The organism is Flavivirga algicola (assembly GCF_012910715.1).
In the GTDB taxonomy this organism is placed as follows: Bacteria; Bacteroidota; Bacteroidia; order Flavobacteriales; family Flavobacteriaceae; genus Flavivirga; species Flavivirga algicola.
In genome coordinates, this window is record NZ_JABBHF010000015.1 from 1 (window position 1) to 57,671 (window position 57,671).

Sequence of the window (57,671 nt, forward strand, 5' to 3'; positions counted from 1 at the left end):
TAACTCGTCTAGATGGAAGTGGTTCTTCCCCTGTGGATGTAACAATGGATTCTGGGGGTGGAGCTCCAGGATTAGTTCCTGTAGATTTGAATTGGCCAGGTGTTACTTCCTTTACAATGACCGCTTTATCTGCTACTATAATGGCTTTTGATAATTTATCGGTCAATACTTCAGGTGCTTTGTCCGTTACAAATTTTAATAAGAATCAAAAAGCATTAATTTATCCAAATCCTGTAGAAAATGTTATCAATATTAAAAATGTTTCAGACCTAAAATTGGTTGGTCTTTATAATAATTTAGGGCAGTATATATTACAAAGTAAGCGCGATAGTATTGATATGAGTCATTTGCAAAAAGGTATGTATTTTTTGAAAATACACACAGGTTATGGTATAGAAATCAGAAAGATCATTAAAAAGTAAATGAAGCTCAACTTTGGAGAATCTCGAAGGGAATACTCACAAAGTTTTGGTTGAATTATTCCGATTATTACTAAACTTGCTTAGTTATTAATTAGGATTCTAAAATAGGTTAAGCAAATATATCCTGAGTAGATAGGTTTGCTATGAAGAGTAAGTCGTTGTGGTAAAATCAATTATTAAATGTTACATTGATAAAATATTTTCAATACTATCAAGATTGTTAATTATGCCATACTTCTAAACAATTACTAAGGAAGGTAATTTCTATTAGTACTTCATTGGTAAACATAAACTTAAGAGAAGTACAAAGAGACAATTTCATGAACCTAAATATTATGATAAAAAAATCAAAAAGATAAAGGAACGAGGTTTAGATCTCGCTAAAAATTTAAGACCTCGTCCCTTTAATAATAATATCAATTAATCAATAAGAAATTAACTAATCAATGATTCGTAAATTTAATGAAATAATAGTTAACATTTTTTTTTTTTCAGTAGTCTCTGATAGATTTTGTAGATGTACAAGAAAAGAACCAATAAAACTCATGATACGAACCTTTATTTTTCTGTTTTGTACGGCCTTATTCAGTTTAACACCAAAACATGTCTTATCTCAAAATGACAAGATCGTTATTAGTGAAAATAAAATGATTTCTATAGACGAAATATTCAAAATTATTAAATCACAAACAGACTTTTCTTTCGTATACCATGAGGATTTGTTTAAAGGGTTTCCTAAAATTAAGCTCACGAAAGGAACAATTAGGCTTAATAAATTACTTAAGCAAAGTCTTTCAGCAAGTAGTGTCAATGTCATTTTTACTACTAACAATACCATTCTTATAAAAGAGAGAAATTTGCAAGAGCAATATCAAGTTTCGGGTACTGTTACTGATCAATTGGGTTTTCCATTACCAGGGGTTACAGTTTCAATAAAAGGTACCAATAAAGGAACCGCTACGAATTTTGAAGGCAATTATACAATTACAATACCAGATCCAGCTAACGTATTGGTGTTTTCATCTTTAGGTTTTGAAATAAAGGAGATAACGGTAGGTAATCAAGTCACTATTAATATTCGTCTTAAAGAAAGTATTAGTGCACTGGACGAGGTAACAATCAATGCTGGTTATTACAATACATCCGAAAGAGAAAGAACAGGAAATATTAGTAAAATTGACGCGAAAATCATAGAAAAACAACCTGTCAATAATCCCTTGGCAGCCATGCAAGGTCACCTACCTGGTGTTAATATTTCACAGAAATCTGGAGTTAATGGTGGAAATTATCGAATTCGGATTCGGGGCTCAAACTTCTTTGGTTTTGCAAATGGATTAATCGATCCAAATACTGAAATTAATAATCCATTATATATAATAGATGGGGTGCCTTATAACAGTAATGCTTTGTCATTGCGATCTATGAATTCTAATGTTTTTACCAATGCAGGAACGAGTCCACTAAATACGATAAATCCAGCCGATATTAAAAGTATCGAAGTACTCAAAGATGCCGATGCCACAGCTATTTATGGATCTCGAGGGGCAAATGGGGTAATACTTATCACTACCAAAAAAGGTCGTGTAGGGAAAACACAGATTAAAGTAAATGTCAGTACAGGAATAGGGGAAGTCACTCGTTTACCTAATTTAATGAATACCCAACAGTATATGGTAATGAGATTAGAGGCTCTAGCAAATGAGGGCTATACTTTAGAAACATTCCCAGACGCGTTTAAATCCCGATACCCTGATTTATATGTTTGGGATAGGAATAGATATACTAATTGGCATGAGGTCTTGATTGGTGGTTCGGCTTTTAGGCAGAATATGCAAGTGTCTTTTTCAGGCGGTAGTGAACACACCCAGTTTTTATTAAGTGGTTCTCATTCAAATGCAGGTAATGTATTTCCTGGGGAATTTAAATATAAAAATAGCTCCGTTCTTCTAAATATTAGCCACAAATCCCAAAATGAATGTTTTAAACTAGATTTCTCTAGTAATTATGGAGCAGATTCTAATGATTTACCTTCTAATGTAAATCAATTTATGACTAGGGCATCTACGTTAGCTCCTAACGCTCCTGCAATTTATGATAACCGTGGTAATTTGAATTGGGAAAATTCAACTTTCCTAAATCCTTTTGCAGCATTAGAGGCAGAATATAATGCGACTAGCTATAGTCTTATTGCGAGCACATCCCTTTCTTATCGCCCAATTAAGTCGTTAGAATTTAAAACAAGTCTTGGCTATACTAGGAATGTTTTAGAAGATTATAGAACTAGTCCAGTAGCTAGTAAAGATCCTGCTACAATAGGGGGGCAGAATAGCAGTGAATCATCTATTATAACCAGTACAGGAAACAATAACTCTTGGTCCATTGAACCACAAATTAATTGGGGACATAAATGGAAAAATAATCGTTTAGAGATACTTATTGGAGCTACATTTCAACAGAATACTCGTCAGCAAATTCAGGAATCAGCAAGTAACTTTCCCAGTGATGCTTTACTTCATAATTTAACTTCTGGATTAGAAAGAAAAATTTTATTAGATCAGGAATCAGAGTATAGATATCAAGCAGTCTTTGGCAGAATTAACTTCAATTTAAAAGATAAATATATATTAAACCTAACAGGACGTCGGGATGGGTCTTCACGTTTTGGACCAGGCAAAAGATTTGGTAATTTTGGTGCTGTGGGTGTAGCTTGGATCTTTTCAGATGAAAAGGTTTTTAAAGATAGTCATATTTTAACTCTTGGTAAGCTACGTGCCAGTTATGGTCTTACAGGTAGTGATAATTCACCTGATTATGCGTTTTATGACACCTATGTTGTTTCCCCAGAAACATCCTATAATGGGTCGGCATTAAGACCCACACGCCTTTTTAATTCGAATCGTGCTTGGGAATCAAACAAAAAGTTAGAAATAGGTTTAGAGCTCGGGCTTTTTAATAATCGTATTTCAATAAGCTCTGCATGGTATCGTAATCGCTCTTCAAATCAACTGATTGACGTGCCTTTGCCAACCACAACAGGTTTCTCTTCTATCAATACTAATTTTGATGCAGTTGTGCAAAACAGTGGTGTTGAGTTTGATCTGCGTGCGACAAGTATTCAGAAAGATGCTTTTAGTTGGCGAACCACATTTAATATATCAGCTAATAGAAACAAATTGGTATCATTCCCTGGATTGGAAGATACTTCCTTTGCTAATAGGCTTGTTGTAGGGGAGCCACTAACCATTAATAAAAGATATAATTTGCTGGGTGTTGATCCAGAATCTGGACTTTGGCAGTACGAAGATTATAATAACGATGGAGAAATTAACAATGATGATAGTTACTTAATTGTAGACTGGTCTCCTAAATATACAGGAGGCCTAGGTAATATATTTACTTATAGGAATTTACAATTAGATGTTTTTTTTCAATTTGTAAAACAAAAAGGACGTCCTTATTTTAATTCTGGGATTTTAAATCTTGGAGGGATTAATCAAAATATGCCAGTAAGTATTTTAAATCGTTGGCAGCAACCAGGTGATCAAAGTCCAATTCAAAGATATTATGTGTTTGATCAGGAAGCAGATAGAGCCGCTGGTAGATATGCTAGTAGTAATGCGTCAGTCACAGATGCTTCTTTTATTAGATTGCGTAATGTGTCTTTAGCCTATAGAGTTCCAAAAGATGTGGTAAAGGAATTGGATTTAAACATTTATATCCAGGGGCAAAACTTATTTTTGATTACAAAATATGATGATGTAGACCCAGAAATTCAGAGTTCGGCAGTTTTGCCTCCATTGCGACAGCTTACTTTAGGTTTGAATATAACATTTTAATTATAGGAATAGTTTATGAAACATCTAAGAAACAGAATGTTAAAATATTTATTTGGAATCAAAAAAATTTCATTAAAAAAGCTTACTAACATATTCAGTTTTGTATATATAACCAATTGCTTAATAGCAACGAGTGTTTTAGTTGGGTGTGACAGTTTTGTAAATGTTGATTTGCCAAAGGATCAATTGGTCAAAGAATCAGTTTTTGAAAATAAGGCAACAGCGACAGCAGCTTTACGGAATATTTATGGGAATTTGCGCTCAATTACAAATTTTGATAGATTACTAGGAATGTATGCCGATGAATTGGATGCTCCAAATGACCGAACTTCATTTTTTGACCATTCCATTATACAGTCAAACCAAAGTATAGCTAACTTATGGAGTAGTTATTATAGTATAATTTTTTCCACTAATTCTCTAATTGAAGGGGTTGAAGGTTCATCTGCACTGGAATTAGAAGATAAAACTCAATTAACAGGGGAGGCGCTGTTTATTAGAGCATATGTTCATACCAAACTGGTTGAGCTTTTTGGGCCAATTCCCTATATCAATACCACAAATTATAAGACAAACTCTGAAGTGTCGCGCATATCAGAAGATGATGTTTATAGTTATGTAATACAAGATTTGAATAATGCATTGGGCTCATTAGGCGAAGACGTTTCAAAATTCCCTGAGAAACGGATTAGAGTTTATAATACTACTGTAAAGGCTTTACTAGCAAGGGTGTATCTATATACTTTCAAATGGGAACAAGCAGAGAGAATGGCTTCAGAAGTCATAGATGAAGTTATGTTAGAGCAGAATTTAGATGAAGTTTTTTTGAAAGATTCATCGGGAACAATATGGCAGTTCGTACCTGATGTTGCTGGCGAAAACACCTCAGTGGCAGAGACATTTATCTTTATCAATAATCCAAGTTTCACTCAGCCTACCTTAAGTACGCTATTGGTTGAAGGGACTTTCGAATCTAATGACTTGCGTAAATCTAATTGGGTTGGGCAAGGAACAGGAGGAGCTTATTATGCTTTTAAGTATAAAGAAGTTACTAATACACAGCCAGAGTCTTTAGAGTATTTAGTTGAATTTCGTTTGGCTGAACAATATTTAATTCGAGCTGAGGCCAGAGCAGAGCTTGATAAAATATCAGAATCACAAGCAGATTTAAATGTCATTAGAAACCGAGCTGGTTTAGCTAACACTACGGCATCTACACCAAATCAATTGCGGGAGGCAATTTTGCGAGAGCGCTTCGTTGAATTATTCACAGAAGGAGGGCATCGTTGGTTCGATTTAAAAAGAATGCGAAAAGCTGAAGAAGTCTTGGCTCCCATAAAACCAGGCTGGAGAAAGACAGACATTTTACTCCCTATTCCAGAATCTGAAATTTTATTAAACCCAAATTTATTGCCTCAAAATGAAGGCTATAACTAGTGATAGTCTATAATTTTCTAATCACAAGTTGACAAAAACGTCTTAAGAAAACTAAAACTAGTTACTAATCTGAATTTTTTAATTATAACAATTCTAAAAATATATTATAATGATAAAACATAATAAAAAAAGAGCTGCAACAACATTAAGAATCTTATTATTACTGTTGGCTTTTAAAATTACAATGGTGCAAGCACAAGAATCAATTATCAAGCCTCAGGTTGTAAAAACACAAGCAGATAAAGATTGGGACGTGTTACAGCAGACTATGTATAGTCTAGGTACAGAGTATCAAAAAGCAGTTGATTTAGGTTATATAGAAATGCGAAAATATGAGGATAAAATATATAAAAATCGTTCTAGGCTGGCAAAAGCCTTTTGGGATAATTACCCTGAAGATGAACGCCGAGATAAAGCACTATACTTATTCTTTAATGCTTATGCAGAACCTCATTTTTTACCAGACATTGTCTCTGATAGTATTCTTGCCCTTATAGAGAATACATCACGCGGGCGGGGTTATAAAACCCGTTTAAAACCAGTGGATTATTCGTCCATGAAATTGTGGCGAGAAACAGGCGATGCAATGGTGGAAAGTATACTTAATTCTAATGCAAGTATTGAACGTAAAGAGCTTGCATCACTTCAATTGATTTCGCGTGAGCTTCGATATGCTATAAAATTAGGTAATGCTCTGCCAAAAAATAAAATTGAGGCTGAGTACTGGAATAATTTGGAGATACACCACTATAAACATATCTGTTTACTCTTAGAAGATCATATCAATAAATATGCTGACTTGGAACAAGCTGCACATCATATAAAAAGTATATTGAATTTGCTTAAAAATTTTTCCCCTTCAGCATCAGCTTCCTATTGGAAATACTTTTATAGAGTAACAGGAAATGATCACCCAAAATCAAATCAGTTAGGGATAAAAGTCTTGCATGAAATTGCAAAAGAGAATGTAGGAGCTATTGAGTTACTTAAAAAAATAGATTACACTAAGCCATTAGAAATGGAATTTATCGCAATGGATGGGAGTAAAATAAATCTAGTCAACATGCGAGGAAAAGTAATATTAATTGACTTTTGGGCAACTAATTGTGCTCCCTGTATTAAAGAGATGCCCCATGTCAGGGCTATGTATGATAAATACAGAGATGTTGGTTTTGAGGTAATTGGTATTGCTGCTGATAGTGATGACGCCAAAGAACGGGTAGAAAATATTCTCAAGAAAACGAATGTTAACTGGCCACAACGTTTAGACGGTGGAACAGATGCTTTGGTAAGCTATCATGCTTTGTATAAAATTAATGTATTGCCAACTGTTTGGTTGTTAAATAAGGACGGCATTATCGTAGATAGAAATGCACGTGGAGAAAGACTAGAAATGCTTATTCTTAAATATTTAGATTTAGAAAAATGATTACTTTATATTTTTAGTATTGTTTTTCTTGATTATTTTTGAGGTTATTGTATCTATCTGAATTTAGTATGAAAGGGTACTCTCTTTTAGGGTACCCTTTCTAAATCATCTTATAAAAGATTATTGTTCATCGTCTTTATATAAAATAATAGTAGGCTCTCCTGAAGCGTCTTTGTAAAAAACTTGTTCTTGGAAAGGTCCTCGTTGTACAGTACAAACTGGATTTTCTTCAAGTATAGTATTACAAGGAACTGTAGCAGGTAATTGAACAGCTAAAACACTATCAGCAAACCATACATCTTGAGTTGTTATGTCATCTTCTGCAGGCGTAAAAGCAAGAGAAGCCGTGATAGCTAACATTAATGCGAAAGCTGGTAAAACGATTTTAAAAAAATTAGATTTCATAATATAGATATTTAAAAATTAATGACCTACTCTTTTTTACAGGTTTTCGGTCTTAGCCCTGACTGCAGTATTGTTAACCAATATTCTGGTATTATTTTTAATGTTTTTTATATTTAGAGTATTTTGAGCTGTTATGAAAGTTTTTTTTTCTTCCTTAACCTTAAAATGTTTATTTAGTTGATAAACAACGATATGATTTCCAATAAGCCCTATAAATTTATCACTCAAGGTTTGGAATGTTTTAAGTTTATTTTTTTCAATATCTTCTACGTAAAAACTAAATTCGTAGTGATTTTTCACTAAATTATAGATGTCAATTACTGAAGATTTATCCCACATATCTATAGATTCTGCTTTTCCAAGTAGTAGAGAGTTTACAAACAAGTAATTTCCAGAAGTAGAACTATATTTATTTACCCTAAGAGCAGGTGTCTCCATTTTTTGTTGATTTTTTGAAGCTATGGTACTCACTTTTATTTGAGCTTGGCTAATGGTATCTATGGTCGTTCCAAGGTTTTGTAATTGCAGATTGTCATTAGCCACTATATATTTGTTGCGATAACGATAGGTGTATACTAATTGATGCTGCTGTTTATTATATTGAAGTGTTCCATCTACATCAAAAACACCATCCACCTGTTTTTTTAAAAGTTCGTGAGAGAGTATCATGGTTGCAGAGTCTGCAAGGTGTATGGTGCCAAGAGCAAATTCTCTTGTTTTGCTGCTCATGGTTCGTATAGCCAAAGTAACTGAGTCCATAGGTTGTGCATTGTTAAAATAAAGCGGGTTTTCAAGTATGGAATACCCCTTCCAATCTCTAGTTTTTCCTCTAAGGACATACGGAACAGTCCCATCCATCAAAAAGAAATAAGGAGGCACTACTCGTACCTGTGGAGAACGAAGCGGTAAACTATCTTGATCCATGGTTATATGAATCACCTCTTTACTTTGAAGTGCTGTATCTACAACCGTGAGGTATAAAGGCGATTTTGGATTCCCCAGATAGATTTTATCTTTATAGGCTCCCGCAATATAATACCCGTTATATTTAAGATCCATTTCATGAATTTTCTTAGGAGCATCATAAAGGAACCCCCGTTTAAAACTCATATCCCGTTCTGGACCTTTATTTGTAAAGGCAAATAAGAGGGAAATGAATCCTATACTACCAATAGCAGAGATAAATAGCAATATATAAAGTTTCTTCTGTGTCATGAGAGGGCATATTTTGGGGTTGTTACGTAACTATTCTTTTGTCCATTTATAATAAGAATCCCTATAAAGGCCAGAATAACAAAAGCAATATTAAAAATTAAATGCTCGGTCCAACCCAATTTTTCAATAACGCCACCACAAGAGCATGGCACATCATTACTAAAATTTAAAATAATAAAAATATAAGCGGTAAACATAACCATAAGATTAAAGGCTGCAAATAATCCTAAAAGTTTAAATCGCGGAATAATTAAAAGTAAGGCAATTAAAATTTCGAGAGAAGGGATTGCCCAGGCTACAATACTAGTAAAAGGCGTTAGCATGGCAGATTGTCCTATTTGAATCTTAAATTCATCAAAAACCAATAATTTACTCATTGCTGCATAAACAAATAGAAGTATATACAGAAAACAAATAAATTCTAATAAGATGTTTTTATATTTACTATTAATTTTCATAACCATGTTATAATGCCTTGATTTATTAACAATACAAAGGTGCGAGATAAAATTTATTTTAAATGGATAAATAATTGTCTTAGAGGGATTTTAGTGAAACTCAATTTTGAGAAGCCTGCAAGGCGTACTCAAAATTGTAAGTTGAACTAATCCCGCTTTTGGGCGGGATCTCAGAGTTTAACTAATACTGAACTTGTTTCGGTATCTAATGTAGTGGAGTTAAAACGTGGTCGTTGATATCTTTATGATGTCCGTTCATTTTTTTCTTGATAAAAAAACGAACCAAAAAAATCAAGTCAGTCAAAGGAAATTGCTGCGCACCATTCGCTTAAAAAGCTACATGCTTCAAGCTGCGCTTGGCAGTTTCGCTTTCCGCTCTTTATTTCTGAGGTCTGACATAGTTCCTATTCAACATTATATAATTGTTTAGAGTATTTAGCCTCCAAGTTTATTTAGAATGAAGACTATTAATTAACTGTCATACCGAAACGTGGACGTTGAGCGTAGTCGAAACGAGGTATGGTCGTGATATCACAACATCATTTTATTTTTATGATGTCCGTTCATTTTTTTCTTGATAAAAAAACGAACCAAAAAATCAAGTCAGCCAAGGGAAATTGCTGCGCACCATTCGCTTTAAAAGCTGCATGCTTCAAGCTGCGCTTGGCAGTTACGCTTTTCGCTCATTATTTCTGGGGTCTGACATAGTTCCTATTCAACATTATATAATTGTTTAGAGTATTTAGCCTCCAAGTTTATTTGGAATGAAGACTATTAATTAACTGTCATACCGAAACGTGGACGTTGAGCGTAGTCGAAACGGGGTATGGTCGTGATACCACAACATCATTTTATTTTTATGATATCTGTTCATTTTTTTCTTGATAGAAAAACGAACCAAAAAAATCAAGTCGGCCAAAGGAAATTGCAGCGCACCATTCGCTTAAAAAGCTGCATGCTTCAAGCTGCGCTTGGCAGTTCCGCTTTTCGCTCATTATTTCTGAGGTCTGACAGAGTTCCTATTCAGCATTATATAATTGTTTAGAATATTTAGTTTCCAAATTTATTTAGAATAAAGACTATTAATTAACTGTCATACCGAAATGCGGTCGTTGAGCGAAGTCGAAATGTGGGTGTTGAGCGTAGTCGAAACACAGTATGGTCATGACATCTCATCTTCATTTTATTTTTATGATATCCGTTCATTTTTTTCTTGATAAAAAAACGAACCAAAAAATCAAGTCAGCCAAAGGAAATTGCTGAGCACCATTCGCTCTAAAAGCTGCATGCTTCAAGCTGCGCTTGGCAGTTCCGCTTTCCGCTCTTTATTTCTGAGGTCTGACAAAGGTTCTATTCAGCATTGTATAATTGTTTTAGAATATTTAGTCTCCAAATTTGGTTAGTGCTGGATTTATTGAAAAAATGAAAATTGTTGATTAGCTGTTATATTGAACAGAGTGAGATATCATAAACGATGCTTTTCTTTATAATTTATGCAAATAAACAGTGACACATTTAAACAAGTTTAAATAATTGAAATGTTTATTTGTTTGAAAATGAGTGTTTTGAATATTTTTGTAAAAATACACCCACCCGCTTTTGTGTTTTTGTTGTATTGATTTTAGATAGAACGCGTCTTTTCATTTTATTAAAGTAAAAACGATGTTCCAATTTAAATAGGTTCTATTTATTTCCCTTAGCGTTGCTAAAGTATCAAGTGAAAAAGATAAATTTAGAGACCTACACATAGGTAAGTAGGATTGTTTTGAATGATAAAAAGGCAGATTTCATGGCTATGATGTCTGTATAAACCGTGACAACCAAATAAAGCCTCTCTCAAAAAATTAGCGGCTTGGCTAATTAGAAATAAAATGCTTAAAAGGAATGGGAATGAATAATCTGTGTTTTGCCCATAAACAAGTTATAACAGTAAAAAAAATAACTAAAATACGTATGGAATAAAGAGCTTTTAAACGAAAAGTGTCCTGATGTTAAGCTTTGGTTTTATTAAAATTATAAGTCTTATGCATTTAACCACGGGGCACAGTCGGATGTTTCAAAAATACCTTATTATAAATTAGGACATATAATAAAGCATGATTCGAATAAAGACTTTTAACGTCATTTATTGAATATCTAACCATCAATATTAGGACGAAAATCTCGTTTTGTCAATATACATAAGAAACTAAGAGATTTTTCTTTTTAGGGGGAGTAAAGTAATAAATCGTTTTGAATACGCTTCATGGCGGATTCTTAAAAACAATGTGTTGCAAAAAAAGGTAGGTGCATAGTTTTTGCATTTATGCAGGTAACTAGTTAGAGCCACTTCTAAAATGAATAAATTAAAAGACTTAATGAACCTGATGCTCCATAAATCTGAGGAAATTAAATTTGCGGGTGTATTTTGCTATATAAAAAAAGGACTAGAAAGGCTTATAATAGAATCCTTTATACGGTTGTTCTGTATGATACTATTCTGCTTTATATCCACGTATATTGTATCTCAAAATAAAACCTTCTTTATAAAAGAGATGCCAGAACTTAAAATTTCTGGTACGGTCAAAGATCAATCAGGGCTTCCCATCCCCCATGCAACTGTCTTAATAAAGGACACGGGTAGCGGTAAACCCACTAATTTAGATGGTCAGTATACTATCAAGGTATCCGAGACTTCTCAGGTATTGGTCTTTTCGTCCATAGGTTTTGAAACACAAGAAATAATGGTTGGTAATCAAACGACTATTAATATTGTTCTTAAAGAAGGCGTTGACCAATTGGACGAAATAACCATTGAAGCTGGATATTATAAAACGTCTCAAAGGTTGGCTACTGGTAGCATTAGTAAGCTAGAGGCAAAAACCATAGAAAAACAGACCGTTAATAACCCTTTGGCTGCTATCCAAGGGCATCTGCCTGGTGTGAATATCACCCAAAATACGGGAGTTCCTGGTAGTGGGTATCAGATCCGAATTCGCGGACAAAACTTTATAGGCCCAGGTGGGCCTTTAGATGAGGTTAACGATCCGTTATATATAATAGATGGTGTGCCTTACAATTCTGGGTCGTTGGAATTGAGTTCTTTAACAGGGAATATTATTCCTGGTGGCAAGGTGAGTCCGTTAAACACGATAAATCCAGCAGACATAAAAAGTATTGAAGTACTGAAGGATGCCGATGCCACTGCTATCTATGGGGCACGTGGCGCTAATGGTGTGATACTGATTACGACCAAGAAAGACAGGATTGGAAAAACACAGGTTAAACTCCATGTGAGCAGTACATTAAGCGAAGTGCCCCGTTTTGTAGATGTATTAAATGCAAAACAGTATCTAGAAATGCGTAAGGAAGCTATTGAAAATGAAGGTTTCACCCTTCAAACGATACCAGCTTCATCACGATCGGCCTTTCCAGATTTATATGTATGGGATCAGGAACGCAATACAGATTGGCAAGAAGTACTTATTGGAGGGACTGCTTATAGGCAGCGTGCCCAACTATCCTTTTCGGGAAGCGATGCCCAAACACAGTTTTTGTTAAGTGGTGGTTATGTAACAGAGACTACCGTGTTTATAGGAGATTCAAAATATGATAAAGCGTCCTTACTTGTTAATGTAAATCATCAATCGGAAGACCGTCGCTTTAAACTTCGTTTTTCTGGAAATTATGGATCGGATACTAATAATCTACCGCCTCAGGATTTTACAAAGAGTGCATTGATTTTACCGCCAAATGCTCCAGCACTTTACAATGCTACTGGTAATTTAAATTGGGAAAATTCTACTTGGAGAAATCCTTTGTCTATGTTGGAGCAGGATTATCAGGCAAGAACACATAACCTTATTGCGAATACGGTATGGTCTTACCATCCAATTCCATCGCTGGAGTTTAAAACCAGTTTGGGTTATACCGATTACCGCTTGCAGTCTTATGCAGCATTTCCACATACTAGTTTTGACCCTAATAGCGCTTCGGGGCAGGATAGCAGTCGGTCTAGTATTAGTACAAATAGTAGTAAACGTGAGTCTTGGATTGTAGAGCCTCAAATTAATTGGAACTATCATTTGGGAAATATCAACTTAAAATTACTTCTGGGTACTACTTTTCAACAAGAGAAAGATCAGCAGTTGGGGCTGTCTGCATCTAATTTTCCAAGCAATGCCTTATTGCAAAATCTAGCCGCAGCCAAAGATAAAAGGGTTATTCTTGATACGGATACCGAGTATAAATATCAGGCATTTTTTGGCAGGATTAATTTTAATTGGAAAGATAGACTTATCCTAAACATAACAGGGCGTCGAGATGGTTCCTCCAGATTTGGACCTGGTAAGCAATTCGGCAAATTTGGAGCTATTGGGACGGCATGGCTGTTTTCTGAGGAACGCTTCTTTGAGAATCATGCGGTTTTGAGTTTTGGGAAATTGCGAGCCAGTTATGGTATAACAGGAAGTGACAAGCCGCCAGACTATGCTTTTTTAGATACTTATGAGGTTTCGGGTAATTACAACGGATCTGGCTTGGCACCTACCCGCTTGTTTAACCCTAATCGTGCCTGGGAAGAAAATAAAAAATTGGAAACAGCTTTAGAGTTAGGTTTTTTTAAGGACCGTGTCTTCCTGTCAGCGGTCTGGTATCGCAACCGTTCTTCCAATCAATTGCTTTCCGTTCCTTTGCCTGGTACTACAGGGTTTTCCAGTATCAATGCAAATTTAGATGCCATCATAGAAAATAAAGGAGTTGAGATTGATCTACGTACGGTAAATATTCAAAACGATTCTTTTAAATGGCGTACAACCTTTAATATTTCGACAAATAGAAATAAACTGGTAGCATTCCCAGAACTAGAGAAATCTACCTTGGCCAGTGAGTATTTAGTAGAGAAGCCTTTGGGAATTTGGCAATTATATCATGTTCTGGGGGTTGATCCTGAAACGGGTGTGTGGCAGTTTGAAGATTATAATGATGATGGGGTTATAAATAAAGATGATCGTCAATGGCTTGAGGATCTAACACCAAAATATTTTGGGGGCATGGGGCATACCATAACCTATAAAAATATGCAATTGGATATGTTTTTTCAATTTGTAAAACAAAAAGGAAGAAGTTTTATTCAATCTGGTGTTTTAAACCTTGGAGGGATGGCTCAAAATATGCCTGTATCCATATGGGATCGCTGGCAGCAAGTAGGTGATGAAAATTCGATCCAACGTTTTTTTCTGCCTATTAACAATACCGCTGCAATAGCATCAAATACGTATAGACATAGTAATGCATCTGTAACGGATGCTTCCTTTATTAGGTTACGAAATGCTTCACTAAGTTATACGATGCCTAAAGCCATAACAAAACATATGGACATAAATATCTATTTACAGGGGCAGAACTTATTTATTATTACAAGATACGATGGCGCAGATCCAGAAGTACAGAGTGCATCCGTTTTACCACCATTACGACAATTTACTTTAGGCTTCAATGTCACATTTTGACTTTGAATTATTTTGGTTTTATAGATGCCGGGTAGTTATTTTGTCAATCAAAGCTTAATGAGAATAATCCTTTCAAACGGCTTAACTAAAGGAGCGTATTCGAAAGTTTCTTTATGTGTTGGAATGATGCGCTTTCGAATACGCTCAAGCAGATATACTTTCTTAACTTAAAGATATTGAAATAAAATAGACAGCTTATTTACGAATCTTTTCAAAACTAATCCAAGCCTTCATACAGAAGCACGTTACATGGCGATATACTGTTAATTCTTTGATATACTTGATGAACATTAAACCCTACTATAATGGTACATACAGGATTGTATGAAGATGTACAATCACAGTTAATGGGTGATGCAACTGCGCAGCTAAGCTCATCGGGGTTTTGGTACCATCCAGAAGTAACTACAATAGCATCGGCCATATTATTACCGTTAGGAGTAAAAGCTAATGAAGCAGTAACAGCTAGTGTCAATGCTAAAGCAGGTAAAACGATTTTAAAAATTTTTGTTTTCATAATAAGGTATTTTAAAAGTTAATGACCTACTCTCTTTTACAGGTTTTCGGTCTTAGCCCTGACTATAGTATTTTTTAGGTACTTGGTCTTTTGATTGTAGTAGTAGGTAGAAAGCATAAAAGAGTTTAGTATGTACCTTGGTTTTGTCTTGTTTTTATATAGTTGCTGTCTAAAAGTACCCTAAGCCTTAGGTTTTGCCTTCAAAAATAGGCGTAATAATATCTTTAAAAATTAATAATTAAATGGTAATTAATTGTGTGTCAGCAGTATATGTGCTAAGTTAGAATTTATTAAGAATAAAAACTTACTCTAAAAGGATAATAATTTGCCTGAGAGGGATTAGTTAGATGTATTCAATTTTGAAGTGTTTTTTATATAAATAAAATGTAAGAGATAGATTGTTGATTGAACAGGTCGCCTGACTACCAGCAACCACCTCACCGAGGTCTTCTATAGATAATACATTGTGGCATTCTATTTTTGATATCTCAATATATGCTCTTTTATTCTTTTTAAAGTGAAATAGTTTTGGTTCTACTACAAAACAAAAAGAAAAAACCAGAGTTTACTCTATTTTTCTAAAAGGATTCTAAAAATATAAATAGATTTTACTCTGGTTTTTTGGGGTCTGTTTGATCCGTAACGTTGCATGCAAATGACTTCATCTCTCTATAAAGTAATAAGAGGCAGGTTATCTAATTTGGACAAAGACTCGCTCGATTTTATTTGTTTAATAAGTTCAGATCTATCAATACCAAAGGCACTGGACAAGTAATGAAGTTGTGTTTTGTCTCCATTGGTATCATTATGAGTTGTGAAAAAGCAATGCCAGTGTTCACCACAATCGATAATTCTAGCAACCGATTTGAAATCTTTTTTAGAAAATTCAGGGATATATTGACTTAGTGTATACCCAAATTTATGATAAGCCGTAAAAATAAAAGAGGTTAGGGTTTCCAAAGGGAGCAAGCATCCGTCAAGTAATTTTTCTTGATCTTTTTTCTTATTGGTTTTTAAAAGCTTTATTAAATTATTGGGGATTTTTATTTTTTGAAAGTCACTTTTTAGTTTTAGCCAATGTATATGGGCGCTTTTAAATATTTCGCTGCTCGTAGTAGTAAGTTCCTTTTCTCCTGTAATTTCTTCTTTAGGAACACCATTTAAAATCATTTGTTTTACAATAATGTTACTACCATATTGTTTGATAGGATTTTCCTTTTCAAATTCACTGTCATCAAATGTAATCAGTTGTTTGTTGGTTTTCTTATGTGTAAATATACGGTGTAACATTGTTTTTATTTAGATTGAAGGCGACTATATACAAAAATCGAAAATTAAACTTACTTTAAAAGGATAATAAATTGCCTGAGAAGGATTCGTTAACCTATGTTTGAGGTGTGGTAGGAAAACTTGATTTCATTCTTTTTCATTAGAATCTTAATTAATATTGTTAAAAACTAGGTAGCTTAACTTGAAAAGTAATTTATTAGGACAATCACAAATTATAACTACCCAGCTTAGGGGGGATGATTATAAGTAAATTTAAATCGATAACAAATGTAGATGAAGGAACTTAGTTGATAAGGAATAAAAATTGCCTGAGAGGGATTAATATTTTTAAGAGCTGAAAAAATATGATTCGTTTGTCGTATAAATTTTGTTTGATTTTTTAACTTAAATAATCCAAAATTGTAGAAAGGGAGGCTATTCATAAGATTCTGTATTGGAACAGCTGAGAAAAAGAAGTTCCTATGTCACGCTGAGCTTGTGGAAGCGCAAGTTTATAAAGGGTTGTTGCACTTGTAGGTATTGTTTCGTGTGTTATGCTTCGACAAGCTCAGCAAGACAAGGTAACTCTAAATAGTCTTTTTTGTTTAGTTGGTCATTAGTAACTATTTTGGCTCCTTGGCTTAGTGAAAGAATGGCCTACTCATAAGATTTCTTATTGAAAAGAATTGAGACAAAAAGAAGTTGTAGTGTCACGCTGAGCTTGTCGAAGCGTAAATTTGAAGTTAAAATGAAATTTTATTACGTATACATATTACTTTGCTCTGATAAAACCTATTATACAGGAATGACCAACGATTTAGAAAGAAGAATTAATCAGCATAAATCTGGTTATAGAAAAGATGGTTATACATTTTTTGAGAAGACCTATAGAACTTAAATGGTATTTACAGTGTACAAGTCCATCAGAAGCTATAAAAATTGAAAAGCAAATTAAAGGATGGTCGCGACGAAAAAAAGAAGCTTTAATTAATGATAATTGGGAAGATTTAATCGAGTTTTCTAAAAATTATACAGAATATAAACATCCTGATAACCGATAATGGCCTTCTTGTTCTTCGACAAGCTCAGCAAGACAAGGTGACATTAAATAGTCTTTTTTGTTTAGTTGGCATTAACAATTATTTTGTCAACCTAGTATCGTGGAAGCGTTGCCTATTATATAAGGTTTCTTATTGAAAGAGTTAAGGTAAAAAGAAGTTCCTATGTCATACTATGCTTCGACAAGCTCAGCAAGACAGGGTAGCTTTATATAGTCTTTTATGCTTAGTTGGTAATTAACAATTATTTTGTCAACCTAGTATCGTGGAAGCGTTGCCTATTTTTAAGATTTCTTCTTGAAAAGAACTAAGACAAAACAAAATTCCTATGTCACGCTGAGCTTGTCGAAGCTCAAATTTAATAACATACTTTTTTGAAAGAAAAACCTTGCTAAGATTAATTTCAGCTACGCTCAATCTCCTAAATCCCTATAAAAAAGAAGATCGTGCGCAACCGAAATTAGATATCAGACGACACAAATATCGATGATAAGTTTTAACTAAAAGGGATTAAGACTTGTCTGAAAAGGATGTCTTTAAAAGTCATTAGGTAATATATGATTGAGGTTTTGTGTGTTGTTAATGAGGTGTTTAGGGGTGTTGGTGCTAATTATTTTTTTGTTTCGGCTACGCTCAATCTGAAGAATCCAATGAACTGGTGATTGGGCGCAACCGAAGTCAAAAAGACAAAAATTACTAACCGCAACAAATATCGATGATAAGATTTAACTTAAAAGGATTAAAACTTGTCCGAAAAGGATGTCTTTTGAATGTTGTTTGCTACTAGGAGTGATATGTTAAATGTCATTGATGGGTTTTTTGTGTTGTAGTGATACTAATTTATTTTTGTTTCGGCTACGCTCAATCTGAAGAATCCAATTAACTGGTGATTGGGCGCAACCGAAGTCAAAAAGACAAAAATTACTAACCGAAACAAAGATCGATGATAGGATTTAATTTAAATGGATTAAAGCTTATCTGAAAAGGATTTTGCGAAATTACTGCCGGTTTTTAATTGAAAAACATTCCCCTAGTTGCTGGTCAACCTCTATAAACACAAGCATTTAAATGCCTCTAGAAATTGTTAAACTTCCAACTAAAACTTAGCATAAAATATTGCTTAAGAACTTTGCTTTGAGAATCTTGAATGTAGTTTTTCGTGGCAATACGCCTAACGTTTGTGTTTTGGTTTAATAAATCGTAAATCTTTAAAGATAAAATACCATGGTCTTTAAACATGGTATAGGCTAAAGTGGTGTTCCAAAACCAGACGCTTTTTTGAAATCCCTCAGCGACATTTGGGTTATAATTGAAGCTAATGTCATGCTGCCATTCTAATTTTTTAGGAACGAATGTGGTTATTTGTAACCCAGCGGAATGATTTATAAACTCTTGGTTATTAAAATCTTCCAGATCGAACGTGGTTTTATTAAATGATAGCCTGTAATTTGGAGCTATTGTCATAACGTGATCCCATGCAAAGGTGATACTAGTATGAGGTGTTAAGGTGGTATTGTTTGAAACATACAACACATCATTATTAAAGTTAATCGATTTGTTAATGCCCGAGGATAGCCCAACACTATATCTAAACGTTTTTAGGGAGTCAATTTTTATCGTTTTATTATAGCTGGCACCAGTGTTTAAACTAAAACCTCCATTTACATTAACATAGCTTGTGTTTCTCACAAAATTATCATCAATAGTTGTTTTAGTTACTACCTGATTGTTGTTTAAATTGGCATAGACATGACCAAAAAAACCATGACGTTTTTGAAAATTGAACGTATTAAAACCAAGATAAAAGCTATGCGTATTTGTCGGTTTTAAATTAGGATTTCCTGTTATTGTATTTAAAGGGTTTGATATATCTTGAAAAGGCTGTAGTTGTGACAACTGTGGTGGTATGTTATCTAAGCCATAGCTGGCATATAAATACGATTTTGGATTATATTGATAATGAAAATTCGATCGCAGCTCTAGAGTTTCAAAATTACGGGCTAAACTTAAATCGGGTCTTAAAAAATCGATGTTTTTTAAGGTTCTTAATACATACCCTATTTGAGAACTAGCAGACCATTTTTCTTTTTTATAAGTTAGTTTTAAAGCCGGGGTACTTCGCTTATTTGTATACTCAAAATCTGTACTTAGATCTTCATTAAATATGGTGAAGCCTTGTGTGTCTGGATCAAAAGCGTAAGAGCTCTTTATATTTTTTTGTTTGTCATATCTATAATTAAACTTAAGATCTAAAAACAGGATCTTCACAATTAATGGCCATCTAAGAGTAGCGCCTGTATAAATTCCTTTTGACTTTTGGTCACTATCCGTAAATAAGTTTCTGTTAATTTCTTCTGGATTATCTCCAAAAATACTGGTTTCAGAATTTAGGTAATTATCAGTTTCTGTAGTTTGATATTTATTTGATATATTGAATTTAAAATAAGCCCCATACCTACCAAATCGTTTTGTAACATCAACATGGTTGTTGAGGTTTTTATTAGTTGTTTCAGAAAATGAAGACAAACTGGATTGGTTTGTCAAGGTGTTATCTTCATTTCGGGAAGCTTCACTACCTGATGTTTCCATTTTATTTTTAACCATGTTAAATGCTGGGTTAATATTGATTAAAAGCATAGAATCGACTTCGATGTTAAACCCTAAATGGATACTGTGGTTTTTCCCTTCATCATGTGACTTTGTATTGGAATTGCTTGTGTATCTCGAATCTGGGAGAATATTGATTTGTTGTGTTGTACGTTCGTTTTCAGAACGCGTACCAGAGAAAAAATAATTGGCAGAAATATCATGCCTTTTTCTCAATTTATCAACGTAATTGGCACCATAATTTTGAGATGTAGTAATCCCTTGCCTGCTTGCAAGACCGTTTCTAAAGTTAAAGCCAGGTACATTTATATTGTTGCCTCCAGCAAGGAGGCTCATGCGTTGATCGTTATTAAAAAGATTAAACATACCAACAAATTCATAACGCTTGTTGGTTCCTGTCCCGGCTGCTACCTGTCCAAAAGTACCATCGTTGTTTTCTTCCTTTATAACGAGGTTGATCGTTTTTTTTTCTTTGCTACCTTCATCACCAGCAAAAGCTTCTGCCTTTGTTTTTGTATCTGTGATTTGAATGTTATCAATAATTTCTTTACTTAAATGCCTGGTTGTTATAGTCGGGTCATTACTAAAAAATGGTTTTCCATTTACCAAAATATTATCGACCTCTTTTCCATTGATACTTATCTTGCCTGCATCATTAACTTCTACGCCAGGTAATTGTTTTAGTAAATCTTCAACATTGGCATTTTTTTTAGTTTTAAAAGAGTTGGCATTGAATTTTAAAGTGTCTTTTTTTATAACGACAGGTGGATTAACCTTTATAAGAACCTCCTTTAAGGCATTAAGGTCTGTTTTTAGATTAATAGTATTTAAATTAATGGTTACTTTGTCTAAATAAACAGTTTGAAAGTGGGTTTGATACCCAACGTACGAGATATAGAGGTTTAAATGTTTGTCTGCCGTTTTGCCTTCTAAAGAAAAATACCCATTTTTATCTGAAATGGCATAAGTGACCAAAGAACTGTCCTTAGCACGTTCTAAATGAATTGTTGCTGACTCTAGAGCTATTTTATCGGTTTCTGTTATCAAGGCTCCCGAGATTTTAAAAGGCTTCGTTTGTGAGAAAGACATCGTTATGCAAAGTATTGTATAGACAAAAAAGCAATGTTTCACGCGTTTAAATTTTAGTTGCCTGTTTATAAACTATTCTTAAAAATGGAATCTGTATGTACACGGTATTTTCACTTGGGAGCTTTTTAAACAGTAAAAAATGAACGTCTCGTTTTATAGAGACTTTGATGCGTATCCCTGCTTTTTACACATGAACGTTATTTTTAGCCTTGTAATAAGGCTTTTAAAGCGAATGTCTTTTTGTTAATACGCAATAATATACCTGTCAATACGTACCAATTGATCTATTGTTGAGTCTTGAAAATTTTGATCCTTTCAATTCCAGCTACGCTCAATCCCTAAAATCCCAATAAAGATGATTGGGCGCAACCGAATTCGAAAAGACAACTAACTAACAACTATAGAACAAATATCGAGGATAAAACTTAACTTAAATGGATTAAAACTTGTCTGAAAAGGATGTTGTGATTAATATAGTGTTCAGTGTTTGGTAGTCGAATGTTTATAGGGAGAATTGGGTATTCTTTATTTAGAACTTCGCATCAGGAATTTGATATTTGAATTTTCAAACTGCAAATTAGTACCTAATGCTTAATACTTTTTTCACTTGTAACTAAATATCGGGGTTTTGATTGGATTGTTTTCTTAAATCCCTTGGTGTAAATCCATATTTCTCTTTGAAAGCTTTAGAAAAATGAGGCGCACTTATAAATCCAGTTACATGTGCCACTTCCTTTATGGATGTATCTGTATGTTGAATTAAAACACTGGCTTTTCTCAATCGTTCGTTTATTAAAAAACGAAATACTGTTTGCCCATACAATTGTTTGAAACCATATTTTAGTTTGTATTCATTAGTTCCAAAAGCATGTGCCAACTCAATCAATGGAGCGAGTGGTTTGTCTAAATTATTTATAATGTGATCATGTACTTTTCGGATTTTTCTAATATCGGTAAAACTTAAATTTAACTGTTTGCTTTTATTACCATTATAAGAATGCTTTGCTGCTTTATTCTTTCCTGTACTTACAATTTTTCGTAATTCAGCTTCCCTTTCGGTACTATTTTTAATAATTTCTATAGATGTGACTACGATTCTTTCCGATTGATTCACTCGATCGACAAATTTACTTACTAAACAATTGGATGTTAAAATTAATTGTTGTTTGGTTTTAAAAGATAGTACGATAAATTCTTCATGAGCATCAAGGTTTGCTTGCACTAATTTAGATTTTAAACCATTCCAAGCTAATTTTGATTCTTGAGTGAGGAATGTAGAAAAATCTTTTTCTTGCAATTCATTATCATCAAAGAATAACATTTGTTTAATGCGGGAATTAAAGGCTATAATAGTGTCCTTTGTGTCTAGAACAAAGAACATTTGAACCAGATGTTTGTAGGTTTCATTTAAGTTTGCATAGCCTTGATGGAGAAAAGAAGTTTTTATTTCTTCAAAGGTCATGTTAATCAGCGCGATGAGGGCTTCGATATCATCATTCAAATCAGACCTTTCAACCTTGTAAGCAAAATTCCCACTGGCAAACTCCATAAGCATAGTATGGATTTGTTTTATTCTTTGTTTGTTATTGAGTTTCATCACAGATACATACTAATTTGTAGATTTTTATACTGATTTTAAAACAGGAAAAATAGACGGTTATTGTATTCTAAAAATAAGGAGGTGCACTAGTCTCATAAATAATTATTTAGAGATGATATAACTGTTTAGAAAATTTAAAGCATCCTCTTCGCTTGTAAATATCTGGGTTGTGATTGCTGGATTACTGGTTTTAACATAAAAACCTGATATCGTATTGGTCAAAGGGTTATTAACTAACAAAGCAACAGCTTTAATTAAGGCAGAGCCTTCTATTGCTAAGTAGTTTCTGGCGCTTTTATTGACGCTTTTAACGCCTCTCATATCACAAAAGATTAAAAACTCTTTACCTTGTTGTAATAAAAGCCTATCTTCAACAACTTGCATGGCTACGGATTGATCTATAGAAATTCCATTTTTGTAAACAAAATAAAGAATGTCTTTTTCAATCCAAAACTTCGCATACTCATTTTCTATATGATCTATCAAACTATTTTAAAATTTTTGGGGTTAAAAGATTTCATGACTTAATTAAATTTAAATACATATTTTTACGATTATTATTTGTATTAATTTACCTTAAGAGAGAGAATGTTCTTTTTATTAATGTGATACAAATTAAAACAACATTAACATAGAACTAAACAAATATAAATACAATTATTTTAACTTAACTGAGGTAAAACCGTACATTTAACTTTTTAGGAATAATTTTAGTGCCAATTGTGTTTTCCTCGTTTATGCCCAACTATAAAGATACTTTTTTTTATTTTAGGAAGTGTCAATTGTCTGTTTTTAAGTAGTTTAATATTTTTTATATTTATCTTATAACGTCAAAATATATTTTTTTGTTTGTACAAAACTTGTCTTAGAAGGATAAAAACTTGTCTGTAAGGGATTTTTTATATAATACTTGTAGGGATAGCAAAATAGAGCTATAAATTTTTATAGTTTTATATTCCATGATTTAGCCAATGGAATATAATAGCCTCCCTAATTGCATTAACCATTAATAAATCTTGAAATGGCAAAAATTAAACATAACAACTTTTTGGATACTGTAAATGAGGTGTTTACAGATGCTAAAAAACAAGGCGTATTGCATTTATATGCAGAGGGAGATCACTTTACAGGAAGAAAGATAAAGGTCAAACAAAAAGACCTTTTTCATTTCGGAACCACAGGTTATTTAGGATTAGAGCAGGATAAGCGCTTAAAAGACGCAGCGATGGATGCTATTTATAAGTACGGAACTCAGTTTCCTCTTTCTAAAAGCTATATCTCAAATCCGTTATATCGAAAGTTAGAAGAAAAAATAACCCAGTTATATCATGCGCCTATTATTATTACTAAAAATAGTACATTAGGACACCTTGGGGTCATCCCTAGTGCCGTTAATGACGGAGATGCCATTATTTTAGATCATCAAGTTCATTGGAGTGTGCAAAGTGCAGCGAATGTACTTAAAACACGAAGCGTACCCATTGAAATGATTCGACATAGTAACCTGGATATGTTGGAGGATAAAATCAAAAAATTATCCTCTAAATATAAAAAAATCTGGTATATGGCAGATGGTGTTTATTCTATGTACGGAGATGTGGCTCCTTTAGAAGAACTGATGCAATTGTGTAATAAATACCCGCAGCTACATTTGTATTTAGATGATGTTCATGGCATGAGTTGGGCTGGTAAGCATGGTACGGGTTATGTGCTTAGCAAACTTGGCGAATTACCTGACAATATACTGTTGTTTGGAACACTAAGTAAAACCTTTGGAGCCAGTGGTGCTGTGGCTGTTTGCACCCATAAGAAAAGATACCATAAAATAAAAACCTTTGGAGGTCCTTTAACTTTTTCTGCTCAGTTAGAGCCTGCCTCTGTAGCAGCGGCAATAGCATCTGCTAATATCCACCTTTCTCCCGAGATTTATATGCTCCAAAACGAGTTGTTAGAACGAATAACATTGTTTAATACCCTATTGGCAAATACAGACCTGCCTTTAGTTGAGGAAAATAATTCTCCAGTATTCTACATAGGTACAGGGATGCCAGTTACTGGGTATAATTTTGTAAATAGATTGATGAAGGAAGGTTTTTTTGTGAATTTAGGAATTTTTCCAGCCGTGCCAGTAAAGAATACTGGTGTGAGAATAACCATTTCCAGACATAATCAGGCAGAAGAAATTAAAAGCTTGGTAGAAGCAATGGTTTACCACTACCCGAAAGCTTTGGAAGATACACATACCACGCCAGATAAAGTGAGGAAAGCTTTTAAATTGCCTGTTTTGGAAGCATTGCCAAAAAAGAAAATCGTTGAAGAGTTTCATGTTAAATATGAAACAACCATACAAAACATCGATAAAAAGGAATGGAATAAGCTTATGGGTAGGCAAGGGGCCTTTGATTGGGATGGTCTGCTTTTTCTTGAAAACGTTTTTACACAAAACGAACTTCCTGAAAATAATTGGGACTTTCACTATATTATCATTAAAGATGCAGATAAAACACCTATACTAGCTACATTTTTTACATATGCGTTATGGAAAGAAGATATGCTTGCACCAGTTTCTGTTTCCATCAAATTAGAAGAAACACGGAAAAAAGATCCTTACCATCTCACTTCTTATGTATTAGGTATGGGGTCACCATTTACTGAAGGCGCCCACCTTTATTTAAATAAATCTCACCCCCATTGGAAATTGGCAATGAAGCAGATGTTGGACAAACTTGAAGATTTGGAGCAGCAATTTAATTCAAATTGGATGGTGTTGAGGGATTTTGAACACGATGATCAATTAAGTCAATTATGCCACCAACAAGGGTTTATTAAGACAGTAATGCCCGATTCGTGTCAGATACTTGATCTTAATTGGAAAACTATGGATGACTACCCAGACTCATTGTCCACGCGTTCCAGGAAACACTTTAAAAAAGATATCCAGCCTTATGAAGCGCATTTTAAGATAGTTGTATATAATGAAACGACCGATCAAGAGCAAATAGATAAGTTCTATGAGTTATATAGTAATGTGAACAGGCATAATCTTGCCTTGAACATGTTTCCATTACCTAAAAAACTGTTTGCCATGATGTCTCAACACCCAAATTGGGAGTTTTTAACACTGTATTTAAAAGAGGAATTCAATAAAGGAAAATCACATATACCAGTAGGTGTTATGTTTTGTTATAAGAATTTAAAAGAAACATATACACCAGCTTTTATTGGCATGGATTACGATTACAAGGATGAGCATCAGATTTACAGGCAGTTATTGTATCAAACCATAAAGCGTGCTACAAAACTTGGGTTTAAAAAAATAGATTTTGGTATGACCGCTTCCTTTGAAAAGAAAAAAGTAGGCGCTACTATCATTCCCAAAGCAGCTTATATACAAGCAAAAGATAACTTTTCTTTAGAGTTAATGGGAGTTATGGAGAATAACTAGCTTGTTATATTAAACGAAAGTCATAGATAGGCTAAAAAGAAGTAAAACCTTCAACTTTAAGTTGGAGGTTTTTTATTTCCAATAACTAAAGCTGAGGCTTAATTGTATGTAGCATCATCGTTTCTAACACGATTTTATAAGTAATTGATACGACATTATAAGTAATAGGGTATCTCCTACAATACCTTTGTTTAAAGTATTAATAGGTTCTCCTCTAGGAGAGATTCTGCTTAAATAGTAAAAGTGACAGAAGGAAAGAGGTATTTGGACAATATGAATACCATGTCTTGTATAACTACAGGCTATTTTTACTCTTAAGAATATGCCTAATTATATAAATGAAATCAAATATGATAAGATCAAGAAAAGATATGAGAAAAAAAATAGTTATTCTATGTAGTATATGTACTTTGGTATTTGCTTGCCAAACTGTAGAAAAAAAACAAATAAAAATTGAAAGTACCAAAGAAATAAAAGAGATGGATGCAGAAAACCTTCGCCCTTTGTTAACAAGTATTACTTCTAAATATGATGAACTTAGGCAAAAAGTTGTTCAACCTGCTGAAGGATATTTAAAATACCCATACCTGATTCCAGCAGGTTTTTATAAGCAAATGTGGGATTGGGATGGGTTTTTTATGGGAAATCATTTTGTAAGTATAGGAAAACCAGAGTACCTAAAATATTGGGCGCTCAATTTAATAGAAGGTATTGACGAAGAGGGTTATGCTTCTGGTTGCGCCACAACTAAAGGACCACGTTTGCTTTTTGGGAAATTTGCAATGAAACCATTTTTATCTCAAGGTGTGCATTTTGCTTCCAAAGGATTGGAAGATTACAAATGGGTAGCGCCTTATTACGAAGCTCTTAAAAAAGTACTAGCTTATAGAGAAAAGACACAGCAAGATGAAAAAACAGGGTTGTTTTTCTGGGATAATGGTATGCAAAGTGGTGCCGATAATAATGTAGCAATGAACTATTTTACTGATGATAAACGATCGTTTTTAGCACCAGATGCGAGTGCTTTTCAATATAAAGAATACCTAGCTCAAGCTCAAATAGCTAAGAATTTAGGGAAGCTGGAAGAAGCAAGCACATATAAAACAAAAGCAGATGATTTAAAGAAAGCCATTAATAAATATCTTTGGTCTGAAGCGGATAAAATTTACTATACGATAGATAGAGAAACGGGCGATTTTTATAAAAGAGTTAGTTATTCTTCTTTTGTGCCATTAATGCACAATATAGCACCCCAAGAAAAAGGAAAATTAATGATATCAGAATATCTAATAAACTCAGACCATATGAAAGCTAAATATGGATTCAGAACATTATCATTACAGGATCCAGATTATAACAATAAGAATATTATTGTACCCTTTTCCAATTGGCAAGGCCCCGTTTGGCCTATAGCAAATTATATTTACTCCGTTGGATTAAAAAATTATGGTTTTGATGAAGCTCTTTATTGGCAAGCAGAGACTGTTGGGACATTATTGTTGAATGATATCAAAAAATATAACACCATGCATGAAAACTACCATGCAGATACAGGAGAACCATTAGCTCCTAGTCATGACCATGTAGATAAAGATGGAAATATTGTAGGGTTCATTAGTTGGAATCTTTGTATTCAAAACCTTTTGGAAGGTGTTGTTGACGATAAATGGATGCTGCTGGAAATAGAATAAAAGAATAGTTGCCTTCTTATTTTGATATATTTGAAAGAGATAAATAATAATAAAAATGCTGGGAGTTACTATTATGAATAATAAAAGAATAACTTTATTATTACTGTTTTTCCTTGTGCAATTTTCCTTGTTTCCTCAGGATAATACTAATAATGCACGAGGAAAGCATTGGCATATTTCTGGAGATACAGCGATTACTTTCAATATAGATAATAAAGATAACTTACCTTATACCGATGATATTGAGATGGCTGGTAAGCGTGTTGCAGGTATCGTTAAATACAGTATAGATGATAAAGGAAAGTTGTCTTTGAATAGAACCGTGTTTTTTCCACAATTACATGAATTTAAGGCATCTGAAGATACATGGTTTCATGATTATAGAGCTTATTTAAAAGGGGAGTATACCGATGCGTTGTTGCCCAAGCTCTATATAAAGGATGAGCAATTTGTACCAGGTACTGTAAAAACGGTATCAATAAATGGCATACTCAATTTTGAACATGATCCATCTAAAAATGGATTAATGTTAACCCGGTCGCTTTTTCCATCCATGGACGAACGGCTTTTTAGAGAAATGTGGACTATAAAAAATACCACCGATTCTATCATGAAAATTCAAGTTGGTAATACAGCTCTTGAATTTAATGACTATGGAGCCAAAGGGAAATATAGCAGGCTTATTAAAACAAACGCGCCAGAGAGTATGGTGTTAAAGCCAGGAGAGGCAACGTCATTTTCATTAGACATTATGGCAAAAACTCCTGAAGAAAAGTTTCCAGAAGAATCAGTTGAAATAACCTTGTCAAAACGAAAAGCGTTTCTTAGTTTAATGTCAGGATCCTTACAACTAGATACACCAAACCCTATATTGAATACCTTATTTGAATTTTCAAAAACAAGGGCATCAGAAAGTATTTTTGAGTCGGAATTAGGTTTAATTCATTCGCCAGGAGGTGGTCGGTATTATGTAGGCATCTGGGCGAATGACCAGGCAGAGTATATCAATCCATTTTTTCCCTATTTGGGTTATGCTCTGGGTAACGAATCTGCGATGAACACCTTTAGAGCATTTGCCAAAGAAACGAACGCTGAATACAAAAAAATCAGATATTCTTTTGAAATTGAAGGCTTGGTAAAACCTTTCTTAAAGGATAGAGGAGATGCAGCCATGATAGCCTATGGAGCGGCGCACTATGCCATGGCATTTGGTGATATTCCTACTGCAAATGAGTTGTGGCCACTTATAGAGTGGTGTCTCGAATATTGCAACAGGCAGCTTAATGAAGAAGGTGTCGTTATGTCGGAGTCGGACGAAATGGAAGGGCGTATTGAAACAGGAAATGCTAATTTATCAACATCTTCTCTATATTATGGCGCATTAAATCATGCTGGAGATTTAGCCAAATCTCTTAATAAACCAAAAGCGTTACAGAATAAATATAAAGAACAGGCGAGCAAGCTTAGTCTAGCCATAGAAAACTATTTTGGGGCTCATGTAGAAGGTTTGGATACTTACAAATATTATAAAGAGCATAAATATTTACGTCACTGGATTTGCCTTCCATTAGTTGTTGGTCTTAACAAAAGAAAGGATGCGACTGTTACAGCGCTTTTTGATCGCCTTTGGACCGATAATGGGGTGCATGTCGAAAAAAATAGTGATGATGAAGCTATAACCAAAATATTTTGGGACCGGGGGACCTTATACGCCTTACGTGGTACATTTGCTTCTGGAGAGACAAAGAAATCCTTAGAAAAGCTAGAACAGTTTTCAGAAAAAAGACTATTGGGAAATAGGGTGCCTTACGTGGTTGAAGCTTTTCCCGAAGGTAATATGGCACATTTATCTGCAGAGAGTGCCTTGTATTGCAGAGTCTTTACCGAAGGTGTTTTTGGTATAACTCCCACGGGACTTAGTAGTTTTATTTGCACACCTAGATTGCCTGAAAATTGGGACCATATGTATTTAAATAATATTAAGGCATTTGGAGAAGATTTTAGTATAAAAGTAAATCGAGCTGGAAGACAAATAAAGGTAAAAGTGGTTAAGAGCAATGGGAATGTAGTACTTAACAAGAAAATTGCTAAAGGAAACTCAATAAACGTGACATTTATAAAGAATTAAGGAGTTTTTTTATTATTTGAAGAATCTCTAATAATCAATTCAGCATCCAAAATTATTTTATTCAGTTTTTGCTTGACGACCGTTTTTTTGGCATGTTGCAAAAATGTTTTGGCAGCCTGTTTTCCTATTTCACTGCTGTGTTGATTAATGCTTGTAATAGTAGGCGTTACCATGCCAGTAAAAGGTTCGTTGCCAAATCCTACCAAAGCGATATCTTCAGGAATCCTAATACCACGTTCGTTTAATACTTGAAGGGCGCCTAAAGCAGCATAATCACCTGCAACATAAACAGCATCTGGTCTATCTTTTAAAGCTAATAATTGAGTCATTTTATCTCTTCCATCTTCAGTGGTAAGGCTACTCTCAATTAACAGGTTATCCTCTATAGGGAGCTGATGTTTTTTCAGGGCATCAATATACCCCCGAATTCTATTATTGAAGATCCGCGTACGTTTATAACCACCAATATGAGCAATTCGTTTACAGCCCTGCTGCACCAAATGCTCAACGATCATATGGCTGCTATCATAATCATTAATACCTATATAATCTACATTTAAATCATTTTCACCACGATCGAACAGAATTAAAGGAATACCTTTAGATTTAATTTTTTCGTAATAATCCAAATGAATGGTTTCATTGGCCATAGAAGCTATAATACCGTCAACTTGTGTAAATAATAATGTATCAATATTACGACATTCCTTTTTGTAAGATTCATTGGATTGGGTGATAATGATGTTATAACCCTCTTTATCTAATGCTTCTTCTATATTTTGAATCACTGAAGAAAAAAAGTTGCTATTCGTTCTGGGAACAATAACCCCTACTAGATGACTTTTTCCTTTGCGTAAGGCACTGGCAAGATGATTTGGTTGATAATTCAGGTTTTTGGCAACCTGTCTAACAGCCTTTTTGGTTTTTTCACTAATACGGGAGTCGTCATGCAAAGCCTTAGAAACCGCAGCGGGAGAGATGTTTAAAACGTTCGCAATATCTTTTATGGTGGTTTTCTTTTTGATATTCAATTTTTTTATATATTTGCTTAAACGTTTAAGCAAATATACAGCGTTAGTTTTTATAATCAAAATCATATATTTTTAATGACTTTGATTATATTTTAACTTATTTGCTTAAACGTTTAAGCGTAAAATAAATCAAGCTAAAATAATAATTAAAACAATGGGTAAAGTAGTAACATTTGGAGAGATCATGTTAAGATTGGCTCCTCAAGGATTTTTAAGATTTTCACAAGCAAATAATTTTGATGTTATTTATGGTGGAGGAGAATCGAACGTAGCAGTGTCATTAGCCAATTATGGTGTGTCAGTAGATTTCGTAACACGTATACCAAAAAATGATATTGGAGAGTGTGCTATGATGGAAATGCGCAAAAGAGGTGTTGGTGTCGATAAGATTGTTTATGGAGGAGATCGTTTAGGAATTTACTTTTTAGAAACGGGAGCTGTTTCTAGAGGTAGTAAAGTGGTTTATGACAGAGCGCATTCTGCTATGGCAGAAATTGAATCAGGAATGATTGATTGGGATGCGGTTTTTGAAGGTGTAGAGTGGTTTCACTGGACAGGTATAACCCCTGCAATTTCTCAAGGGTCTGCAGATGTATGTTTAGAGGCTGTAAAAGCGGCAAGTGCTAAAGGTATTACTATTTCTACCGATTTAAATTACCGTGCGAAACTATGGAAATACTGTGATGATGCTCATAGAGAAGCGGTTATGACAGAATTAACTTCATACTGTGATATTGTATTAGGAAACGAAGAAGATGCAGAAATGCACTTTGGTATTAAGCCAGAAGGTATTACTGTTCAAACTCAAGGTCATGATGTGAAAGCTGAGGCATTTTTATCTGTTTGCAAGCAAATGATGGAAAAATTCCCTAGAGCTAAAAAAGTTATTACAACTTTAAGAGGATCTATTTCTGCATCTCACAATACATGGGCTGGTGTTTTATATGATGGAAAGAAAATGTACGAAACACGTCAATACCAAATTACTGATATAGTTGATAGAGTAGGTGGTGGTGATAGTTTTATGGGTGGTCTAATCTACGGATTATTGAAATACCCTGAAGATGACCAGAACGCTTTAGATTTTGCTGTAGCTGCGTCTTGTTTAAAACACACTATAAAAGGAGATGCTAACTTGGTTACAGTTAGTGAAGTAGAAAAATTAATGGGTGGTGACGCTTCAGGTCGAGTTGCAAGATAAATAATAAAGAAATGGCACAATATACAAGAATAGAAGTTGCAGAAGTTATGAAAAGCACAGGATTGGTTCCTCTGTTTTATAATAGCGATATAGAAGCAAGTAAAAAAGTATTAAAAGCGTGTTACGATGGTGGTGCGAGGTTGCTTGAGTTTACAGCTCGTGGTGATTTTGCTCATGAGGTTTTTGGTGAGTTGGTAAAATACGCGATTAAAGAATTGCCTGGGATGGTATTAGGTGTTGGATCTGTAACAGATGCTGCTGCTGCCTCAAGGTTTATGGCCTTAGGAGCTAATTTTATTGTTACACCAGTATTAAGAGAAGATATTGCCATTGCCTGTAACAGAAGAAAGGTTTTATGGTCTCCTGGATGTGGTACTTTAACAGAAATTACCAGAGCAGAGGAGTTAGGGTGCGAGATTGTTAAGTTGTTCCCTGGAGATATTTATGGACCACAATTTGTAAAAGGGATTAAAGGACCACAACCTTGGACGAGCATTATGCCAACAGGAGGCGTGTCCCCAACAAAAGAAAATTTAGAGGCTTGGTTTAATGCAGGGGTTACTTGTGTTGGTATGGGATCTAAATTAATGGCTAAAGATGCTAATGGTCAGTTTGACTATGATAAAATAGAAGAACAGGTAAGATTTTCTATTAACCTAATTAAAGAGGTTAGAAGTTAATCGAAAAGAATTCCTCGACGCTTTGCGTCGAGGTTTCTGTTGAAATTATCATTCCCGTGAAAACGGGAATCTAAATAACATAATTTCGATTTTTGCTTGAAAAAGCAAAACGAAATAACCGAAATACCTCTATGACTCTGCCTCGAGGATAGTTCGTTTCAAGAAATTATTTTACTTAAAGTATATTTTATACATACTTAAAAGCCTTCCTGAATTCAAGGAAGGCTTTCTTTTTTTATGCGCGTAAATTTGTTACTTTTGGCATCAATTGAAAAATAACTAAAATATAATGTAACGTTTATAACCAAAATCATAAATGTTTCATATTAATAACTAAAAAATAAAAAGATGAAAACAGTTAAAATTTTAAGCATAGTAATGACCGCATTACTTATGGTATCGTGTAACAAGAATGGTGTTACAAATTTACCGTTGAAAACTCAAATAGATTCCGTGAGTTATGCTATAGGTTTAAGTAATGGACATCAAGTAAGAGCAGGTTTTGAGGAGATTAATATAGACCTTTTTGTACAAGGGCTTAAAAATGGAGCTGATTCAACAAATATTTTAATAGAATCAGGCAAAATCAATCCTATTATTCAAACTTATTTCCAGAAAAAGCAGCAAGAAGAGGCTGAGAAAAAACAAGCGGAGGCCCTTAAAAAAGCTGAAGAAAAATTTGGAGAAAATAAAGCTGAAGGTGAAAAGTTTTTAGCTGAAAATATTTCAAAAGAAGGTGTTGAAACAACAGAAAGTGGTTTGCAATACATTGTTTTAAAAGAAGGAGATGGAGAGAAACCAACAGCAACTTCAAGAGTTAAAGTACATTACCATGGAACTAGAATTGATGGAACTGTATTTGATAGTTCTGTTGAGAAAGGGAATCCTTTTACAACTCCTTTAAATCGAGTTATTAAGGGGTGGACTGAAGGTCTTCAGCTTATGAAAGTTGGTTCTAAATATAGATTTTTCATTCCACAAGATTTAGCATATGGTGCTTTCCCTCAGCCAGGTGGAGTCATCAAGCCTTTTGATACTTTAATTTTTGAAATCGAGTTATTGGAAATAGTTAAGTAATTTTATAACGACTTAACCTTAATATTTTAAAAAGAACAGGAAGCATATGCCTCCTGTTCTTTTGTTTTATACGTATTCATGGTGTGATAAGATACAAACATTGTAAATTTGTACACTAAACAAAAGAACTTATGGGGCACAAAGCAGGTTTTGTAAATATCATTGGAAATCCTAACGTAGGTAAATCAACATTAATGAATGCCTTTGTAGGCGAAAAATTGTCTATTATAACATCGAAGGCGCAAACCACGCGCCATAGAATTTTGGGTATTGTAAATGGAGATAATTTTCAAGTGTTGTTTAGTGATACCCCTGGTATTATAAAGCCAGCTTATGAGTTGCAGGAGTCTATGATGGGTTTTGTAAAGTCTGCTTTTGAAGATGCCGATATATTAATTTATATGGTGGAAATTGGAGAGCAGGCGTTAAAAGATGAAGCTTTTTTCAAAAAAATTACAAGTTCAAAAATTCCTGTACTGTTACTTTTAAATAAAATTGACACCTCAAATCAAGAACAATTAGAAGTTCAAGTGCCACTTTGGGCAGAAAAAGTACCCAATGCCGAAATTATTCCTATTTCTGCATTAGAGGGCTTTCAGGTAAAAGAAGTTTTTGATAGAATTATAGAGTTACTTCCAGAATCTCCACCTTTTTATCCAAAAGATCAACTTACCGATAAGCCGGAACGTTTTTTTATAAATGAAAGTATAAGAGAAAAAATTCTCCTTCATTATAAAAAAGAGATTCCATATGCTGTTGAAGTCGATACCGAAGAATTTTTAGAGGAAGAAAAAATTATTAGAATTCGTTCTGTTATTATGGTAGAACGTGACACTCAAAAAGGGATTATTATTGGACATAAAGGAAGTGCTCTAAAACGAGTAGGGGTTGAGGCTAGAAAAGATCTAGAGAAATTTTTTGGTAAACAAATCCATCTGGAACTTTATGTTAAAGTAAATAAAAATTGGAGAAGTAATCAAAATCAATTGAAACGTTTTGGTTACAATCAGTAGCAAAAGCTAATACTTTCTTCTTAATAAGGTAACATTAACTTTAAGCATTAGTATGATATTTGTTCCTATAAAATATTCAATAATGTTTAGTTTAGTTTATTGAGTTTTTAGTTAGTTGTTGAAGCACTTTAATTTTTAAGATTAAGGTGCTTTTGCATTTTCTATAACGCTATTCATAAAATCATTTAATGCACGCATTTCATCTTTACTAGAAGCTTTTCCAATACTACCAGCAAAGTATAAGCTAATCCAAATAATGATCATTAAAAGCATAAAACTAACTTGCATGGCATAACTTTTATCTAAAGACGAATTGGTATACGCCCATATTCCAAAAGCTATAAATAAACCTGCAACTATGAAATGAAAAAACATAAACATGGTCCAAACGGTTGGATTGGGTCCGAATAACCCATGAAGTAAACTCGAATTTTCGTCAATTTCATCAATTTCCAGATGCAGTTGCGGGGACCAAAAATGTTGTTTTTCTTTTGGGAATTTAATAAAAACATGGTTGTCTAACCGCGTTACTATAAAATTAGATTGGGTGGTTTTTAAAGCTTCAAAATCTCTTAAAACAGATTGGTTATCCGTATTAAGTTTAATTTTAAAACGCGGTCTTAAAGCAATATCATTATCTATTGGCATGTCTTTATAAATTTAAGCATAGTAAATTACTGTTTTTTTTATAAAACATAAATAGTTTTAATCTGAACTCACCTTAGGTAGACTATATTTCCTATTTTTGCAAAATATTTCAAATAAAGAAATATAAATAAATCAGCTTGAGGCTGTTGTATACCACTTAATAGATTATGAGCAATATAGTAGCTATAGTAGGAAGACCAAATGTAGGGAAGTCAACTTTTTTCAATCGTTTAATACAGCGAAGAGAAGCCATAGTTGATGCTGTGAGTGGTGTTACAAGAGATCGTCATTATGGGAAGAGTGATTGGAACGGCAAAGAGTTTTCTCTTATCGATACTGGAGGTTATGTGTTGGGTAGTGACGATGTTTTTGAAGCTGAAATTGATAAACAGGTTGAATTGGCCATTGATGAGGCAGATGCTATTATTTTTATGGTAGATGTTGAGAATGGTGTTACAGGTATGGATGAAGATGTTGCCAATTTACTTCGAAAGGTAAGTAAACCTGTATTTTTGGTCGTTAATAAAGTTGATAATGCTAAACGTTCTGAAGATGCTGTTGAGTTCTACTCATTGGGATTGGGCGAATATTATAGCATTGCAAGTATTAACGGAAGTGGTACGGGCGAGTTATTAGATGCTTTAGTAGAAGCACTGCCCGAAAAGGAAGAAATCGAGGAGGAGGAGTTGCCACGCTTTGCTGTGGTTGGTCGACCCAATGCGGGGAAATCATCATTTATCAATGCATTGATTGGAGAAGATCGATATATAGTAACCGACATTGCAGGTACAACAAGAGATGCTATTGATACCAAATATAACCGTTTTGGCTTTGAGTTTAATTTAGTCGATACCGCAGGGATACGTAGAAAATCTAAGGTGAAGGAAGACTTAGAGTTTTATTCGGTTATGCGCAGTGTCAGAGCAATTGAGCATGCAGATGTGTGTCTTTTGGTTTTAGATGCCACGCGAGGTTTTGATGGCCAGGTTCAAAATATATTTTGGCTGGCAGAACGAAACCGAAAAGGTATTGTTATTTTGGTCAATAAGTGGGACTTGGTAGAGAAAGACCATAAATCGATGAAGGCATACGAAAAGGTTATTAGAAAGCAAATAGAGCCTTTTACAGATGTTCCCATCATATTTATTTCGGCTTTATCGAAACAACGTATTTTTAAAGCAATTGAAACAGCTGTTGAGGTTTATAAAAACCGTTCTAAAAAAATAAAAACAAGTCAGCTTAATGATGTCCTGTTACCCATCATCGAAAACTACCCGCCACCAGCTTTCAAGGGAAAATTTGTAAAGATTAAATACATTATGCAGTTGCCAACGCCGCAACCGCAGTTTGCTTTTTTCTGTAATTTACCACAATATATAAAAGATCCCTACAAACGTTTTTTGGAAAATAAACTTCGTGAACACTTTGACTTTACTGGGGTTCCCGTGAGTGTTTATATGCGGAAGAAGTAGTTTTTTTATTATTTTATTTGGAGGTTCTAGATATAAATGTATATTTGTGTCATAGTTAAATAGTACACTAATACATTAGATATGATTTCAACTCAAAACCTTACTTATGGTTATAGCAAAAAAGAACTTTTATTTAAAGATTTAAATTTTACTCAAAGCGCTGGAAGTATTATAGGGCTATTAGGGAAAAATGGTGCTGGAAAATCGACATTATTAAAGCTCATCTCTGGATTATTGTACGTAAAAGATGAGCAGATAAAAGTTAACGGATATATACCGCATAAAAGAGATCCTGATTTTTTAAGTGATATATTTTTTGTGAATGACACACCATTTTTACCGTCGTTAACAATAAAAACATATTTACAAATTTATGGTGCACTGTACAAAAGTTTTGATATTGAGAAGATGTATAAGATTTTATTGGAATTCGAGCTTCAGGAAGATCAAAACTTGAAAAAGCTATCTCATGGTCAGCAAAAAAAGTTCATAATAGCCTTTGCACTATCAACAAATTGTAAACTTTTAATGTTAGATGAACCTACGAACGGTCTTGATATCCCCTCTAAAAGCGTGTTTAGAAAAGTATTGGTCAACTCTGTGGAAGACGATCAATTGGTCATTATATCAACACATCAAGTCAAAGATGTTGAAACCCTTATTGATAAAATTATTGTAGTTGAAAACGGATCTATTGTTTTTAATGAAGATGTGTATCGTATTACTGAAAAATTACAGTTTAAAATATTGAATCATTTAGATGATATTTCTGGAATTATATATTCCGAAAAATCGCCAATGGGTTATAAGGTTATTCTGCCTGTAAATAATGATGAAGAAACAGAAATGGACATAGAACTTATGTTTAACGCCATTTGTAACAAAACAGAAATTAATTTATAAATTATGAATTTGCAAAAACACTTTCATGTTAAACGTTTTTACACATACTTAAAATTCGATTTAAGATTAAATGGGAAGACCTATTTGTTTTATTTTACGGGTTTAATAATTTTCTTATTCATTTTAGCTTTTTTTACATTAGCTACCGCTAGTAATCGTGTAGATTTCAATGAGAGCTATTATTCTCCTTTGGGTGTTTTTTTACAGTCGTTAACATGTGTTTTGGTGTCAGGGACCAGCTTTCCTGCTTTAAGGTCACACAGTAAGAGTATTAATTACCTTTTATTGCCTGCTTCAATTTTTGAAAAATTTTTGGTCCAATTTATTATAAGAATTTTAGTTTTTGTTTCATTGTTCTTGCCTTTGTATTGGCTTAGTTATAAATGTGCTTATGGTATATACGATTTATTCTCCTGGGAAAATCCTCTTAAAATAGATTCTTTTCATTTATTAAGTCCTATCGATTGGCACAAAGATAATATTGATACGTTAGTGGCAGTATCCACTGTTATTGCATTAAGTGTTTTTGCGTTTACTGGTGCAGCTTACTTTAAAAAATATGCTTTATTTAAAAGTGTATTTGTGTTTATGCTGGTTGCACTAGGTTATTTTTTGTTTATGGTATGCCTCTCCCATTTGTATTATTATCATAAGCCCAAAGAATTATTTGACATCAAATTAAGGTCCTATAATATGATCGAAAACATAAAAAGCTCTGATTTTTTTATTATTATACAGCTTATAGGAACAACATTGTTTTTAATCCCAATGTCATATTTTTACTTAAAAGAAAGAAAAGTTTAATATGGAATTTAAGTCTAATAGAGGTATTTTTTTACAGATTGCCGACAATCTCTGCAATCAGATTTTAGAGGGCAAATTATGCCCAGAAGAAAGAGTGCCTTCAGTACGGGATTTGGCAGTTGAATTGGAGGTAAATAGAAATACCGTGATGAGGAGCTATGCTTATTTGCAGGATGAGGGTATTTTCGAAAATAAAAGAGGAGTAGGATTTTTTGTTGCTAAACATGCTATGGTAAAAATAAAAGAGAAAGAGAAAACAACTTTTTTTGAAAACGAACTGCCTTTTTTACTTCAAAAAATAAAACTGCTCAAGCTAAACAGCAAAGATTTAAATCAAGTTATAAAAGAAATTAAAAATAATGACTAAATGAAAACATCAAGATATATACAAATAGCGCTACTTATATTTGTTATGAGTACGACAGTAATTCTGTTTGCAAATGCTAAAGAATCTTTAAAAAAAAAGGATTCTTTTTATCAATCAATGAAATTGGATAACTTTTCTGTAGTGGTTGCTGAAGAAAACTCCAATTTTTTGATAGGATCGAATAGTGCGAATACTGTTTTGGGGGTTAGTGCTCCTGGAAGACCCTATAAATTCAATGAAATTAGAATAAGTAATGATACTTTATTTATTAAGGAAGTAAAAAAATCTACTGATAAATTAATAATATATGGTAATTCAATCAAAAAGATCATTGGAAAGGCGAATTCTAATATCCATTTAAATCAGTTATTTAATGACAGTATTTTCTTTGAATTAAGTGCAAGTAAGTTGTCTGGAGTGTTTAAAGCTGATTCAATCAATACGGTAAGCATAATGGCAACTAATCATTCTGATATTCGTCTCAAATCGCTGGTTTATAAACTACCAGAAGATAAAAAAAGCGATACCAGATATAAATACCCAGAAAAACAACATGTGGAAAACTTAAAAGTATCTCTTAAGAATCATTCAAAAATATCAATGAGGATGAAAAAACCAAAACGCCTCATCGTTGAACTGGATAGTACCAGTAATTATGAAACTTCTAAATAGAATTTTAAAACTCAAATAATTAAGTTTTATGCATGATTTAACATAAAGCTTATATGTTTTACAATTTAATTAAGAACCTTCATGCAGCTTATGCTTTACATTCGTTAATAACAAGAGATAATTAATAATTAATCAATCAATTAACAATCAGTATGAAAAAACACTCTTTCATCTATTTATTATTAATGCTTATATGCACTAACGTATTCGCACAAAAAATTATTGAAAACCCCGATTACGGCAACAGTACTGTTTCGGGGGATGTAACTAAAATAGAAATATTAGAAGATGCTACTGTACTGCATTTTCACATTAAATACAGGCCAGGATATTGGATTTCTATTCCTAAAAAGACATTCATAAAAAGTGTTGACTCTGAAGAAAAGCTCTTTGTTACAAAAGCCGAGGGAATTCCTTTGAACAAGCGCTATTTTATGCCAGAGTCAGGTGAAGTAGATTATAAATTATACTTTCCTAAATTAAATAAATCCATTAACGAAATTGATTTTGGAGAAGCTAACGATGGTGGTACTTGGTATATCTATAATATCATTATTAATGAAGAGGAAGGAGGTATCCCTAAAGTGCTTAGAGGCAATTGGATGTTGACAGATGGAAGCAATCAATGGCACTATGGGTTTCATTCGAAAAAAGCCATTATAAATAAGAAGATCTGGAATTATAAGTCAGTAGAAAAGAAAGGAAAAAAAATCACTGTTGTTTTAGAAAATGGGAGTAATGTTAAAACAGTATACGCAAAACTTCTTAAAAACGGAAGAGTCGCGTTGGGTGAAGATTCAAAAAACTTACAAAATTATAGTTTAGAGAAAACAGATAACCCCAATTATGAGCTAGCTAATAATATTGAATATAAAGAACCTATATTTAGTTTAGGTGAGACAACATATTCTGGTGCTATTAAAGGTTTCACAAGTCGTGCCGAACAGAAAACGGGAACCCTACATATTAATAATGCCTTTTTAGGGAACCAAGAATCGCATTTAATTAAAATAGCTGACGACGGCAGTTTTTCCATAAAGATTCCAATTACCCACCCACAGTCTGCTTTTGTAAGAATGTCTAATGGCGCCTATACGGTTTTTCTAGAGCCAGGAAGGGAAACCTTTCACTATATCCATGGCAACAAATCATTTTTTATGGGCGAATGCGCACAATTGAATACAGATTTGCAAGCTTTAGAATTTATAAGATATTTTAATCATCAAAAAACAAGAAAAAACATAGGGGTTACCTCACCAGAGGATTATAAAAAAATATGCCTGGATGTAAGGGATAAGGAATTAAAAGCACTGGAAGAGTATGCTAAAGAACATTTTGTAAGCAAGAAGGCGTTGCAGATTAAAAAGTTACAAATAGAACTCTCTGCTTATCAAAATGTATTGGGATATGATATGTTTAGAGGAAGTTTAAAGCGGCAAAATGAAAAGGCAAAATCAGAAAAAAAGAAGAAGCCTTTTGAAAATTTTGAAGTTAATGAAGATTATTATGATTTCCTTCCAAAGGATATTATAAACAATAAATTGGCTTTATTATCTAATGATTACTACTTTTTTGTAAACCGATTGATATATGCAGATATTTTTAAAGTAGATCAATCTTCGAGACTAATTTTGGCAGACATTACAGATTGGTTACAAAAAAATAATAAAGAGCTTAGTGTTGAAGAGTTGGAGATGGTTGAAATGAGTAAACAAATAGAGACACCAGAAATCATAAAGAAAGAACAGCTTTTTAGAAAAGCTCATGGCAAAGTTATGCAGGCTTTTTATAAAAAGTATCAAGAGGACATAAAAAATTATAGTCACTCTTTAAAAGAAAATACTCTTAAACCTAAACATAGGCATTTTCTTGTAAATATGGCTGAGTACTTAAAAGATAAAGGGAAAATATTGTCTGATGAAGAGAAGAAGATGGTAGAAGCTGCTAAAATAATGAAAACCAAAGAAGAACTTGAAAAAGAGCGTGTTTTTAATGAAATATATTGGGAAGTACGAAATCAATTTTATAAGAAACATCAAACTGATATTTCAACGATGAGTAGAGAAAAGCATTATGCCAAAAGAGATAAAAAAATAAAGGCATTTTTCGGTAAATCGGATGCATTTTTATATGATCTAATTCGCCTACAAAGGGCTGGTAAAAAACTGGAAGATTATCAAGTGTATTCAGATGATGAGTTGACACGTGTGCAGGGTGAATTAAAAGACCCATTTTTAGCAAACTATCTGGCTAAAGCTAACGAGCGAACAAAAGCAAGTATAGAAGAAAATAAAACGAAAGGTGGTTATACGGTAAATGAAGTCAACAAAACAGAAGGCGATGAGTTGTTTGACTCTATGGTGAAAAAGTTTAAGGGTAAAGTCGTTTATGTCGATTTTTGGGCAACCTGGTGTGGTCCATGCAAATCAGGCATTAGAAAAATTATACCGTTAAAAGAAGAAATGAAAAATGAAGATGTCGTGTTTTTGTATATAACCAATCAAACCTCTCCTGAAGGCACATGGAAAAATGCTATTGCAAATATAAAAGGGGAACATTATAGGGTATCTGCCGATGAATGGAATTACTTGTCCGATAAATTTAAAATATCAGGGATACCGCATTATACTTTGGTAAATAAAAAAGGAGAAATAGTAAAACCTAAAATGGGGCATAACTCAAATGCAAGGTTAAAAACAATTTTAAAAGCTGAAATGGAGAAATAGTTTGTAATTAATAAGAGTTGTCCTAAAACTGACAGGTTTTAATAAAATTAAATCAAGTCAAAGGTTTTTTTATTGAGAATTTACCAGCCACCAGAAGCTCCGCCACCACCGCCAGAACCTCCACCGAAGCCGCCTCCAAAACCACCTCCAGAAGACCAACCACCTCCAGAACTGCCGCCCCAACCGCTACTTGATCCACCTCCATAGTCCCCACGACCCATATTACTGAGTATGATGGCTTCTAAAATATCACTGCCTCTAGATCTGTTTCCTCTATTTCCTCCACCACCGCGTCTGTTTTTAGAAATAGAAATAAGAATGATGATAAAAATAAAAATGAAAACAAAAACAAGTCCAACCGGGAAGCCATTATCTGATGATTTTCGAGTTCCTTTATATTCATCTTTTAAAACTTGAAAAATAGCATCCACACCACTATTTAACCCTCCATAGTAGTTGTTCTGTTTAAAAAAAGGTATAATGTCCCTTTCTATAATACGTTTTGATAATGCATCTGTTAAAAGGTGTTCAATACCATAACCAGTATTTATTCCAATTTTTCGATCATTTTTGGCCAACAAGATCAAAATTCCATTGTCTTCTTTTTCTTGTCCAATCCCCCATTTTTTCAACCATTGTGCCCCTAAGAAATTAATATATTCTCCTTCAGTAGAATTTATTATAGCTACTACGATTTGTGTTGAAGTAGTATCCGCATATTTTTTTAGTTTAATCGCAAGATTTGTGCTATCAGTTTTTGAAAGTAACTTAGGGTTTGTATAATCGTACACAAAAGTTTGCTTCTTGTCAGAGGGCCTTTTAGGTATTTTATATTGCGCGGAAGATATTCCAAATGCAAAAAGAGAAAGGAACGAAAAAAGGATAATATTTTTTTGTTTTAAAAAAGTTGGTATCATAAGTTGAATTCTATCCTTTTGAAATTTCATTCGATAGCTCATTTGTGTCTAAATCTGAATAAGGAAAATGTTGTTTAAGTTGTTCACCAGATTTTAGTATGCCCTCAACTAATCCTTGTTTAAAGTTTCCTAATTTAAAATGATCTTGTATGATATCTTTTGTACTATTCCAAAAATCGACACTTACAATATCATTAATACCTTTATCTCCATAAATAACGAAGGATTTGTCTTCAACAGCGACGTATATAAGGACGCCATTTTGAAGCTTTGTGTTATCCATTTTTAACATATGGAATACTTCTAAAGCCCGATTGGATGGAGCGTTATTTGAGGTTTTCTCTATATGGACCCTTATTTCACCAGAAGTATTTAGTTCGGCTAATCTTATAGCCTCAACTATTTCTTGTTCTTCTTCGGGAGAAAGGAAGTCTTCAATTTTTGACATTAAAACTCTACTTTAGGGGCATTCTCACTGCCATCGTCAGATTTAAATAAAGGCATACCTTTAAACCCTCCTATACTCGCAATAAAGTTTGTAGGTATTTTTTGTATAATGATATTGTATTCTCCTGCTATTTCATTAAACCTATTCCGTTCAACATTAATTCTGTTTTCCGTACCTTCTAATTGTGATTGTAGTTCTGAAAAACTTTTATCAGCTTTCAAATCAGGATAACGTTCAACTGTCACTAATAATTTAGATAAAGCACTGCTTAAACCTTGTTGCGCTTGTTGAAATTGTGCTATTTTCTCGGGAGTCAAATTATCAACATTAATAGTGGTTTTGGTTGCTTCAGAACGTGCTTTAATAACTCCTTCCAAGGTTTCTTTTTCATGGGCTGCATAACCTTTTACGGTAGCCACTAAATTCGGGATTAAATCTGCTCTTCGCTGATATGAACTTTCAACATTAGCCCATTGAACTTTAGCTAAGCCTTCTTTTTCAATAAGCATATTGTTAACTCCTATTCCCCATTTAACTAACAGTAGAATAAAAGCAATTATAATTATTAATGGTAGCCATTTCTTCATAATAGTATTATTTTAAAGATATTATTTCAATTGTTAATAGTAAGATACATAATTTTTAGAAACGTTACATTAGTAAGTGCGCTTTTATGTCCTAGTGTTTATGGTTAAAGATATTGCTTTATTTTAATAAGTTGATTTTTTACATTTTCTAATTTACTAATAATCTCAAAATTAGAAAGCGTGTCCTTTTTGCCTTCTTTTAAATGAATTTTAGCACCTTCAAGGGTAAATCCACGTTCCTTAACAAGATGGTAAATTAATTTAAGGTTTTTTATGTCTTCAGGGGTAAACTTGCGATTGCCTTTAGCATTCTTTTTAGGCTTTAGTATGTCAAATTCTTTTTCCCAAAAACGAATTAAAGAGGTGTTAACATCAAATGCTTTGGCAACCTCGCCAATACCGTAATATCGTTTTTCGGGCAGATCTATATGCATTAATCCAGAGATTGATTTTCTAAAGAAGCATGCTCCAATAGTTTGTTGAATTCTTCGGCTGTTAAACTTCCATAGTAGAAGTTTATAGGGTTGATACGTTCCCCGTCTTTAAAAATCTCATAGTGCAGATGAGGCGCTTCAGAACGTCCTGTGCTACCAACAAACCCTATAATATCACCACGTTTAACCTTTTGGTTTTTTCTCACGTTATATTTGTACAAATGCGCATACAAACTAGTATATCCAAAACCGTGATCAATTCTTATGTGTTTACCGTAACCACTAGACCCAGAATCTGCTCGAACAACTTTGCCATCGCCACTAGCATAAACAGGCGTGCCTCTAGGCGCAGTAAAATCCATGCCCCAGTGCATTTTTCGGGCTTTGGTAAAAGGATCGGATCGCATACCATATCCAGAGGCCATTCTGGTTAAGTCTTCATTGCTTACGGGTTGAATTGCAGGGATGGCAGCTAATATCTTTTCCTTTTTTTCTGCTAAAACGGCAATTTCATCAAGTGATTTAGATTGTACGACAATTTGTTTTTGTAATATATCGATGCGTTTATTGCTTTCTATGATTAATTTGGAGTTATCGAACCCTTCTAAATCCTTATATCTGTTTATGCCTCCAAACCCAGCTCTACGTTGGGCTTCTGGGATAGGGTTGGCCTCAAAATAAACACGATAAATATTATTGTCTCTGTCTTCAATATTGGCTAGTACCGTTTCAGCCTCTGCCATTTTTTTATTAAGCAATTCAAATTGGAGCTGCATATTATGTAACTCTCTTTTTATAGCTTTCTCTTTTGGAGACTCAACGTATTGACTTGCAATAAAAACAAAGATAAAAGCAAAAAAAGCACAGCCCAAAATAAAAAAGGAAGCATACTTAAAAGTGGTCCTCTTTTTTCGCTCTATTTTTCGGTAGGAAAGCGATTCGGAATCGTAATAATATTTTACCTTACTCATTTCTTAAATTATACTATTTTTGCATCTAAATTGGGTCATACAATGACTGCATTTAATATGCAAACGGACAAACCTACAAAAAAATTATTATAATCTATATTACGATTATTGCTCATAGTAGGTTTAAGGCATCCTAAATTTAAAATAAATTAGAAAGTAAATATAAAAATTGTTTCTTATAAATAGTAATTAAAATAGAAACAAAGGTTTTAATAAGAACACATGAAGTCACAAGATATACGATCAAAGTTTTTAAGTTTTTTTGAAGAAAAGAAACATAGTATAGTTGCATCTGCCCCAATGGTTTTAAAAGATGATCCTACCCTAATGTTTGTGAATTCAGGAATGGCGCCCTTTAAGGAGTTTTTTTTAGGAAATGCACAACCAAAAAATAACCGTATTGCCGATTCCCAAAAATGTTTACGTGTTTCGGGGAAGCATAATGATTTAGAGGAAGTGGGATATGATACATATCACCATACACTTTTTGAAATGCTTGGTAATTGGAGTTTTGGGGATTACTTTAAAAAAGAAGCCATTGCTTGGGCCTGGGAACTATTAACAGAAGTTTACGGTATTGATAAAGATATATTGTATGTGACTGTTTTTGAGGGAAGTGATGATGCAGATAACCTTTCAATGGATACAGAAGCGTATGATTTTTGGAAGCAGTACATCGCTGAAGACCGTATCTTAAAAGGCAATAAAAAGGATAATTTCTGGGAGATGGGAGAGCAGGGGCCCTGTGGTCCTTGTAGTGAAATACATGTAGATATTCGTTCTGAAGAAGAAAAAGCAAAAGTATCAGGGAAAGATTTAGTAAATCAAGACCATCCGCAAGTTGTAGAAATTTGGAATTTGGTTTTTATGCAATACAATCGGAAAGCGAATGGTAGCTTAGAAAACCTTCCCGATAAGCATATTGATACAGGTATGGGCTTTGAACGTTTATGTATGGTGTTACAAGGTGTTCAATCTAATTACGATACCGATGTTTTCACGCCTTTAATTAGGGAGATAGAAACGATTACCAAAAAGAAATATGGTAAACTTGAAGATGTAGATATAGCCATTCGTGTTATAGCCGATCATGTTAGAGCTGTAGCATTTTCTATAGCAGATGGTCAACTACCTAGTAATACAGGTGCTGGCTATGTGATTCGTAGAATTTTAAGACGAGCTGTGCGTTACGGTTTTACTTTTTTGGATAAAAAAGAAGCATTCATTTACAGGTTGGTTGATATTATGAGTAAGAAAATGGGAGCAGCCTTTCCTGAATTGAAAGCTCAAAAACAACTTATCGAAAATGTTATAAAAGAAGAAGAACAGTCTTTTTTAAGAACCTTGGACCAAGGTTTGGTATTGTTAAACAGAATTGTTGAGGAAACGAAAGACGATACGGTATCTGGAGAAAAAGCTTTCGAACTATATGATACCTATGGTTTTCCAATAGATTTAACAGCACTTATTTTAAGTGAAAAAGGATTAAAACTTGATGAAAAAGGTTTTAACATAGAACTGCAAAAGCAAAAAAGCCGATCTCGTGCAGCTAGCGAAATGTCAACTGACGATTGGACCATTTTATTTGATGATACCGAAGAAGAGTTTATAGGCTACGATACCCTTGAAGCTCAAGTTAAATTAACCCGATATAGAAAAGTGGTTTCTAAAAAGGATGGTGAAATGTACCAGTTGGTATTTAATATCACACCGTTCTATCCAGAAGGAGGAGGGCAGGTAGGTGATAAAGGGTATTTAGAAGATGCACATGGTGATGTTATTTATATTTTGGATACGAAGAAAGAAAATAATGTGATTATTCACTTTGCTAAAAACCTACCAAAACATATTGAAGAAACATTTAAGGCGGTTGTAGATGCAAAACAACGCTATAGAACGGAATGTAACCATACCGCTACACATTTATTACATCAGGCTTTAAGAGAGGTTCTGGGTACGCATGTGGAGCAAAAGGGAAGTGCCGTGCACTCAAAATATTTACGTTTCGATTTTTCACATTTTTCTAAACTAACGCTTGAAGAATTACGAGATGTTGAAAATTTTGTAAATGCTAGGATAGAAGGAAAGTTGCCATTAGTGGAGAAACGAGACATTCCTAAAGAAGAAGCCATTGCAGATGGTGCCATGAGTTTGTTTGGAGAGAAGTATGGAGACACGGTTCGTGCAATTCGTTTTGGTCAGTCTATAGAACTTTGTGGAGGGACTCATGTGAAAAACACTGCCGATATTTGGCATTTTAAAATTGTATCTGAAAGTGCAGTTGCTGCTGGAATTCGTCGTATTGAAGCTATTACCAATGATGCTGTTAAGGATTTTTATTTTGAAAATAATCGCGCTTATTTTGAAATGAAAGATTTGCTTAACAATGCCAAGGAGCCCGTAAAAGCATTACAGAATTTGCAGGAAGAAAATACGAGTCTTAAAAAGCAAATAGAATCACTTTTAAAAGATAAAGCTAAAAATATAAAAGGAGCCCTTAAAAATGAATTGAAAGATGTTAATGGCATTCAGTTTTTAGCCAAGAAATTAGATTTAGATGCAGGAGGAATAAAAGATGTTGCTTTTGAGCTAGGAAGTCAATTTGATAATTTATTTCTATTATTTGGAGCAGAGCAAAAAGGGAAAGCCCTATTATCTTGTTACATTTCAAAAGAATTGGTAGCAAGTAAAGCATTAAATGCAGGGCAAGTTGTTAGAGAGCTTGGGAAATATATTCAAGGCGGTGGTGGCGGACAACCATTTTTTGCAACGGCTGGAGGTAAGAATCCAGCTGGGATTGAAGAGGCTTTAGAAAAGGTCAGGGATTATCTGAACTAATCTCGCAAAGACGCGGAGTCACAAAGTTATATAAAGAAGAGGTTTGTTGGAGCCTGTTTATGAAGAAATTTTATATTCGGAAATAAGCGACATGGGATTTGAAGTAAAAAGACAAAAGCAATTACCAGTGGTTTGGAAAGGAAAAACATTAGATTTAGAGTTTCGAACCGATTTAATTGTTGAAAATAAAGTGATTATTGAGATAAAATCAGTACAAGAAATTCACCCTGTCTATCCTAAACAATTTAAAACTATCAGGATTAAAACTTGGGCTTTTAATTAATTTTAACAGCCCTTTAATAAAAACAGGAATCACCAGAATAGTTAGTGGATTGTAATAAAGAGGTTCTTTGCGTCTTAGAGCCTTAGAGCCTTGGCGAGAAAAAGCATAGTTCTTTAATAAGAAAAAAATGAAGCTACAAACAAAAATACCATTAGAAAAACAGTCTGAAAACCTCATAGACTACCGTTCAAATATCTTGCTAATTGGTTCTTGTTTTGTAGAAAACATGGGTAAGAAGCTAGACTATTTTAAGTTTCAAAATACTCAAAACCCATGGGGTGTTTTATTTCATCCTAAGGCTATTGAAAATTTAGTTTCTCACGCAATAAATAAAAAGGGATACTCTGAAGATGATATCTTTTTTCACAATGAGCAATGGCATTGTTTTGATGTACATTCAAAGTTGAGCAATGTCTCTAAACAGGATTTGTTGAATGATTTAAATGAAGGTATTCAATTAACAAATCAACAAATTAAAAAAGCCACTCATATTGTTATTACTTTGGGAACAGCCTGGGTCTATCGCTCTATAAACACAAAAGAGATTGTAGCAAACTGCCATAAGGTGCCTCAAAAACAATTTACAAAAGAATTACTTTCGGTTGATGAAATTTCCAAATCAATAGAAACAATAGTTCGTTTAATTGGAAGTGTAAACACTAAGGCATCAATTATCTTTACTGTATCTCCTGTGCGACATATAAAAGATGGTTTTATTGAAAACACACAAAGTAAAGCACATTTAATTTCGGCTATTCATCAGTTTATTAATCAAAAATCGTCAATCGTCAATCGTCAACCATTCTACTTCCCCGCCTATGAAATTATGATGGACGAACTTCGTGATTATCGTTTTTATAAAGAAGATATGATTCACCCAAATGGGGTTGCTGTTAGTTATATTTGGAATCGTTTCTACGAGGTTTGGATCTCCTCAAAGGCAGAAAAAACAATGAAAGAAGTTGATGCCGTTCAAAAAGGGTTGCAGCATAAGCCATTTAATCCAAATTCTGAAACCCATCAAAAATTTCTTCAAAACATAGAAGCAAAAAAAAATCGAATTAAGGCTCAATTTTCACACATCGTATTTTAAGATGTATCTAATTAAAAACAGGTTTTGAATAAAAAATAACACCTAATTTATAATTTTGAAAGGCAAAACATATAGTTGGGATTCGTTGCTCGTGAGTCTCAAAAATATTATTACGGTTAATCTTTTTTAATAACGTTTTATCGAAAAATTACGAATTCTAAAACTAATAATTGTAGATTTAAAACGCTATTAATCAGTTCATATCAAAAACATCAATTGTACGATCAGTAAAATGATTAGCGATTGGTGTTTTTTTTATGCGACTTTTGATTTTGAATATAAAGTTTTAAAATTCTATCACATTGAAGTTATCAATTCAAGAGTTTTATTGTTGTTTAAAATAACTTTTGTTTAACGTTCAGTTAATACCTTCTGAAGAGAAGTTGATTAGTTTTGTCTCGTTAATTTATATTTCAAAACTACATTGGTTAGACTTCTTATGTCGAAGGAAACTAATGTTTTTTTGTTTTATATATAAAGATCAAGAATACTATAGAATTATTTTTAAATTAGTGCATGCGAAAAATTCTATTTGGGGTCATCATTACCTTGGTTATTCTGTTTTCCTTTAAATATTGTGGGGATAAGCATGAAGATAAAATAGTACTTCAGGAAAGTTCTGCGCTCATTCAGGAACAAATAAAAAATGTTGGAAAGTTGGTGGTTACCGAAGGACATTTTAGTGAGGTTTTTAACTATAAGAATTCTAAAGACATTTTTGGAGATTATTTTACTTCAGAAAAAAAAGCGCTTGTGGTTGTTAATGCAGAAGTTTCTATAGCTTATGACTTAAGTAAAATTGAATTTGAAGTAGATGAGGTTGGTAAGACACTCACTATTTTAAGCATTCCCAAAGAAGAAATCAAAATCAATCCAGATTTGGAGTATTACGATATTCAATCAGATTTTTTTAATCCCTTCGAGGCCAAAGATTATAATGATATAAAAAAAATAGTAAAAGCATCATTGAATCAAAAATTAGAAGCCTCCGATTTAAAAACAAACGCTAAAAATAGATTAATAAGCGAGCTCTCAAAATTCTATATTCTAACAAATTCTTTAGGATGGACTTTGAAATATAATGAAAACCCAGTATCGACAATTGATGCTTTAGGGAAAATAAAATTATAGTAGTAAATATGGATAAACCTACATTACAAAAGGTACATAATCTTATAAAGCCCTACATTCATAGAACGCCAGTTTTAACATCAGAGTTGTTAAATGAATTATGTGAAGCCGAGGTTTTTTTTAAATGTGAGAACTTTCAAAAGACAGGAGCATTTAAAATGAGAGGCGCAACACATGCTATTTTAAATTTAACCAAAGAACAAAAAAGTAAAGGCGTTGTTACACATTCTTCTGGTAATTTTGCCCAGGCACTGTCATTAGCCGCCAAAAACCTTAATGTAAAAGCTTATATAGTGATGCCCGAGAATGCCCCTGAAGTCAAAAAGAGTGCGGTTAGAGGATATGGAGGTGTTATTATTGAATGTGGTTCTGGTGTGAATGCTAGGGAACATGAAGCAGTACGTATCCAAAAAGAAAAGGGAGCAACCTTTATCCATCCTTCAAATGATGACGATGTTATTTATGGGCAAGCAACGGCAGCTATAGAGTTGTTGGAAGATTATAACGATTTAAATTATATATTCGCACCAGTTGGTGGTGGAGGGTTGTTAGCAGGTACTATTTTGGCAGCGAATCATTTTTCGGATACTTGTAAGGTTATTGCAGGAGAACCTTTTGAGGTTGATGATGCTTATCGATCATTAATTTCTGGAAGGATTGAAAAAAACAAGACTTCTAATACTATAGCAGATGGGTTACGGACTTATTTAGGGGATCGGAATTTCCCAATTATAAAGGAGCACGTTGAAGATATAACACGTGTTGAGGAAGATGAGATTATTAAATCTCTGAGGCTCATTTGGGAGCGCATGAAAATAGTAGTAGAACCATCTAGTGCCGTTGCCTTTGCTGCGGTTTTAAAAGATAAAAAAAGAATAAGAAATAAAAGAATAGGTGTTATAATATCAGGAGGAAATGTAGATGTATCTAATCTTCCTTTTTAAATAAATACCGTAATTTGTAGTTATGTTAGAGTCTTACGTTAAGTTAACCGTTAGTAGCAATATAGGGTATATTGAATTCTTTCACCCGAATCGAAATTCTATGCCAAGTGATGTTTTGTCTAAATTATCAAAAACCATACAGGAAGCAGGAAATAATGATGCTGTTAAGGTTATTGTTTTAAAAAGTGGTGGAGATAGAACTTTTTGTGCTGGTGCCAGCTTCAATGAATTAATAGATGTCGAAGATGCTGAAGCTGGAAAGGTTTTTTTCTCTGGATTTGCTCATGTTATTAATGCCATGCGTAAATGTCCAAAGCTCATCATTGGTCGCATTCAAGGAAAAACCGTTGGAGGAGGTGTAGGTTTGGCTGCTGCAACCGATTATTGTATGACAACTAAATATGCCTCTATAAGATTAAGTGAGCTAAGTATTGGTATTGGGCCTTTTGTAATAGAACCAGTAGTTACAAGGAAAATAGGGCTGTCGGCTATGTCGCAAATGACTATAGATGCCGAAACTTTCTTTTCTGCAGAATTTGCTAAAGAAAAAGGGCTATATGCTGATGTTTTTGAAACTGCAGAAGAGCTTGATGAAGCAGTTGAAAGTTTGGCTACTAAACTAGCATCCTACAATCCTGAAGCTTTAGCAGATATGAAAACTGTTTTTTGGAAAGGCACAGATGATTGGGATACACTATTAATAGAGCGTGCAGCGATAAGTGGTAAACTCGTGCTGAGTAAGTTTACCAAAAAGACTTTAAAACGTTTTCGGTGATTTGTATTAAGCATTAACCGCCTGTCTAATAATTTCTAACCCATCATCAATTAAATGACCAACATTAGGTCTGTTTTGTTTTACAGTTTCTAAATGATTCAAAATACTCTTACAGAGGTTAGATTCGTTAGCTATAGCTGCCAATTCATAGAGCTCTACGGATAATAACCAATCGTCAGGGTGTCTCTCAATCAATTGCTCTAATACTTTTGTTCTGGAAATCGTTTTGTTTTTATGGTCTCTATAATCTCTTATTTGTTGGTAAAGTGTATCTAACTCTACACGTTCTTCCGATTTTTTTGCCTGAATGGTTTTAGTTGATGGTATATGTGTTATTAAATTAAAGCTATTTAAATCTGCAATTCCAGAGAAAGCTGAAACGATCTCCTTGCCTATAGCCATATCATAAATACCCCATTCTGGTCGAAAGAGTACATTATCATTGTGTGTAACGGTACAGTTTTTAAAGCTAATTAATATTATTTTTCCTTGAAGGTTGCGTTTGCCAGTAATAATTTCACCAGAAACTTTCACCCCGCCTTCAAACTCTAAAGTAATGCTTTGCTCTTCATAAATAGCATAAGCACTTAAGTCGCGAGGGCTCATGTCTTCAATAGCTAAGTTGATGCCTTTAAGTTTTCCAATAGGAGACCCAAACCCTTTATGGTGGGTATTTGTGCCATGTCCAACCAATTCCTTTTCTCTATAAGCCAAAGCGGTCTCTCCTGTCGTTTGAATATAAATTGGGTTGCCATTATTTTCAATAACACTGGTGAATATGCCAGAAATTTGTAACCCTGTACTTAACTCTACGGTACCTAAAGCCTTTGAGTCTATGAGCTTGTTGACTCCTTGAAGGCCTCCTTTTCGTAAAGCCATGGTATTTGCAAATTCTTCTAAAATAAGGCTTAAATGCGCAAAATCTGGCGTGACAAATAGTTGAGGTTGTGGTTTGGTAATATCGAAATCTTTATATGTGGCACTAATATCGTAAGGAAGCTTTTTGACGTCATTGGTCATACACCAGGCACTTTCGCCAATAGAAGATAAAAGCCCTGCTCCATATATGTTAGGGTTTTCTAGAGTACCAATTAGACCGTATTCAACCGTCCACCAATGTAAATTCCTTATCAGAGCCATTTCACTTGGTTCTCCCATGTTTTGTTGTAAGTCCTCCACTTTTTTTTCAGCAGCAGTAATATCGCTTTCGTTTGAATTTGGCGCTTCTTTTATGATAGATAAATGCCGTACGGCTTCATATAATTCATAGTCTTTAGCAGATGAAATAGCTTTACATCCAATCTCTCCAAAACGTCTTAAATACTCTGCGTATTCTGGATTTGCGATAATAGGAGCATGTCCGGCACCTTCATGAATAATATCTGGGGCAGGCGTATATTCTATATGTTCCAACTGCCTAATGTCACTGGCAATGACTAATACATTGTATGCCTGGAATTCCATAAATGCATTTGGTGGGATAAAACCATCAACAGCTACAGCCGCCCAACCTATATCCTTTAAAATCCTATTCATGCCATACATGTTAGGAATACTATCAATAGAAATCCCCGTTTGTTTTAAGCCTTCTAGGTAAGATTTGTGAGCTACTGTACTTAAAAAGTCCACATTTTTACGCATGACATAGCGCCAAACAGCCTGGTCTATGGCAGAGTAGTCCTCGTAGTTTTGAGGTTTTATAAACTGCATTAAATGCTTAGGTAAGCGATTTAATATGTCGTTAGATTCAATTGAATTAGACATAATTGATTTAAAATAGGGTTTTGTTAAGTAAAAATACGAAATATTCAAACAATTGTTTGTTTTTTTGTGTTTTTAACAATGTTGATGGCGCGGCATATTTTAGTATTTTTATATTTTTTAAACTTTAAAATATTATGTATACAAGACGTATATTTCCAGTGGCTGGAGTTTTAAGATGGACTCGCAGGCACATTTTTTTATTTATATTTCTAGCTTTAATCCCTGTTTTTTTATTTGATGTGCTAGGTTTAAAATGGTTGCACGTGCCTTGGTTGCCGCTAGGTGTTTTGGGTACTGCTGTGGCATTTGTTATTAGTTTTAAAAATAATGCTTCTTACGATAGGCTTTGGGAAGCTCGAAAAATATGGGGAGGTATAGTCAACGCCTCACGTTCCTGGACGATCATGGTGAAGGATTTTATTAACAATGATCATACTACCGAAAACAGAACAGAAGAAGAAATGCAGCGCATTAAACGAGAGTTGGTGCATAGACATGTGGCGTGGCTTACAGCTTTGCGCTATCAGTTAAGGCAAGATAAGCCATGGGAAATGCATCTTAAAGCAGGTAAATCCAATAAAGAGTTTAGAGCTAGAAACTATAGGGTTTGTGAAGATGTTGAAGGTTTAGATGGAGCTATAAAACCGTATCTTTCGGAGGCAGATTACAAAGAAGTGTTTGCCAAAGGAAATCAAGCCTCTCAATTATTAGGAATTCAATCCAGACGTTTAAAAGAGTTGATGAGCCAAGGTTTGATAGAAGACTTTAGGCACATGGAAATGATGAATATGCTGGTGGAGTTTTATACCCTCCAAGGTAAGAGTGAACGTATTAAGAATTTTCCATACCCCAGACAATTTGCAACACTTAATTATTTGTTTGTTTGGATTTTTATTTTGTTAATTCCTTATGGCATTATGGAAGGGTTTGAAAGTTTTGGAGAGAAAATCTTAGCAATGCTAAGCAAGCACAAGGAGCAGGAATCTTTAATGCATATAGCACAACAAACCATTGCGAAGCATTTTGTATGGTTTTCTGTACCTTTTAGTGCTTTGATATCTTGGGTGTTTCATACCATGGAAGCTATTGGAGAAAATACCGAAAATCCATTTGAAGGAGGTCCTAATGATGTGCCTATTACTGATTTAAGTCGAGGTATCGAGATAGATATCAGGCAGCTTATTGATGATACCGATATTCCTGAGCCTTACGTTTGGGAAAATGATATTGTTATGTAGCAAAAAAGCGACTTTTGGTCACTGAGCGTAGCCGAAGTAAGTCGCTTTTTTTATTTTTTTTTATCGTTGAGCGATTGGAGGGTACTTAGTCATAATTTCTGTGACAAACTCTTTAATGCGTGCTTCTTTTTTCTCCATATTTCTACTCAGGTAACCAGTTCCCATACCTTGCCATACAAGCTCTTTTTTATTGGCATCAATAAGATCAATATATAAGGTGCCTTGTGTACTGGTACTAACACTGGGTTGATTCCAACCCCAGCCCCAGCCAGGTCCGAAGCCTCCCCAGCCCCAACCAGGTCCAAAACCTCCCCAGCCCCAACCGCCATAACCCCAAGAGTTATTGTAAACATCAACGCGTTGCTGAGATTTTGTAAAAAGACTTATTAATAGATCAGGCTTTTCAGATTTTGTAAAACCTTTAGCTAACAATTCAGCTTCAATGGCACGAAGAATTCTTCGTTTATCTAAATCACTAATTTCTGCTTTGTCAATACCGGTTTTAAAAAATGCAAAGGTTTTGTATTCTTCAAAACGGGCATTCTTATCATAATCTGCTGCAACACGCACAGAACTGCATGAGGTAACCACAATGAGCAATGCTAAAAGTGGTAGAGTGTTTAATAGTTTTTTCATAGCCTTTTATTTTAGTTCTACATTACTTAAATAACCTTTAAAACAATGATTTTAAGTGCTTTTTAGTTTAATAATAGCATCAATAATCGTACCAAGCCACTATTAACGAATTTGTTACAGGGTTCGTTAAACCACTTTAATGCTATTTATTTCGATCGTATCCGTACGGACAATGTCTGCATCCGCTTTCACAGCAATACCCTCTTCTTAAGTGGTACTGTTCGGTGAAACAGCGATAACCTTCTGGTGTTAAGTAGTAATCACCTTCCTCTATGGGGATTATTTTTTTCATTTGATTGTATTATAACAAAGATAATGTAATTTGGATTGATTTTTGATTGTTGTATAATATGATTTTAATTTCGAAATATTTAGTCCCGAAAGGTTATACAGGCTTAACTATTTTTCCTTTTGTGTTTTTGAGATCAAGACAATTAATAAAACATGCTGTTTTAATAAATCATGAAAAAATACATTTAAAGCAGCAATTAGAAATGCTTATAATCCCTTTTTATTTAATCTATGGCATCGAATTTTTAGTGCGGTTGTGCCAATATAAAGAATGGGATTTGGCGTATAGAAATATTTCTTTTGAACGGGAAGCTTATGCTAATGAACTAAACTTGGTTTATTTAAAACATCGTCCATTTTGGGCATTTTTAAAGTATTTTTTCATTAAGCATATAGAATAAAAAAGACCGCCAAATATTTTAAGGCAGTCTCTTTCATTTTTATAGAAGATCAGAATTATTTTAATGTTCTGAGAAATTCCGCTGTTTTTTTATGTTGTTCGTCTTTCATTAAATCAATCTCTTCTTTGCTTTTTCCTTCACTTGATTTAATGTAAGCATCAAATATATGGCTTAAGTATATAGGGGACGTATTGCCAGCAAAACTTATTGGGTTATGGCAAGTAAAGCAAT

At 33.8% G+C, this 57,671-nt stretch carries 46 protein-coding genes and 1 pseudogene (1 of these 47 running past the window's edge); 28 read left to right on the forward strand and 19 right to left on the reverse strand.

The genetic code is table 11. From position 1 onward, the window contains the following. The 4 genes from HHX25_RS19475 to HHX25_RS19490 form a co-directional block, all read left to right on the forward strand. On the forward strand, window positions 1–422 hold a 422-nt coding region (locus tag HHX25_RS19475), incomplete at its 5' end, for a T9SS type A sorting domain-containing protein (RefSeq protein ID WP_169676902.1). A 545-nt stretch (window positions 423–967) separates the two neighbouring features. Continuing rightward, window positions 968–4,258, forward strand: coding sequence for a SusC/RagA family TonB-linked outer membrane protein (locus HHX25_RS19480; protein WP_169676904.1), 3,291 nt, complete (start codon window positions 968–970; stop codon window positions 4,256–4,258). A 15-nt stretch (window positions 4,259–4,273) separates the two neighbouring features. Continuing rightward, window positions 4,274–5,695, forward strand: a complete 1,422-nt coding sequence (locus HHX25_RS19485; RefSeq protein WP_240964582.1) for a RagB/SusD family nutrient uptake outer membrane protein — start codon at window positions 4,274–4,276, stop codon at window positions 5,693–5,695. 109 nt (window positions 5,696–5,804) lie between these two features. Next, window positions 5,805–7,124: a TlpA family protein disulfide reductase gene (locus HHX25_RS19490; RefSeq protein ID WP_169676906.1), complete on the forward strand. Its 1,320-nt coding sequence runs from the start codon at window positions 5,805–5,807 to the stop codon at window positions 7,122–7,124. A gap of 120 nt (window positions 7,125–7,244) precedes the next feature. On the opposite strand, the gene HHX25_RS19495 is transcribed toward HHX25_RS19490, so the two are convergent. Genes HHX25_RS19495 through HHX25_RS19505 form a run of 3 tightly spaced genes read right to left on the reverse strand, consistent with a single transcriptional unit; the run spans window position 7,245 to window position 9,202 of the window. Next, entirely contained in the window at window positions 7,245–7,529 is a 285-nt protein-coding gene (locus HHX25_RS19495) for a DUF6520 family protein (RefSeq protein ID WP_169676909.1), read from the reverse strand. A gap of 36 nt (window positions 7,530–7,565) precedes the next feature. Next, a complete protein-coding gene (locus tag HHX25_RS19500) occupies window positions 7,566–8,744 on the reverse strand; it encodes a hypothetical protein (protein WP_169676911.1) in 1,179 nt (392 codons plus the stop codon). Beyond that, window positions 8,741–9,202: a MauE/DoxX family redox-associated membrane protein gene (locus HHX25_RS19505; RefSeq protein ID WP_240964583.1), complete on the reverse strand. Its 462-nt coding sequence runs from the start codon at window positions 9,200–9,202 to the stop codon at window positions 8,741–8,743. The genes HHX25_RS19500 and HHX25_RS19505 overlap by 4 nt, the downstream gene beginning before the upstream one ends. A gap of 2,336 nt (window positions 9,203–11,538) precedes the next feature. Here HHX25_RS19505 and HHX25_RS19510 point away from each other — a divergent pair. Next, window positions 11,539–14,691, forward strand: a complete 3,153-nt coding sequence (locus HHX25_RS19510) for a SusC/RagA family TonB-linked outer membrane protein (RefSeq protein WP_169676923.1) — start codon at window positions 11,539–11,541, stop codon at window positions 14,689–14,691. 217 nt (window positions 14,692–14,908) lie between these two features. On the opposite strand, the gene HHX25_RS19515 is transcribed toward HHX25_RS19510, so the two are convergent. Both HHX25_RS19515 and HHX25_RS19520 read right to left on the reverse strand, forming a co-directional pair. Further along, on the reverse strand, window positions 14,909–15,208 hold the full coding sequence (locus tag HHX25_RS19515) for a DUF6520 family protein (protein WP_169676925.1): 300 nt from the start codon (window positions 15,206–15,208) through the stop codon (window positions 14,909–14,911). A 669-nt stretch (window positions 15,209–15,877) separates the two neighbouring features. Then, a complete protein-coding gene (locus HHX25_RS19520) occupies window positions 15,878–16,498 on the reverse strand; it encodes a hypothetical protein (RefSeq protein ID WP_169676927.1) in 621 nt (206 codons plus the stop codon). 727 nt (window positions 16,499–17,225) lie between these two features. On the opposite strand from HHX25_RS19520, the gene HHX25_RS21485 reads away from it, so the two are divergent. Together HHX25_RS21485 and HHX25_RS21490 are read left to right on the forward strand one after the other, a co-directional pair. Beyond that, window positions 17,226–17,375 (forward strand): GIY-YIG nuclease family protein, encoded by a 150-nt coding sequence (locus tag HHX25_RS21485; RefSeq protein WP_317169112.1) that lies wholly within the window; start codon window positions 17,226–17,228, stop codon window positions 17,373–17,375. Continuing rightward, complete coding sequence (locus HHX25_RS21490; protein WP_317169113.1) at window positions 17,338–17,538, forward strand: GIY-YIG nuclease family protein; 201 nt, start codon at window positions 17,338–17,340, stop codon at window positions 17,536–17,538. Before HHX25_RS21485 ends, HHX25_RS21490 begins: the two co-directional genes overlap by 38 nt. A gap of 1,071 nt (window positions 17,539–18,609) precedes the next feature. On the opposite strand, the gene HHX25_RS19530 is transcribed toward HHX25_RS21490, so the two are convergent. From HHX25_RS19530 to HHX25_RS19540, 3 genes are all read right to left on the reverse strand, one after another. Next, window positions 18,610–21,231: an outer membrane beta-barrel protein gene (locus HHX25_RS19530; RefSeq protein WP_169676929.1), complete on the reverse strand. Its 2,622-nt coding sequence runs from the start codon at window positions 21,229–21,231 to the stop codon at window positions 18,610–18,612. A gap of 613 nt (window positions 21,232–21,844) precedes the next feature. Beyond that, complete coding sequence (locus tag HHX25_RS19535) at window positions 21,845–22,828, reverse strand: helix-turn-helix domain-containing protein (protein ID WP_169676931.1); 984 nt, start codon at window positions 22,826–22,828, stop codon at window positions 21,845–21,847. Window positions 22,829–22,933: 105 nt separating this feature from the next. Then, window positions 22,934–23,317 (reverse strand): DUF7793 family protein, encoded by a 384-nt coding sequence (locus HHX25_RS19540; RefSeq protein ID WP_169676933.1) that lies wholly within the window; start codon window positions 23,315–23,317, stop codon window positions 22,934–22,936. A gap of 535 nt (window positions 23,318–23,852) precedes the next feature. On the opposite strand from HHX25_RS19540, the gene HHX25_RS19545 reads away from it, so the two are divergent. The 3 genes from HHX25_RS19545 (at window position 23,853) to HHX25_RS19555 (ending at window position 30,095) form a co-directional block, all read left to right on the forward strand. Beyond that, entirely contained in the window at window positions 23,853–26,276 is a 2,424-nt protein-coding gene (locus HHX25_RS19545; RefSeq protein WP_169676935.1) for a bifunctional aminotransferase class I/II-fold pyridoxal phosphate-dependent enzyme/GNAT family N-acetyltransferase, read from the forward strand. A gap of 350 nt (window positions 26,277–26,626) precedes the next feature. Next, the gene (locus HHX25_RS19550) at window positions 26,627–27,967 is read left to right on the forward strand and encodes an MGH1-like glycoside hydrolase domain-containing protein (RefSeq protein ID WP_169676937.1); all 1,341 of its coding nucleotides are present in this window, start codon (window positions 26,627–26,629) and stop codon (window positions 27,965–27,967) included. A 73-nt stretch (window positions 27,968–28,040) separates the two neighbouring features. Continuing rightward, window positions 28,041–30,095, forward strand: a complete 2,055-nt coding sequence (locus HHX25_RS19555) for a six-hairpin glycosidase-like protein (RefSeq protein WP_169676939.1) — start codon at window positions 28,041–28,043, stop codon at window positions 30,093–30,095. On the opposite strand, the gene HHX25_RS19560 is transcribed toward HHX25_RS19555, so the two are convergent. Then, window positions 30,092–31,126 (reverse strand): LacI family DNA-binding transcriptional regulator, encoded by a 1,035-nt coding sequence (locus tag HHX25_RS19560; protein WP_240964584.1) that lies wholly within the window; start codon window positions 31,124–31,126, stop codon window positions 30,092–30,094. The genes HHX25_RS19555 and HHX25_RS19560 overlap by 4 nt on opposite strands. A gap of 154 nt (window positions 31,127–31,280) precedes the next feature. Here HHX25_RS19560 and HHX25_RS19565 point away from each other — a divergent pair, with 154 nt between their 5' ends. The 4 genes from HHX25_RS19565 to era all read left to right on the forward strand — a co-directional run bounded on the left by HHX25_RS19565 (window position 31,281) and on the right by era (window position 35,097). Then, window positions 31,281–32,327 carry a sugar kinase gene (locus tag HHX25_RS19565; RefSeq protein WP_169676943.1) on the forward strand — a complete coding sequence of 349 codons (1,047 nt, stop codon included), beginning with the start codon at window positions 31,281–31,283 and terminating at the stop codon, window positions 32,325–32,327. Window positions 32,328–32,338: 11 nt separating this feature from the next. Beyond that, the gene (locus HHX25_RS19570) at window positions 32,339–33,007 is read left to right on the forward strand and encodes a bifunctional 4-hydroxy-2-oxoglutarate aldolase/2-dehydro-3-deoxy-phosphogluconate aldolase (protein ID WP_169676945.1); all 669 of its coding nucleotides are present in this window, start codon (window positions 32,339–32,341) and stop codon (window positions 33,005–33,007) included. A gap of 348 nt (window positions 33,008–33,355) precedes the next feature. Next, window positions 33,356–34,084 (forward strand): FKBP-type peptidyl-prolyl cis-trans isomerase, encoded by a 729-nt coding sequence (locus tag HHX25_RS19575; RefSeq protein WP_169676947.1) that lies wholly within the window; start codon window positions 33,356–33,358, stop codon window positions 34,082–34,084. A 131-nt stretch (window positions 34,085–34,215) separates the two neighbouring features. Next, the gene (gene era, locus HHX25_RS19580) at window positions 34,216–35,097 is read left to right on the forward strand and encodes a GTPase Era (RefSeq protein WP_169676949.1); all 882 of its coding nucleotides are present in this window, start codon (window positions 34,216–34,218) and stop codon (window positions 35,095–35,097) included. A 141-nt stretch (window positions 35,098–35,238) separates the two neighbouring features. On the opposite strand, the gene HHX25_RS19585 is transcribed toward era, so the two are convergent. Beyond that, complete coding sequence (locus tag HHX25_RS19585) at window positions 35,239–35,745, reverse strand: GTP-binding protein (protein ID WP_169676951.1); 507 nt, start codon at window positions 35,743–35,745, stop codon at window positions 35,239–35,241. Between the two features lie 167 nt (window positions 35,746–35,912). Here HHX25_RS19585 and der point away from each other — a divergent pair, with 167 nt between their 5' ends. From der to HHX25_RS19615, 6 genes are all read left to right on the forward strand, one after another. Further along, window positions 35,913–37,217 (forward strand): ribosome biogenesis GTPase Der, encoded by a 1,305-nt coding sequence (der, locus tag HHX25_RS19590; RefSeq protein WP_169676953.1) that lies wholly within the window; start codon window positions 35,913–35,915, stop codon window positions 37,215–37,217. 81 nt (window positions 37,218–37,298) lie between these two features. After that, window positions 37,299–38,120: an ABC transporter ATP-binding protein gene (locus HHX25_RS19595; RefSeq protein WP_169676955.1), complete on the forward strand. Its 822-nt coding sequence runs from the start codon at window positions 37,299–37,301 to the stop codon at window positions 38,118–38,120. Window positions 38,121–38,123: 3 nt separating this feature from the next. Beyond that, entirely contained in the window at window positions 38,124–38,924 is an 801-nt protein-coding gene (locus HHX25_RS19600; protein ID WP_169676957.1) for a hypothetical protein, read from the forward strand. Between the two features lies 1 nt (window position 38,925). Continuing rightward, a complete protein-coding gene (locus HHX25_RS19605) occupies window positions 38,926–39,291 on the forward strand; it encodes a GntR family transcriptional regulator (RefSeq protein WP_169676959.1) in 366 nt (121 codons plus the stop codon). After that, window positions 39,292–39,963 (forward strand): hypothetical protein, encoded by a 672-nt coding sequence (locus tag HHX25_RS19610; protein WP_169676961.1) that lies wholly within the window; start codon window positions 39,292–39,294, stop codon window positions 39,961–39,963. 152 nt (window positions 39,964–40,115) lie between these two features. Further along, on the forward strand, window positions 40,116–42,689 hold the full coding sequence (locus tag HHX25_RS19615) for a TlpA family protein disulfide reductase (protein ID WP_169676963.1): 2,574 nt from the start codon (window positions 40,116–40,118) through the stop codon (window positions 42,687–42,689). An 80-nt stretch (window positions 42,690–42,769) separates the two neighbouring features. Here HHX25_RS19615 and HHX25_RS19620 read toward each other — a convergent pair whose 3' ends face one another. The 5 genes from HHX25_RS19620 to HHX25_RS19640 form a co-directional block, all read right to left on the reverse strand. Continuing rightward, window positions 42,770–43,636: a TPM domain-containing protein gene (locus HHX25_RS19620; RefSeq protein WP_240964585.1), complete on the reverse strand. Its 867-nt coding sequence runs from the start codon at window positions 43,634–43,636 to the stop codon at window positions 42,770–42,772. Then, a complete protein-coding gene (locus HHX25_RS19625; RefSeq protein ID WP_169676967.1) occupies window positions 43,617–44,054 on the reverse strand; it encodes a TPM domain-containing protein in 438 nt (145 codons plus the stop codon). Before HHX25_RS19625 ends, HHX25_RS19620 begins: the two co-directional genes overlap by 20 nt. Further along, a complete protein-coding gene (locus HHX25_RS19630) occupies window positions 44,054–44,641 on the reverse strand; it encodes a LemA family protein (RefSeq protein ID WP_169676969.1) in 588 nt (195 codons plus the stop codon). The genes HHX25_RS19625 and HHX25_RS19630 overlap by 1 nt, the downstream gene beginning before the upstream one ends. Window positions 44,642–44,745: 104 nt before the next feature. After that, window positions 44,746–45,075, reverse strand: coding sequence for a MerR family transcriptional regulator (locus HHX25_RS19635; protein ID WP_169676971.1), 330 nt, complete (start codon window positions 45,073–45,075; stop codon window positions 44,746–44,748). Next, a complete protein-coding gene (locus HHX25_RS19640) occupies window positions 45,075–46,046 on the reverse strand; it encodes a M23 family metallopeptidase (RefSeq protein WP_169676973.1) in 972 nt (323 codons plus the stop codon). The genes HHX25_RS19635 and HHX25_RS19640 overlap by 1 nt, the downstream gene beginning before the upstream one ends. A 222-nt stretch (window positions 46,047–46,268) precedes the next feature. On the opposite strand from HHX25_RS19640, the gene alaS reads away from it, so the two are divergent. The 6 genes and pseudogenes from alaS (at window position 46,269) to HHX25_RS19670 (ending at window position 53,110) form a co-directional block, all read left to right on the forward strand. Beyond that, window positions 46,269–48,884, forward strand: a complete 2,616-nt coding sequence (gene alaS / locus HHX25_RS19645; protein ID WP_169676975.1) for an alanine--tRNA ligase — start codon at window positions 46,269–46,271, stop codon at window positions 48,882–48,884. A gap of 91 nt (window positions 48,885–48,975) precedes the next feature. Continuing rightward, a pseudogene (locus HHX25_RS19650) lies at window positions 48,976–49,222 on the forward strand (GxxExxY protein). 72 nt (window positions 49,223–49,294) lie between these two features. Then, the gene (locus HHX25_RS19655; RefSeq protein WP_169676977.1) at window positions 49,295–50,260 is read left to right on the forward strand and encodes a GSCFA domain-containing protein; all 966 of its coding nucleotides are present in this window, start codon (window positions 49,295–49,297) and stop codon (window positions 50,258–50,260) included. Window positions 50,261–50,776: 516 nt separating this feature from the next. After that, the gene (locus tag HHX25_RS19660) at window positions 50,777–51,391 is read left to right on the forward strand and encodes a DUF4230 domain-containing protein (RefSeq protein ID WP_169676979.1); all 615 of its coding nucleotides are present in this window, start codon (window positions 50,777–50,779) and stop codon (window positions 51,389–51,391) included. A gap of 8 nt (window positions 51,392–51,399) precedes the next feature. Then, a complete protein-coding gene (locus tag HHX25_RS19665) occupies window positions 51,400–52,335 on the forward strand; it encodes a threonine/serine dehydratase (RefSeq protein WP_169676981.1) in 936 nt (311 codons plus the stop codon). Between the two features lie 22 nt (window positions 52,336–52,357). Beyond that, a complete protein-coding gene (locus HHX25_RS19670) occupies window positions 52,358–53,110 on the forward strand; it encodes an enoyl-CoA hydratase/isomerase family protein (protein WP_169676983.1) in 753 nt (250 codons plus the stop codon). Between the two features lie 6 nt (window positions 53,111–53,116). On the opposite strand, the gene HHX25_RS19675 is transcribed toward HHX25_RS19670, so the two are convergent. Further along, entirely contained in the window at window positions 53,117–54,874 is a 1,758-nt protein-coding gene (locus tag HHX25_RS19675; protein WP_169676986.1) for an aromatic amino acid hydroxylase, read from the reverse strand. Window positions 54,875–55,008: 134 nt separating this feature from the next. Here HHX25_RS19675 and HHX25_RS19680 point away from each other — a divergent pair, with 134 nt between their 5' ends. After that, window positions 55,009–56,112, forward strand: a complete 1,104-nt coding sequence (locus HHX25_RS19680; RefSeq protein ID WP_169676989.1) for a bestrophin family protein — start codon at window positions 55,009–55,011, stop codon at window positions 56,110–56,112. 60 nt (window positions 56,113–56,172) lie between these two features. On the opposite strand, the gene HHX25_RS19685 is transcribed toward HHX25_RS19680, so the two are convergent. Next, window positions 56,173–56,748 (reverse strand): DUF4136 domain-containing protein, encoded by a 576-nt coding sequence (locus HHX25_RS19685; RefSeq protein WP_169676992.1) that lies wholly within the window; start codon window positions 56,746–56,748, stop codon window positions 56,173–56,175. 142 nt (window positions 56,749–56,890) lie between these two features. Next, the gene (locus HHX25_RS19690; RefSeq protein WP_169676994.1) at window positions 56,891–57,040 is read right to left on the reverse strand and encodes a DUF5522 domain-containing protein; all 150 of its coding nucleotides are present in this window, start codon (window positions 57,038–57,040) and stop codon (window positions 56,891–56,893) included. A 58-nt stretch (window positions 57,041–57,098) separates the two neighbouring features. On the opposite strand from HHX25_RS19690, the gene HHX25_RS19695 reads away from it, so the two are divergent. Continuing rightward, window positions 57,099–57,440 carry a hypothetical protein gene (locus HHX25_RS19695; RefSeq protein ID WP_169676996.1) on the forward strand — a complete coding sequence of 114 codons (342 nt, stop codon included), beginning with the start codon at window positions 57,099–57,101 and terminating at the stop codon, window positions 57,438–57,440. 55 nt (window positions 57,441–57,495) lie between these two features. On the opposite strand, the gene HHX25_RS19700 is transcribed toward HHX25_RS19695, so the two are convergent. Next, window positions 57,496–57,671, reverse strand: the final stretch of a protein-coding gene (locus HHX25_RS19700) for a hypothetical protein (protein ID WP_169676998.1). The gene runs 1,276 nt beyond the window's last position; the window shows 176 of its 1,452 coding nt (coding positions 1,277–1,452); its start codon lies beyond the right edge, outside the window — the gene reads right to left on this strand; the stop codon is at window positions 57,496–57,498.

Coding starts and splice junctions, on each gene's coding strand:
- HHX25_RS19670 (WP_169676983.1), top strand. CDS start 52,358: ATGTTAGAGTCTTACGTTAAGTTAACCGTTAGTAGCAATATAGGGTAT.
- HHX25_RS19685 (WP_169676992.1), bottom strand. CDS start 56,748: ATGAAAAAACTATTAAACACTCTACCACTTTTAGCATTGCTCATTGTG.
- HHX25_RS19610 (WP_169676961.1), top strand. CDS start 39,292: ATGAAAACATCAAGATATATACAAATAGCGCTACTTATATTTGTTATG.
- HHX25_RS19495 (WP_169676909.1), bottom strand. CDS start 7,529: ATGAAATCTAATTTTTTTAAAATCGTTTTACCAGCTTTCGCATTAATG.
- HHX25_RS19570 (WP_169676945.1), top strand. CDS start 32,339: ATGGCACAATATACAAGAATAGAAGTTGCAGAAGTTATGAAAAGCACA.
- HHX25_RS19545 (WP_169676935.1), top strand. CDS start 23,853: ATGGCAAAAATTAAACATAACAACTTTTTGGATACTGTAAATGAGGTG.
- der (WP_169676953.1), top strand. CDS start 35,913: ATGAGCAATATAGTAGCTATAGTAGGAAGACCAAATGTAGGGAAGTCA.
- HHX25_RS19660 (WP_169676979.1), top strand. CDS start 50,777: ATGCGAAAAATTCTATTTGGGGTCATCATTACCTTGGTTATTCTGTTT.
- HHX25_RS19675 (WP_169676986.1), bottom strand. CDS start 54,874: ATGTCTAATTCAATTGAATCTAACGACATATTAAATCGCTTACCTAAG.
- HHX25_RS19625 (WP_169676967.1), bottom strand. CDS start 44,054: ATGTCAAAAATTGAAGACTTCCTTTCTCCCGAAGAAGAACAAGAAATA.
- HHX25_RS19550 (WP_169676937.1), top strand. CDS start 26,627: ATGATAAGATCAAGAAAAGATATGAGAAAAAAAATAGTTATTCTATGT.
- HHX25_RS19500 (WP_169676911.1), bottom strand. CDS start 8,744: ATGACACAGAAGAAACTTTATATATTGCTATTTATCTCTGCTATTGGT.
- HHX25_RS19640 (WP_169676973.1), bottom strand. CDS start 46,046: ATGAGTAAGGTAAAATATTATTACGATTCCGAATCGCTTTCCTACCGA.
- HHX25_RS19530 (WP_169676929.1), bottom strand. CDS start 21,231: ATGTCTTTCTCACAAACGAAGCCTTTTAAAATCTCGGGAGCCTTGATA.
- HHX25_RS19635 (WP_169676971.1), bottom strand. CDS start 45,075: ATGCATATAGATCTGCCCGAAAAACGATATTACGGTATTGGCGAGGTT.
- HHX25_RS19690 (WP_169676994.1), bottom strand. CDS start 57,040: ATGAAAAAAATAATCCCCATAGAGGAAGGTGATTACTACTTAACACCA.
- HHX25_RS19555 (WP_169676939.1), top strand. CDS start 28,041: ATGAATAATAAAAGAATAACTTTATTATTACTGTTTTTCCTTGTGCAA.
- HHX25_RS19615 (WP_169676963.1), top strand. CDS start 40,116: ATGAAAAAACACTCTTTCATCTATTTATTATTAATGCTTATATGCACT.
- alaS (WP_169676975.1), top strand. CDS start 46,269: ATGAAGTCACAAGATATACGATCAAAGTTTTTAAGTTTTTTTGAAGAA.
- HHX25_RS19605 (WP_169676959.1), top strand. CDS start 38,926: ATGGAATTTAAGTCTAATAGAGGTATTTTTTTACAGATTGCCGACAAT.
- HHX25_RS19535 (WP_169676931.1), bottom strand. CDS start 22,828: ATGAAACTCAATAACAAACAAAGAATAAAACAAATCCATACTATGCTT.
- HHX25_RS19680 (WP_169676989.1), top strand. CDS start 55,009: ATGTATACAAGACGTATATTTCCAGTGGCTGGAGTTTTAAGATGGACT.
- HHX25_RS19485 (WP_240964582.1), top strand. CDS start 4,274: ATGAAACATCTAAGAAACAGAATGTTAAAATATTTATTTGGAATCAAA.
- HHX25_RS19665 (WP_169676981.1), top strand. CDS start 51,400: ATGGATAAACCTACATTACAAAAGGTACATAATCTTATAAAGCCCTAC.
- HHX25_RS19655 (WP_169676977.1), top strand. CDS start 49,295: ATGAAGCTACAAACAAAAATACCATTAGAAAAACAGTCTGAAAACCTC.
- HHX25_RS19490 (WP_169676906.1), top strand. CDS start 5,805: ATGATAAAACATAATAAAAAAAGAGCTGCAACAACATTAAGAATCTTA.
- HHX25_RS19575 (WP_169676947.1), top strand. CDS start 33,356: ATGAAAACAGTTAAAATTTTAAGCATAGTAATGACCGCATTACTTATG.
- HHX25_RS19520 (WP_169676927.1), bottom strand. CDS start 16,498: ATGTTACACCGTATATTTACACATAAGAAAACCAACAAACAACTGATT.
- HHX25_RS19585 (WP_169676951.1), bottom strand. CDS start 35,745: ATGCCAATAGATAATGATATTGCTTTAAGACCGCGTTTTAAAATTAAA.
- HHX25_RS19630 (WP_169676969.1), bottom strand. CDS start 44,641: ATGAAGAAATGGCTACCATTAATAATTATAATTGCTTTTATTCTACTG.
- HHX25_RS19695 (WP_169676996.1), top strand. CDS start 57,099: ATGATTTTAATTTCGAAATATTTAGTCCCGAAAGGTTATACAGGCTTA.
- HHX25_RS19565 (WP_169676943.1), top strand. CDS start 31,281: ATGGGTAAAGTAGTAACATTTGGAGAGATCATGTTAAGATTGGCTCCT.
- HHX25_RS19595 (WP_169676955.1), top strand. CDS start 37,299: ATGATTTCAACTCAAAACCTTACTTATGGTTATAGCAAAAAAGAACTT.
- HHX25_RS19515 (WP_169676925.1), bottom strand. CDS start 15,208: ATGAAAACAAAAATTTTTAAAATCGTTTTACCTGCTTTAGCATTGACA.
- HHX25_RS19600 (WP_169676957.1), top strand. CDS start 38,124: ATGAATTTGCAAAAACACTTTCATGTTAAACGTTTTTACACATACTTA.
- HHX25_RS19505 (WP_240964583.1), bottom strand. CDS start 9,202: ATGAAAATTAATAGTAAATATAAAAACATCTTATTAGAATTTATTTGT.
- HHX25_RS19480 (WP_169676904.1), top strand. CDS start 968: ATGATACGAACCTTTATTTTTCTGTTTTGTACGGCCTTATTCAGTTTA.
- HHX25_RS21490 (WP_317169113.1), top strand. CDS start 17,338: ATGGTTATACATTTTTTGAGAAGACCTATAGAACTTAAATGGTATTTA.
- HHX25_RS19510 (WP_169676923.1), top strand. CDS start 11,539: ATGAATAAATTAAAAGACTTAATGAACCTGATGCTCCATAAATCTGAG.
- HHX25_RS21485 (WP_317169112.1), top strand. CDS start 17,226: ATGAAATTTTATTACGTATACATATTACTTTGCTCTGATAAAACCTAT.
- era (WP_169676949.1), top strand. CDS start 34,216: ATGGGGCACAAAGCAGGTTTTGTAAATATCATTGGAAATCCTAACGTA.
- HHX25_RS19620 (WP_240964585.1), bottom strand. CDS start 43,636: ATGAAATTTCAAAAGGATAGAATTCAACTTATGATACCAACTTTTTTA.